We start from the raw sequence: 56783 nt of genomic DNA on the forward strand, positions 1-56783 counted from the left end.
AATGGGCACTCGAACTTTTCAAAAGTTCGAGCGCACATCTTGCACCACTCTTAAGAACGGGCTAGAAGCCCGTTCCACAAAAAATCAATATTCTTCTGGAACAGGCATCTTGCCTGTTGCCGATGTGGCAATATGCCTGTTCATAAAAGAGTAAATTTTCTTGTGGAACAGGCATCTTGCCTGTTGCCGATGTGGCGCAAGATGTGCGATCCCATCGATCTCACATCAAAAGACTTTGCTCGTCCACAGATTTCAAAATAGATGCGATCGCACGCACTGGTTCGTTCTGGGTTGCTGCGTGCAAATGCAATACATTATCATCATCAGTTGTGATGTTCTTATAATTCTATTGCATTCTCAATATTTCGCACAAATGTGGCAACTCTTGATTTCGGAAACTCAGAAATTCCCAATGAATTCATATTCCTTCCTCCATACCGACCAAATATAAGAGTCCGCTCTAACTGGGTTTTTATCCTGACACAACAATCGAAATAAGTGTCTTATTCAACTTTGGGATTTTCCTCAGACTTTTTCATTTCTTGTTGATTTTGAGATTGTAACGTTTCACGTGTTACCAAAAATTTTTTGCCTAAATCTGTAACATCAAGATATTTGGTCAAATTGATTGATCGTTTCCCATAATCACTCGCTCGAACTATATCACTGATATAACCAGATTTCGTCGCAATCAATTTCAAATCTCGTAAACGCCTTAACTCATCACCAACTCTATCTGAAACATAAAAGTCATAATTAGTCTTTGTGTCAGAATGCCTGTCAAGCTGGTCAATCTTTTCATAATCCTTATCACCAAGCAAGAAATTATACATAAAAGCTTGCGTTTCTTCTAAACTTTTTTGTTGTTTTTCTAGTTGTTCTAATTGTTGCGCTTGAAGCTCATCAATTTGTTTTTTCTGCTCATTGATTTCTTGCTTTATTTGCTTGAACTTAGCGGTAACGCCACCATCCTTAGAAACACCAAAATCCTCTAATCTGTTAAGTAATCCAGAGTTGAATAAAAATACAAGAGCAATAAGTATAATATCAGGAGCTTCTATCTTTCGAGGTTGTCGTTTTTCTTCAAATAATATTGGGCTAATCAGGCTAAATATCAAATAACCCATTGCTATGAATGAAATAATTTCGATCCACCAATTTCTGGAATTTTTGTTTTCCTCAATGGAACCGCTGATCATTGACTCCTGTTTTATTTGCTCTTGATTATTGTCTTTACTCATAAACACCTCATCTAAAGTTATATTATTTACGTTTGGCTGAGTGCTGGGTTTTGTTGTTCTCTAATATATAACCCATTTGACATCTTTTAGCGAGCGCAGGTTTCGAGCGTGTACTTGACTATCGATAATATCAGGTCGTGAGTGGATGACTCCTTCGCTTTGCCAATAAGCAACAAGCTCTGCTCCAGTTTTAGGTGGGTTGTTCAGAACTTGTCCGATCGATAAAACACGTAGGATGTACTCAGATAAAGGCAGGTTTAGCCGCAAAGCTTCAGTAGACAGTTGACTTTATAACTCCGGCGGCAACTCTAATTGAATGCTCATGTCTGCGTTCCTCATCGATCGAGATTCTAAATTAATCGTAGCTGATGTCCTGATTATCCGAAGATACCTGCGCTACAACAGAAAAAATATAACCAGACTTCTCTTGAACCTTTTGTGTTCCCGATCGGTCTAAATTCAAGACAGACCCATCAGGTCTAATTTATATGTACTTAGTAAAGCACTTTCAGATTAAAAAAGAGCTGACTCCGTGGCTCAGCGGACTCCTGGCCGCTTCCCTGCTTGCAGGAGTCGGCTACACAGCTTACAGCCAACTCACAGTCAAATCCAGCCGCGAAACCAGACGCAGGGAAAAAACCGTTGCTGTCGAAAGGGTGAACCTGCCGATTACAATTTCGGCAAACGGCACAATTGTGCCCGAACGTTCCGTTAACGTCAGCCCCAAAACTTCAGGAATGCTCAAAAGTTTGCTTGTCAAGGAAGGAGATAAGGTTGAAAAAGGGCAGATTCTCGCCTACATGGACGACTCCAACCTCGAAGGGCAACTTACCCAAACTCGCGGACAACTCGCCGCCGCAGAAGCAAACCTGGAAAAATTGGTCAACGGCACTCGAACCCAGGACATTGCTGTGGCTAAGGCAGTGTTAGCAGAACAACAGGCAAGTCTGGAAAAATTGCTCAACGGCAATCGAACCCAGGATATTGCTGTAGCTGAGGCAGCGTTAGCTGAACAACAGGCAACGTTGCAAAAATTGCTCAACGGCAATCGAACCCAAGATATTGCCGTAGCCGAGGCACAACTAGCTGAACAACAGGCAAATTTACAAAAATTGATTAAAGGCAATCGCCCTGAAGACATCGCCCAAGCAATTGCCAAACTCAGAGATGCCGAATACGCCAAAAACCAAGCAGAGGAAGACTTTCAGAGAAATCAGGAACTCTATAATGCCGGCGCCATTGCTTTGCAAGTTGTGAACAACTCCCGCACCGCGCGCGATCGAGCTCAAACGCAAGTCAGGCAAGCTGAACAAGCTGTAGCTTTGCTGCAAGCGGGTACTCGCCCTGAAGAAATCGCTTCGGCGCGGGCTGCTGTCGAGCAAAAACGGCAAGCTTTGACCCTGGCGCGATCGGGCGCACGCCCGGAAGACATCGCTGCGGGGCGGGCCGCCGCCGAGCAAAAACGGCAAGCTTTGGCCCTGGCGCGATCGGGCGCACGCCCCGAAGAAATCGCAGCAGCCCAGGCCGCCGTCGAGCAAAAACAGCAAGCTTTGGCGCTGCTAGAAGCCGGTTCTCGCCCGGAAGACATCGCCCAAGCCCGCGCCCAAGTTCTCGCCGCTAGAGGCAGCCTGCAAAGCGTTGAAGCGCTGATCGACGACACTGTGCTGCGGGCTCCTTTCACCGGCACTGTCACCCGCAAGTACGCCGATCCGGGCGCTTTTGTGACTCCCACGACTGCAGGTAGTGCGGTTTCTTCGGCGACTTCTTCTTCGATTTTGTCCTTAGCTTCAAAAAATCAATTAGTAGCAAACGTAGCAGAAACTAATATTTCTGAGATTAAGATCGGCCAGGCTGCATCTATTCAAGCCGATGCTTTTGCGGGAAAGACTTTTGCAGGTAAAATCACTCAAATTTCGCCTCAGTCGATCGTCCAGCAAAATGTGACAAGTTTTGAGGTAAAAGCGGCAATTATTAATGATGATAAACAAATGCTGCGATCGGGAATGAATGTGAATGTGGAGTTTAAGGCTGGTGAACTCAAAAATGTTTTGGTAGTTCCGACTGCGGCAATTGTCCGCCAACAAAGGGAAACGGGGGTTTTTGTTGCGGGTGGAGAAGATGGTAAACCTGCTTTTATGCCGATTAAGACTGGTATGACGGTGGATGACAAGACGGAAGTGCGATCTGGCTTGAAAGGAAATGAAAAAGTGCTGCTTAGTTTACCCCCCGGATTGCGGCCTAGATCCCAAAATCCATCGTCGGGCGGGATTCCGGGTTTGCAACCGGGTGGGGGAACGCGCTTGCGTTAGGGTTTTGATTTTTTTATTGAACCGCGAAGACGCGAAGGGCGCGAAGGAGGAAAAGGAAGAAGGAATAAGGAATAAGGTTTTAATTGCCTATGCTTTTCGGCTCACTGCCCAATACCCAATGCCTAATCAATAATAACATGAAATTACAGACTCGCCCCCGCACAAACAAAATCTCTAACGTTCAAATTGCGTTCATGGCGACAGAGGCGCTGTGGAATAATAAGTTGCGTACCAGTTTAACTATGCTGGGCGTAATTATTGGGATATCTTCGGTAATTGCCATTACTTCTGTGGGACAAGGAGTACAAAAATCAACTGAAGAACAGTTAAAGGCTTTGGGTACAAATGTGCTGTTGGTTTTATCCGGCGCTTCGCGATCGGGCGGTGTCAGTCAGGGAAGCGGTTCTGCTACTACCCTGACTTGGGATGACGCTAAGGCGATCGGCAAACAAGCTCCTGCAGTTAAGGCTATTTCGGCTTATTTGCAGCGCCAAGTGCAAGTGGTTTATGGCGGACAAAATTCATTTACTGCTATTTTGGGAACAGATTTAAATTATCCAGATGTGAAGAACATTCAACCCCAAGAAGGACGGTTTTTTAACGAGGATGAATTGAATGCTGCTGAGCCAGTAGTTGTCCTCGGTTCTAAGGTGCGGGACGAACTTTTTGGAGCCGGAGCTAATCCGCTATCCTCCGATATTCGCATTCAGGGAAACCGCTACAAGGTCATTGGAGTGATGGAAAGCAAGGGGTCTGTAGGGGGAACGGATCAGGACGATCGAGTGTATATTCCCCTCAAAAATATGTCTTCGCGGATTGTGGGGAGAAATTCTTTAGCAGGGATTGCGATATCGGGTTTTTGGTTGGAAACTGCGGGCGAAGCGGATTTAGCGGATGCTCAATTTCAAGTGGAAAATATCATGCGCTTGCGCCACAATATTTATCCGCCACAACCGGATGATTTTCGAGTTGTAAATCAAGCTGAAATCGTTAATACTTTTAGCAATGTGATAGGTTTATTTACGGTTATGATCGGAGCGATAGCCGGAATTTCTTTGGTGGTTGGCGGCATCGGTATTGCTAATATTATGTTGGTGTCGGTTGTGGAACGCACTAAGGAAATCGGAATTCGCAAAGCGGTAGGCGCTACTAATGCAGCAATTCTCATTCAATTCATGGCGGAATCTATTTTAGTTTCCACGGTGGGGGGAACGGCGGGTATTGGGTTGGGAATTGCGATCGCCTTTGGGGCCTCGACAGCGTTCAAATTTCCGTTTGTGGTTTCTGTATGGTCGATCGCAGCAGGTTTTGGGCTGTCTTTTACCGTCGGGTTGTTAGCTGGAGTATTGCCGGCTCGGAATGCGGCTCGCTTAGATCCGATCGCAGCCTTGCGGAATGATTGAAGTGTACTCATCCGCGTTTATCTGCGTGCATCTGCAGTTAAATATTCCAAATCTGCCAGCAATGTTAGATTAAGACAATTTAAAATGCTGGATTTGATCGGGCGCTTTTCATCCCAAAATACCATCGATGAATAAAAGTTAATTGCTGGCGATGAATTCAAAAGCTCAAAAGTTTTACGTGCAACTCTCTCGCTGTCAAAGCTGAGAAAGTAAACAGTATCATCAAAAATCGTAGGTTTATTAGCTATTTCACCGATTAACCTAAAATCCAATTTTTTATAAAGCCCGCAAATTGCAATCTTCCAAAATTTGAAGCTATAATCGCCAACCCCAAAAATAGAAAACCGAGGATTGTGCTGATAAATCTTGCTTTTGCGATTGTCTAGATATTGTCCGCACTCCTCCAGATAGCGCCAGGTTTTAGGAGCTATCTGGCTGATAGGTTCGGTTGACTCGCCAATAAATTTTTGAGTTACTAAAATATAGCGGTTTGTGGCGTTAATGCGATTTTGAGCGACATCCGATCCTTTAAGTAGCGGAAATAGATAAGTTTCCTCAAGCTCGACAGCTTCCCCAAATCCATTGACAAACAAATTATCAATTTTCCGAAACTCCATCACATTCGAGCAGTCATGTTTGACGCCCGATCGCCATTTGGTTCCTGAATTTACAGCATATAAATTACTCAATTTATTGAAAGAATCTATATCTTTAACCAGGAGATTGTTGTGATATCCGATTCGATGACCTTCAGAACTTTCTAAACTGCTAAATACATCGCAGAAGTAGTTTTGTGAACTTAAGTCAAACTTGCAGTATAACAAACACGCATCCACATTTGCACCAAAATACTTTTTAGCATCTATTGTGTAAGTTGCACAGCTAGCGAGATTAAGTTTTTTTGAATGAATGTAGCTCAATAACTTTCTGGCCACGGAAGTCTTGCAAAGCATTGCCAGAGTGGCGTCACGATTTTGCAACCATTGTATCGCATGGATCAGCATCCATTCTGAGATATCGAAGTTACTTTTACCTGTTAGTGCATCTAAGCCAGTGTGCTTTTGAAAATTACTTTTTTTAGGCAAGTTTTCACTGCCAATAGTTCCTTGTTGTGAGTTGGTTACCCAAGGAAAGTTGCCAAGTACCAGCACCCTATGATTAAAGTAGTTGATTAATGATGTCCAGTCAAACTCAAAAAAATCTCCGTGCTTAACCTCACATCTTTCATCCTGTAACAATTCATGCTTAGCTCTTAATTCTCTTAAATAACTTTGATTGATTTCAACCCCGATAATCTTGCTGGCGGATGGAAACAAATTTGCAGCAGCTTTAATGAAATTACCTATCCCGCAAGTTGGCTCAATGATGACTTTGGGGTTAACATCAAGTTCTATCAATTTCCGACACACCATCTCGGCTAATTCCAGCGGTGTCTGAAAATCCCCATATTCTAGTTTGGTTTTGCGATCGTTGGAACTCATCGGTTAGATTGATAAACTGCGATAACCCCTTCCTGTTGTCCAGCACGCTCAATCACTCTTCCATACTGAAGTCGCCATTGCAACGCATTAGAAATCGTCAAAAAACCTTGCTGTGGTGGGTTTCTCAGTATTTCGTCTGCAATGTTACCTGCTTCAATTTCGTCAACAGGTAAATTTTTGTCAAACATGAAAGCAAGCAAATCATCTTTATTGCCTTCATTGTCTAAAATATTACGAATTCCACGGGTCATTTGAAAATCTGCTGTTCTTTCCGCACTCACGTAAATTGTATGCAAAATATTCAGCGTTGCAGTTCGGATCGTACTGTTGTCTGTCTTTTCGTAAACAAAGATAATCAGTGAATATCCCAGCCCAAAAATCTTTTGCCGTGCAGATTTGAAAGGACATGACGACTGCGGTTGCCTAACGCTTGTTACCTTCACGTCAACTAATATCCCTGGAAAATCGATGCCGCTTGCTGAATTACCATCTATAAATTCATACTGCTGCTTGAGGTAGAGTCTGAACTTTTGCTCCAAATATGTCCCAACAGCCTTTCCGTCTGTGATGCCGTAAAGCAAAGGTTCTGGGTGTTGAGACTCGGCGGCTGAAAATATTGCCGCCTCAGAACAAAGAATTTCTACGGTCAGAGTCGTCATTTTGATGAACCACCAGATTATTTAATTTGCTGACCAATTAAACGGTATCATTAAATATCGCAGGTTTATTAGCTATTTCACTTATCAACCTGAAATCCAATTTTTTATAAAGTCAGCAAGTTATTTTGCCACTTATGCTGTAACCATTTCGGGTTTGCGATCCGGTGATGCTGGCTCAAAGTACAACACCATGATTTGCTCTGGATGCAACCCGACAGATTCATAAGTGCGTCCGTTGCGAGCGCTAAATTCAACTTCAAACGCTGCACCATCAGCCAACAGTTCAACCACAGTCCCTACTTGTCCGCGCCACAGATTGTATTCAGGAAGGTCAACTGTCAATGCAACGACATCTAGTAATTTAATTGTATTCTTTGCCACTCTTATTACCTCCAGGCACTACAGAGGATAGCAGGTTGTTAATCTCGGAATCTCCGAATCATGCTCAATGACTTCAAATCTATGCTCAAGCAAACAGCAAGTTTTGTACTAAAGTTTTAGGTGCTGGGAGAGATTTACCATCTGCCTGATATTCTTCAACTAAAAGCTCTAATACCTCCACTGCATTCTGCAAAGCTTCTTCGTAGGTATCTCCGTGAGTGTGGAACTGCTGAGATGGAAAATCAGGTAAGTGAACTAGGTAGCAGTTATCTTCATTTGACCATTGAATAACAATTATATAAGGTAATTTCATGATTCAGACTCCTCTTCTTCAATTGCTTTCAATATTCCAATTTTTCGATTAACTTCTCTCTCTAAATACAGTTTCGCATCATCGCCATCATTTCCAGCAATGGTAATTGGTTCATTAGGTAGTAAAGGATGAACCCATCTTGTATGACTGCCTTTTGCCGAACGATAAGTAAACCCAGCTTTTAGCAACAGGCTTTTGAGTTCTCTAATCTTTTTGGGCATAAACAGACATCAAAAATGTAGCAACGTGACGGACACACTTTCATCATATCCCAGAAACTTTTGATCGACATTTCAAAAAAAAACGCACAAAAAAATGTACCCACTCCTTAAAGAAGTGGGTGCAAAATAACTAACTGTATTTTGAGCTAAAAACTCAAAATTTCCTTAATAAGCGTCTTGCAATTCGTAGAAATCAGGGGAAATGTAATCTTTCCGCAGCGGCCAGCCTACCCAATCTTCGTTCATCAAAATCCGTTTCAGATTCGGATGTCCTTCGTAGACTATGCCGTACATATCGTAGGATTCCCGCTCTTGAAAGTCGGCTGCTTTCCAAATCCAGTAGACTGATGGCACTCTGGGATCTTCGCGCGGTACGAATACTTTGACGCGGACTTCTTCAGGCTTGGAAGCATTGTCTGTCAGTTTAACCAAGTGGTAGACGCTGACTAAATCTTGTCCGGGCCCTTGGTCGTAGGCGCACTGGCACTGCATATAATTAAACCCGTAGGCATACAGTGCTGTTGACATCGGAATTAAGAATTCTCGATCGACCTTTAATATCTCCACGCCCAAATTATCGGCCGCTAAAGCTTCGTGTTCAAAGCCATTCTGAGTCAACCACTGGGAAACCTTCCCGGCTTCAACAATTGCAGATTCTGTCTCAGCCACGGTTTACCTCCTGTTTTTGTCCTGCAAGCAGGGCCGGCGGTACTGGCATTCCCATTGCTTCTGTCAATTCCTTCGGCGGCGCTATCCGGCCTGGAATAGACAAGTATTTGCCGTCCAAAATGTCGTCTACTACTTTCATTTTGTGGGGTCTGGTGTAGTAGCGGTGGGTGGGCAGCAATCTGGCCCGTTCTTGCATGGAATCGTTGGCGATTTTTTTCCGCAGTTTGATAATTGCGTCAATAATCGCTTCTGGGCGGGGGGGACAGCCGGGGATGTACACGTCTACAGGAATCAGTTTGTCAACGCCTCTGACTGCTGTGGTGGAGTCCATGCTGAACATTCCGCCGGTGATGGTGCAAGCGCCCATCGCGATGACGTATTTGGGTTCCGGCATTTGTTCGTACAGCCGCACCAAGATGGGGGCGTACTTCATGGTAATGGTGCCGGCCGTGATGATCAAGTCGGCTTGCCGGGGGCTCGATCGCGGTACTAAGCCGAATCTGTCGAAGTCAAAGCGCGATCCGATCAAAGCTGCAAATTCGATGAAGCAGCAGGCGGTGCCGAAAAGCAGCGGCCACAGGCTCGAAAGTCTCGCCCAATTGTAGAGGTCATCCACTGTTGTCAGGATGACGTTCTCTGAGAGTTGGGATGTGACTTCGGGGCGCTCGACAGGGTTGATCAGCGCTTTTTGTGATTTGTCAGAACTTAAGACCATTCCAAGGCTCCTTTGCGCCATGCATAGACAAGAGCAATAACGAGGATCGTGATAAAAAACAAGGCTTCGATGAAAGCCAACAGTCCTAGCTGGTTGAAAGCAACCGCCCAAGGATAGAGGAAGACGGTCTCTACGTCGAAGATGACGAAGACTAGGGCGAACATATAATATCTGATGTTGAACTGAATCCAGGCTCCGCCGATCGGCTCGACGCCAGATTCGTAGGTAGTGCGTCGGTCGTAGGGACGACTTTTCGGGCGCAGTACCTTAGACGCCGTGAGGGCGAGGATAGGAACTAGGCTGGAAATTAACAGGAAGCCTAAGAAATACTCGTAGCCGCTGAGTGCAAACACGGTGAATAATTACTGCCTAGGTGAAAGGGTTCTGTAACTTGTCTGTTACATTATATAGATTTTGGGTAGCTAAAATTACGAGTTGGTTGAGATTGATCGTCCATCTTCTGCAATAATTTTTAATGTATATTTTAAGATTAGCTTACCTACTCTTTTGGAGCTATGAGCGATCGAGCCACTGAGACTAAGACCCTCGATCGGCACGAGTGCCGCGCCTGCGGCTACGTCTACGATCCGAAAAAGGGGAATCCTAAAAATGACATTGCCCCGGGCACGGCTTTTGAAGATTTGCCCCAAACTTGGGTCTGTCCCGTTTGCGGGGCACGCAAATCGGTGTTTCAAAATCTCGGTCAGATGGAAGGGGTATCGGGATTTAAGGCAAATCAGCGCTACGGTGTCGGTGTCAACGGCATGACCGAAGGTCAGAAAAGTTTGCTGATTTTTGGCGGCTTGGTCGTTGGTTTCTTGTTGTTACTTAGTATGTATGGTTTGCAGTAAAACGATTGTGAGATTTTGGCAACGAATTGTAATGTTATTGGCCGCTGCCCTCATCTGTACGAGTTGCAGCACCATCGGTTCCGTGAGTTACAACCCCTGGCAAGTTATTTCCTTGCCGACGGAAGCTAATTTGCAGGATATTGCCTTTACGGGCAATTCTCAGCACGGCTGGGTTGTGGGTTCTGAGGCGACTTTGCTCGAAACCCTTGACGGTGGCACTAGCTGGAAGTCTATAGCACTGGATATCGACGATCCGAGGTCGCGTTTTGCGTCGGTGAGTTTCTCTGGTTCCGAAGGCTGGATTGTCGGCCAGCCTTCAGTTTTGCTCCACACGAACGATGAGGGCAAGTCTTGGACGCGGATTGCTTTGAGCAGTCAGTTGCCGGGTTCTCCGAGTACGATCGCAGCTTTGGGCCCGAATTCCGCCGAGATGACGACAGATGTGGGGGCGATATACCGGACTTCCGACGGTGGCAAAAATTGGAAAGCTGTCGTGCAGGATTCTTTTGGGGTAGTTCGCAATATCAACCGTTCTGAAGACGGGCAGTATGTTGCGGTTTCCTCGAAGGGCAATTTCTACTCGGTGTGGAAACCCGGACAACAAGCTTGGGAACCTCACAACCGCAATAGTTCTCGCCGCCTGCAAAATATGGGCTTTACCAAGGACGGGCGTTTGTGGATGCTCGCCCGCGGCGGTCAGATTCAGTTTAGCGACCCGTCCAATCCTGACGGTTGGGGAAAACCGTTTTTTCCCGATCGCAAAGCGAGTTGGGGTTTGCTGGACATGGCTTACCGGACTGATAATGAAGTTTGGGTAGCCGGCGGCGGCGGCAATTTGCTGTGCAGTTTGGACGGCGGGAAAACTTGGCTAAAAGACCGCGAAGTAGAAGATGTTCCCGCTAATTTTTACAGGATTGTCTTTATGGGCCCCGATCGCGGATTTGTGATCGGCGCGAGCGGTACTTTACTTAAATATCAAGGTTCAGCACAAGCTGCTTGATAGTAGAATAGTAATAGAGATTGTCTGTCAATTTGTTGTTGAAAGGAGGATTCTAAATGGCTGGTACAACTGGAGAACGTCCGTTTGGGGACATTATTACAAGTATCCGTTATTGGGTAATTCACAGCATCACCATTCCAGCTTTGTTTATTGCTGGATGGCTGTTTGTGCAAACGGGTTTGGCTTACGATGCTTTCGGAACTCCTCGCCCTAACCAGTATTTCACACCGCAGCGGGAAGAAGTGCCGATTATCTCGGATCGCTTTGAAGCTAAGAAACAAGTAGATCAGTTCATTGCCAAGTAATTTAACAAGGATTTGGAAAAATGACGAGCAGAACCCCAAATAATGAGCCAATTTCGTATCCTATTTTTACGGTGCGCTGGTTGGCAGTTCATACTTTAGGTGTCCCAACAATTTTCTTTTTGGGCGCGATCGCAGCAATGCAATTTATTCAACGATAGGAGTTTACAATGCCTGAGCGCCTTCCTAATCCCAACGAGCAGCCTGTTGAGTTAAACCGGACTTCTTTGTATTTGGGTTTGTTGCTGATTTTTACTCTGGGTATTTTGTTTTCCAGTTATTTCTTTAACTAACTGGTGTCTGAGTTTGCTTTCGATAGTTCGATCGAATGTGTTTAGCTGTGAATTAGTGAGGTGATAGCTATGTTTAGTGAAAGTGGCAGAATTCCTTTGTGGCTGGTAGCTACTGTCGCAGGTCTCGGTGTTCTGAGCATTGTGAGCCTTTTCTTCTACGGTGCTTATGCCGGTTTGGGTTCTTCGATGTAAGGAGAATTAAGCCGATTTTCGGCTTTTAACCCCCCTTTTTCAAGGGGGGTTTTAATTACTTAAAGTGTGTTGGTAAATTAGGGATAAATTTGATTTAAAGTGTTGATGTTTGGGCAAGTTTATGATATTTTAATTCTCTCGTGATAGCGGGATTTTTTGTGGTTGGGTAGAGATTTGCTCAATAAACGGATTCCGAGCGGGTTCACCAATCACCGCAAAATCGATCGCCACTAGCCGACGATAGCCTCCTTCTGTGGGGCAGATCCTGAAATTAGCCAAAAGTTGCGAGTAGAATGGTGCAAGAGCCGATCGCTCGACTGTAGTGCACAGCGAAATATGACCCCACCGCCGCCGCCCCGCAAACCTCAAACCGTCTTGGGTGCAATTACCCAAGCAGTCCAGACTATTGCCAAGGTTAATTTTAACCAGCTAGCGCTGAAACCAAACGCCAAAGTACCCGAACTGTGGGTACAGGATGCGGGTGCAGCTAAAGCTGAGGTTTATCCGCTGTTAGGCGATCGATATTTGTTAGGTCGATCGTCCAAATCTTCAGATATTGTAGTTCGCAATCCCGTTGTCAGTCACGTGCACTTATCTCTGTCGCGGGATACTCGGCGGCGGACTCCTTTTGTCATCAAAGATGAAGACTCTACCAACGGCATTTACAGCGGCAAAAGGCGAGTTAAAAGTATGTCCCTGCGTCACGGAGACGTGTTCACTTTAGGGCCGCCGGAACTAGCCGCCGCTGTCAGAATTCAGTACGTATATCCGCCGCCTTGGTATTTGGAACTGGTGCGTTACAGCTTTTACGGCGTCAGCGGAATAACCGCTTTGATTGCCGTGTTGGTAGGGATGGAATCGACAAAGTTTCAAGTGCGGCCTCTGCCGAGAAGTATCAATGGCCCCGTGATTGTTTACGCGCGCGACGGGCAAACTCCCCTGCGTCCTCCTCAGAATAACGCTCACTTAGAATTAAAAAAATTGCAGGATTTTTCGCCTTATTTATCCAAGGCGGTACTTGCTTCGGAAGACAGCCGCTACAATTGGCATTTGGGGGTCGATCCGCTGGGGGTTTTGCGGGCGCTTTTGACCAATGTTCGCGGGGGAGGAATTCGCGAAGGCGGCAGCACTGTGACGCAGCAGTTAGCGAGGAGTTTGTTTCGAGATTATGTGGGAACTCAAGATTCGGCAGGACGCAAGTTGCGGGAAGCCGTAGTTGCTTTTAAACTGGAGACTTATTACAGCAAAGATGAGCTGTTGCTGACTTATTTAAATCGGGTGTTCTTAGGAATTGACCTTTACGGTTTTGAGGATGCGTCTCGGTTTTATTTTGGCAAATCGGCGAAGGATTTAACTTTGTCAGAGGCGGCAACTTTGGCGGGCATTTTGCCGGCGCCAAACAGTTTTAATCCGATTCAAAATTATCAATTGGCGGTGCAGTACCGCGATCGAGTGATCGAACGGATGCGGGCACTGGGGACGGTTTCTCAGGAAGAAGCAGATCGCGCGAGGCGATCGCGAATTGAGATCAATCCCAAAGCTCGCGAATTTTTGCAAAGTACCATCGCTCCTTATTTCTACAGTTATGTATTTGACGAATTGGAGTTTTTGCTGGGGGAACAGTTAGCCCGAGAAGGCAATTTTATTGTAGAAACAGGTTTGAATCCCGGTCTGCAAAAGTTGGCGGAAAGTTCCCTCAGAAATGCTGTTGAAAATGCGGGAGCCAGTGCAGGTTTTTCTCAAGGAGCTGTGGTAACTCTCAATAGTACAACCGGAGAAGTCTTAGCTTTAGTTGGGGGCGTAGATTATTTGAAAAGTCAGTTTAATCGGGCTACTCAAGCTTTGAGACAGCCCGGTTCTACATTTAAGATTTTCACCTATGCAGCCGCCCTGGAACGGGGAATCTCAGCCGAGAAAACTTATTCTTGCGCCCCCCTTTCCTGGGGGGGACAAAGTTACAGCGGCTGCGAAAGAACCAGCGGCAGTGTGGATATGTATCGCGGCTTGGCGTTGTCGGAAAATGCAATTGCATTAAGAGTAGCACAGGATGTCGGTTTAGAAGATGTAGTGCAAATGGCTAGGCGTTTGGGGATTACTTCTGAACTGCGTTCTAACCCGGGTTTAGTATTAGGTGAAAGTGAAGTTAATGTGTTGCAATTAACGGGTGCTTTCGGGGTTTTGGCCAATCGGGGTTTGGGAAATCGTCCCCACGTAATTAAGCGAATTATTGACAGCAGCGATTGCAAAGATAGAAATGATTTTAACAGTTGCCGAGTGATTTATGACTATCAAAAAGATGGCATTGCCAATCGGCAGTTAGTTTCTGAAGCCGTGGCGGATACGATGACTGATATGCTGCAAGGTGTTGTGCGGGGAGGTACGGGCAGCAGTGCTGCTTTGGGGTTGGGAGAAGCTGGAAAAACAGGCACAACTAATGATAATAGAGATTTGTGGTTTGTCGGTTATATTCCGAGCCAGCAACTGGTGACAGGAGTTTGGTTGGGAAATGATGATAATTCTCCGACTGGGGGAGGTAGTGCAAATGCCGCTCAGTTGTGGGGGGAATATATGCGGCAGGTGGCGCGTTGAGTCATCAGCACAGACGCATCAAAAGTAGTAAGTAGGGTAGGCAGGGCGTACCCTACGAGGATTTAGGGGCAATTTCTGCGCTTATCCTACAGTCTGAGAAACTGGCCGACAGCCAGACAATATTGAGTGCAAATTGACGACGTTTCCGATTACCGCGATCGCAGGTGCTGCAAATCCGGCTGCCTCAACTTGCTCTACAATGGTACCCAAAGTTCCGATCAATTCTTCTTGTTCCGGCCGCGTTCCCCAGCGCACTAACGCTATGGGCGTTTCTGCACTCAATTCGGCTGCGGTCAACTGGCCGATAATGTAAGGCAAATTGTGGATTCCCATGTATACTACAATGGTTTCCGAGCCACGGGCGATCGCCTGCCAATTTACCTCCGGTCGATATTTTCCCGCTGATTCGTGACCGGTGACAAAGGTGACAGAGGAACTGTACGATCGGTGTGTTAAAGGAATTCCCGCATAAGCAGGGGCCGCAATCCCAGAAGTTACGCCGGGGACGACTTCTACTGACACTCCAGCTTTTACCAACTCTTCCATTTCTTCGCCGCCGCGACCGAAGATAAACGGATCGCCGCCTTTGAGACGAACTACGATCGCATTATCTCCAGCTTTTTCTATCATTAACTGAGTTGTTTCATCTTGCATTAACGAGTGACGGCCTTTGCGTTTTCCGGCATCAATTCGTTCTGCTTGGGGGTTGATTGCTGCCAAAATTTGAGGACTGACTAAAGCGTCGTAAATCACCACATCCGCGCACTCTAACAAAGCTTTTCCCTTCAAGGTCATCAAACCCGGATCTCCGGGTCCCGCACCTACTAAATACACTTTTCCTAAAGACATTTTTCTTTCTTCCTTTACCTCTTCTGTGCCTCGGCGGTTCATTTTTGAATTAAATCCCTAATTAAGTCTGCTAATTCTACACTTGGGCCTAGAGGGTTTGCGAGATGAAGTTCCCCCGCAGGAAATTGCTGCTTTAGCTGTGCGACATTTTTGGCGATCGCATCTGTAATTCCTCCATTAAATAAGAAGTATGGCACAATCCCTATTTGCTGCTGTCCACCACGAACCAAACTCTCAATTTGCTCTTCCAAACTCGGCTTTACTGACCAATAAGCTGTCTGTGCGCCTAGTTTGCTGGCGATTTCCTCAACAATCGAGTTACCTCCGGGGCGACGGCTGCCGTGAGATAATAAAATCCATTTTGGCAATAGCAGATTGGGGAGAAAAGTCACCTCTTGCATCTGACTTTTTACCAATTGTGTTAAGCCTGCTTTTTGGGAACCTAAATGCGGGCGCAATTCAATTTTTAGCTTGTCACCAAAAGTTTTTTGGGCAAGTTCCACCTCTGCCGGTATGTCTTCGGCGACGTGAACTCCGGGCAATAAAAATACAGGCAGGATTTGCAATTCTGTCACTCCCAGCGACAGGGTACGTTCGCCAAAACTGCAAATTTGTTCGTGCAGCGGTGCGGGTCCGAGTTCTAAGGTGGCGGTTGCTACTGCGGGGAAGGAGTCAGCCAAATTGTGAGACAGCAGTTGACCTAGGTTTTCCAAAGCTTGTTGGGGTCTGGGGTCGCGGCTGCCGTGAGAAACTAATAAATAGGTGGATGAGCGCAATTTCAATATGGATTTGATGTTAATGTTCGATCGGGATTTCAAATAATTGTAACATCATGGGGCGCGTGACTTAAAAATTACTCAACACAAAAGTTCCATATTCTAGGGCGCGCGGCTTAAAAATTACTCAACACTGGGCTTAAAGTTTCTAAGCCGCACACCTTACAAAAGAAGGTGCGCGGCTTAAAAATTACTTAACACTGGGCTTAAATCTTCACTCGCCACCCAGGTTACACACATCTCAAATTAAGCTTTGGGAGCGGGATCGGCAATGTATTGGAAAGTAGGTTCCGAGTTCCAAGGCCCGCGTTCATCCTTGCCATTTGTGGACAAGTTAAAGTAGAGATCCACAGTGGAATCGGGGGGAATATTGCCGAACATCGGATCGGTGAGTTTGCCCACCGATTCCAAAGCTTTCATGAACATTTGAGTGTGAGAAATTTCGCGAGTCAGCAGAAACTGCAGCGTCTTTTTCGTTCCCATATCCGGTGCTAGTTTAATCAACTCTTCGTAGGTTTGGCGAGCTCCTCCTTCCGCAGCGATATTAGCGCGCAAATCGCGCACCACTTCCCCGCCTTCGTTGATATAAGCTGCCGTCCAAGCTTGACCTTGGCTGTCTAACAAGTGTGGGCCTACGCCGCGCACCGCAAACAAAGTGCTTTTGTAAGCTTCTGTTTGGTCAACGTTTTTGGTGTGCATTTCGATGAGTTGACCCACCATTTCTAAGTGGCTGAATTCTTCGAGCGCAATATCTTGAAGCATATCCTTAATCCCTGCATCTTCACAGTGGAATGACTGCACCCAGTATTGCAGAGCTGCTGTCAGTTCTCCGGTTGCTCCGCCAAACTGTTCTAGCAGCAATTGGGCAAAACGGGGGTTGGCTTCGTCTACAGTCACCGCAGCCATTAATTGTTTTTTGTGAAAAAACATGGATTGATACCTCTCTTTAATTCTGTTGTGTCTCAGGATCGCAGACTTTATCTGTGTTCGCCTTCAGAATCCATTGTGCGACAAGCGATCGCACCGAGCCTCGGTCAATGGATACATCTCTCGCGATAAATTTCTCTGCTTTCAGGTAGAGTTTAAAGTTAAAATTTTAGCTAGTTAGTCGGTATAAATACTACAATTTACACGCGGCATTATTGTCGCACTCGGTTAATTTTGCAGACAGGGCATCGAGATGCCGCAGCCACTGAATGCCACCAACCCAACTGCGAGATGGGAGGTGTCCGATTGGTGCTTGCTGATTAAATTTAATCTGCCCTAAAGTAGTAGTAGAATTGTAGGCTTGCCAGTTGACCCGATCGCAAAATCTGATATAGTCTCCCTTAACGCTTTCGTAAATCTGCTTTTGGACGCTGAATCCAAACCGACCTTGACTGTAGTGCAGCCAAAGGCGATCGACTGTTTGCAAATCTTCGCAGGGTATCTGGTAAATTTGGCTTATTTCTAGCTGAGTTTCCGGTGGCTGGGAAAGAGATTGACACATCAAGCCCCAAGTTTCGCGATCGGCTTCTTTCCACTTTTTGTTAGACAAAAAATCTCGCAGTTTGGTATAATCAACTCCCCGTGCAGAAATTAGAGTTGGCTCGATATTTGAAGTATTTGAAGTAACAGATAAGGAAAAATCTTCTGCACAATGGGCGACGGCATTAGTCGGTAAAATTGGAGAATCAGAAGTTTGTAGCGCGCTGATCTCGGTTAAGTTGTCGCTATTACCGAGAGCAGGAGCGATCGGCTTTTTGGGCGAAAGCAAATTTTGATGACGAATATCTAAAGCTGCTTGGATATCGTCCAAAACTTCCGCAGCACAACTGTACCGCTGATTGAGATGAGTTTGCAACAATTTATCTAAAATTTCACCTAACTCGTCGCTAATACTCGTGGCTTTGGGGAGAAACTCACGCCACCACCAGCGCTCGTTGTTGCAGTCGTACATATCCAAGGGAGGAACTTGCGTCATTAGGCGAATGCAAGTAACACCTAAACTGTAAAGGTCGCTAGCAGGAAATACTTGGCCGCGCATTTGTTCGGGAGCTACATAATCTTGACTGCCAATGAGCGTTGCTGGACGAAGCATGGCTGAATCAGTCAGCAGTTTGGCAATGCCGAAATCGATCAATACGAGTTTGTTGTCTGACTGTCGGCGGATAATATTTTCGGGTTTGATGTCGCGGTGAATGACGCGCTTGTCATGGATAAATTGCAGCACTGGCAATAAGTCTTGCAGCAGTTGCCAAATTTGCTCTTCATCGTATACACTCTTGTCTAATTCTTGTTTAAGAGTCGATCCCCCTATAAACTCTTGAACTAAATAAATATGACCTTCTTGTTCAAAGCAGGCTAATAATGTAGGGATTTGCGGGTGTTTTCCGAGTTCGTCTAAACGGACACCTTCTTGCCGAAATAATTCAACGGCTTTGTTAAAAATTTTGGGGTCGCGGTCGTAAAAATAAAATTGCTTGACTGCACAGCGGGGTAGAGATGGGATGTCTTCATCAATTGCTAGGAAAGTTTTACCAAATCCGCCTCTACCTAAAAGTTCAATCGGGCGATATCGCTGTCTCAGCACCAGGTTAAAGCCGCAGTTTAAGCAAAATTGTGCGGCGTTGGAGTTGTGAGGATTTTGACATTCAGGGTTCACACAGTAGCTCATATTGATTTTAGATTTTAGATTTTAGATTTTGGATTGCGGAGAAGAGTTTTTTTTACGAACCGCGAAGACGCGAAGCGACGCGAAGGAAGAGGGAAGAGAGAAGAGAGAGAAGAGGGATGGTTGATAACTCATGCAGTGTGGGATAAGCTGTCCCGCTTCTTGTGTTGTATTTTTCGGGCGGGCGGGAAACCCCACAAGCATTTCATCTGAGATGTTGCACCATTCTCAATAAGGCTTTTAGGGGCGGGCTAGAAGAGCCCACCCTACAAGAAATTCATTCTTTGTGGAACAGGCATCTTGCCTGTTCTTGAGAAGGGTGCAAGATGTGAGTTTTATCAAACTGGACTGTAAAATTTAGATGCGCCTGGGCTGATAAGGCTATTTTAATGCGCTGGGCCGAATCGGAACGCTGCCAAAGCTACCGAACCCAGGCCGCATGACTGCTGGGGGCGAGATAATTGCCGATCGCGCAGAGCGAAAATAGTGCTATAGTCTTACTGTGCTTGGAACTTGAGGCACAATCGATCTGTCCGGTTGAGGGACGCTCAGAAATATTTCAAAATATTTTTGCCCTACCCCTAGACTTGTGCTGAGATCTGATGCTATAGTTAAAACTGATACGGCGAGCGTAGCCAAGTGGTTAAGGCAGTGGTTTGTGGTACCACCATTCGTGGGTTCAAGTCCCATCGTTCGCCCTTTTGATTCTAAACTGTTTAATACGATCGCCTGTCGCCTGTACGGTAATTTGCGATGGTCGTAGGGTGTGCAATGCACACCTTAATTTTTTTTTGGATGTAGCGGTTCTGTCGGTACAAGTTCCGATGTGCTAATCTTAAATCCAAGATAAAATCTAAAATCTAAAATCTAAAATCTAAAATCAAAATATGCCATCTTTAGTAACAGAAGATTGGGGATATAAATTTAGTGGCGATCGCACAATTAATAAGTTTATTCGGGATATAGAAGGAGAAGCGGCTTTAGGGAAATATTGCGATTGGGAATGTAGAGAGCGTGCGGAAATTTTGATGTCGGAGATAGCTGGCAAATCCCACAATCTTTTCTACGTCCGTCGCCAAAAGGTAAATGAGAGATTTTCTGAAGAAGAAATCTGGGAATTGCTGCTTGCTACGGATGGAGATGATTTTGAATTACCTCAATTGTTGCAAAAAGCCGATCGCACTTTGCGGTTGTTAGCAACTGTACGGTGTGAAGACGGAATCGGCGGTTTAAAACTGCTGGATGCTGGTTTGGTGGCGGTTCCCAGAGGGAGGAAAGATGGGTATGCTTTGCCGGTTCAGTTGCGACTTTTGGCTAACAGTCGATCGCCAATTCCTGTAAAGTCGATCGCCCGCGTCCAACAAATGCCCTTTTGGGACCATAGACACATACCGACTACCGAACAGCTAAAAGTTTGGCACACTTTTTTAAATGTTGAAAAACGCATCGCGGAAGCGCGTCAATTTTGCGTGCCTTTCCGAGGGCACAATTACGGTTCCGGCTTCAAAATCGTCACTTTTGAAATTGAGCGTAATTCCGCAACTCTTGACGGTTACGAGGAAAATTTCTTAGAATTGGGCGACTTTCGCGAAAGGCTAAAAAAGGCGCGAAATGAAGAAATTATTCTGTTTGATTCGCCGCCCGGAAGCAGAAGCAGCCGCGATGGAGAGACATTGGGTAGCATCGCTGAAATTGACTTTGAACATAGTAAATTACGGATTAAGTTAGATGTAGATTTAGGCTCTCGCATGGCGGGCGGCCGATATCAACTGCCCAAACAAGGATTCTTATATTTTGAGGCGGCGGGCGATATCAGTCAGATCGAACGAAAGAAGAAAGCTTTAAAAATGCTGACAGATGGCCGCGCTCAAAATCCCTATTTGAGTGAGTTTTTATTCGACTCTTCCCAGGCGAGACTGCCCGAAAAACTGATTAAATTGGATCGGGAAAACTTATTAAATCGCAATGCTAATGACGACCAACTTGCCGCCGTAGAAACGGTGCTTTCGGCACGGGATTTAATTTTGATTCAAGGCCCGCCGGGAACTGGCAAAACGACTGTGATTGCGGAGATTTGCTATCAAATTGCCAGTCAGGGCGGCAAAACGCTCATTGCTTCGCAAGCAAATTTGGCTGTAGACAATGCTTTGAGTCGGTTAGTACACAATCCGGCGATTCGGGCTTTGCGGAAGGGAAAAGCTCATAAGGTGCAGGAAGAAGGGCAGCCGTTTTTAGAGGAAAATGCGATCGGCACTTGGCTGCAAAATACGGCGACTGACTGCGAAGAAAAGCTCTCGCAGCGCCTGACTAATGTCAAATCTTTGCGGCAGTTGGTGGCAGAATCAGAGCGATTTACCGCATACTGTGCCGCTGAGAGAGCTTTTTTCAATGAGCTCAAACATCTGCACGACAGTAAAGCAAATATAGAGGAAAAATGCAGTCAGCAAGCAGCAGCTTATGAAGAGGCTTTAACCAAAAAAAGCGAGATTGAATCCCTACTTAGGGGGCTAGAAAATTTGCTGGATGCCCCGAAAATCAACTGGGAATCTCCAGAAGTTGCCGAGTTTATGCCCCGACTAAAACCTTATTCAGAAGGCAATGTTTTAGTAGAAAACTTTATGGCCAATGTTCGTATTGCCACCAGCTATGCTACTCAAATCGGCTTCGATCGCCCTGCTTGCGGCGCGTTTGGGATTGCGGTTTGGCTGCAGGAAACTGTAGCAGCGCAAATATCGGAATTTAAGACAGCATTCGATCGCGCTGATGATGTTTGTCACGCTATGTCGGCAGTTGCGGAGGCGTTGCGGGTGTCGCGGCAGATGTCTGAGGCTGTGAATCAACTCGAATTGGGCGATCGGCAAAATCAGACACACCGCCACAATCTCGAACAGAAAATCAAGAATTTGGAACTGCGAAAAGCGGAAATTGCAGCCGTTGTCGTCGCCGTTGCACAGTGGATCGAGACGGCGGATACGGGGCTCTATGAAGTCGTGAAAACTTGCTGGGAAACGGGCGCAATGCTCACGGATGATATGGTAGAATTGCCCGCAGGATTGCTGAAAATTGCCCGATCGCTCAAATTGCCGATCGTGCCGCCCAAATGCAAAATCAATTTGCCCGATTTGGATCGGTTGCAAAAGGCGATATCCCACGAAGAAAGCGCAGGTTTTAAGGACATACAAGGGCAACAGTTCCGGTTTAGCGAGTTTTTGCACCTAAATTTGAGTCAAACGCCGATCGTGCTCTCTGCGGGCGATCGTACACAGTGGCAACAACTCGCCAAAGACTTCGCCAGCTACTCCCAAGTCAGCCAAAGTCAGCGCAAATTTATCATCGAAAAAGCTCGCACTTTCTTAGGTAGCATTCAACAATTTTACAGTGAATCCTTGCACCCAAATCATATCCAGGCTACCTTCGATCGCCTAGTCAAAGAATTGCTGCACAGTATCCTCGCAAATGCTCGTCAGTGCGTGGTTCCCCTGAAAACCGAAACCGAACAGCAGCTTATCAAACAGCAACAGTTATTAGATAAAATCGGTCAAACATTGAACCAGCAGCAAATATCCGCCGCTAAACTTCAGGTAGAAACAGCGCAGCAAGAGGCGAATTTAAAAATTAGCGAAGTTACTAATTTGTTGCAAGCAATTCTCCAACAGCCAAACGTACCTGAAAAATTGCGGATTTTAGCCGAACAATATCTCGCCCAAAAATCCAATATTTGGGAGCAACCACAGCAGTTTGTCAAGCAAGTTGAGGCTTGGAAAGCAAGCACAATTCAGCTTGAAAAATCCATTGCTGACCTCGACCCTTTTGGGGTTTTGGAGACAATCAAAAACACTCTTGACGAGCATTTATCCCCGCTGCAAATTGCGGCTGCAACTTCGCAGCAGCAACTCGCCGAACTTCAAACAGAATTGAGCGAAATTACCGCTCAACTACAACAGCAGCAACCGACTGCAGCATTACTTGTTGAGAGAAATTGGTGGGAGTCAGCATGGCAAACTATCCCGACTCAATATCAGCCAGAAGTTCCGAATACAGGATTATTCAGCATAGCTTTTTTAAACAAAATTAAGCGTTTATTCAAAACTTGGCAGCGGAAATTAGAACAAGAAGAAACAGCACTAAATCGTTCTCAAAACTTTGTAACAGATTGGATTCACAAACTCCGCAATCCATCAGAAAAAGACCGCAACGATTTAAAGCAAATTTATATTGACAATGCCAACGTGATCGGCATTACTTGCGTGCAGGCTGCTAGCTTCGATTTTACTAAAAACTTTCCCAGCTTTGATGCAGTCATCATTGACGAAGTTAGCAAATGCACTCCCCCAGAGTTATTAATTCCCGCTTTGAAAGGCAGAAAGTTAGTATTAGTGGGCGATCACAGGCAATTGCCGCCGATGTTTAATCAAAGTACGATCGACGATATTGCCGAAGACATCGGCTGTACCGGAGACGAACTTAGCTTTATCAAAGAATCGCTGTTCAAAGTTTTGTTTGAAAATGCCAGCGACAGCATCAAAAAAATGCTGACAACTCAGTATCGAATGCACCCGCAAATCATGGGTGCAATCAATCAGTTTTACCAGCAAAAACTCAACTGTGGCATTCAGGAAGCAGACACCAAGCGCGCCCACAACCTGGCAGGTAGAATCATTCAAGAAAACAATCACATTCTCTGGGTGAAAACGCCCATCGGACAAGGATTTGAAGAGGAAAAACAGGGTACTTCGCGGTTGAATGTCAAGGAGATTGATGCGATCGAGCGTTTGTGCGAACAAATGCAGACAGCTTGGCAGCCCAAAGTTGCCGAGGGTGAACCACCGAAAGAAATCGGAATTATCACTTTTTATGCTGCTCAATTAAATGCAATTAAAGACAGAATCGAAGGCGAAAGATTCCCTGCATTGAGCATCCGCACTGGTACGGTTGACATATTTCAAGGCATGGAAAGACCTGTAATTATTGTCAGCACCGTGTGCAATAATGTTAGGGGCGATATTGGATTTGCTAAGGAACCGGAACGGGTGAATGTGGCATTTTCCCGCGCTCAAGAATTGCTAATTGTTGTCGGTTGCCACGATTTATTTACCCAACAAACAGGTACAGTGGGAAAAATGTATCAGGAAGTTTCAAAAACGGTGCGTCACTGCGGAGGTTTTGTAGATGTTTCTAGCGTCCTCAACTAAACCAATAGACTCGAATTTAAGTTCGCTAGCCGAACAAATTGAGCAACAAAATCCGGGTTTGTCAGTGTTGGCGGCGCGTCAATTCCGCTTTGCAATCCGCCAAACTCCGCTGGAGGTGGCGGTTAGCGAACCGCGCGAGTTTAACGTGTTGGAAGAGTTCATTTTGCGGGCGGGTGTTGAGTTTGAACCTGCGCCAACTTTGAAGGAATTGGCGGATTTGCTGGGGTTAGACGAGATTTTTGTGAAGACTACGGCGACGACTCTGGTTAGTTTGGAAAGCTTGGAGGTGGCGGAAAATGGGCAAATTGCGATCGCCCCGCAGGGTAGAGATTTTTTCGACAAAGGTGCGGTTAGTCGATCGCAAATTCAATCAATTTATGCCATTTCCGATCCTTTAAATCAAACTCTTACCTTTAAATTCGATGCTTTAGCCGCAGAATCGGTCAACTTACCAGATTTAGCAGATTTAGTATCCCTCGAACATAAAATTAGCGACCTTGCGAATTTAAGTCTAGCAGAAATTCAGCCGTTAATTCAAGATTCCGGCTTAGGAATTCACGCCCCACAAAACGGCAAAATTGTCTCTGCTTGCGATGTCGTCGGCGACGATTTAGATATTTGGCAAACAGTCTCGATTTTTGTGTTGCTAGATGCGATCGAAAATAAAACTACTATTCAAGTCAGACAGGGAAAACAAATATTAGAAACAGCATCAAACTTGCTAAACGAACTTGAATCGCAACAAAAACTTTCCTTAAATGACTTGTTTAAAGTAACCCCAGAGATCGCACAGCAAGAATCCGAGACCATCCCCGTCCCGAAAACTCCTAAAAAGCCCTCTAAGAAGCAACGGAAGGAAACGATATGATGAGGAATAAAGTCCTGATTACGGACTGGTTTGTAGTAAGGACTAAAGTCCTGATTAACTGATATCTTGCACCATTCTCAATTACTTGTTTAGGAACGGGCAAGATGCCCGTTCCACAATACAATCAAGTTTTGTGGAACGGGCATCTTGCCCGTTCTTGACAAGAGTACAACATATAACTATTAACCAAAAAATGAGGTAATTGTGCAATATACTCAGATTCCCAACTTCTGGAAGAAGTCGGGGCTCTAATTCGCCCTACTGAGCCTTAACGCATTTCAGCATCCGCCAAGTAGCCACCGCCGCGTAATTCCGCTTTGCAGAATCATCGAAAGCCAACCGATCGCCAATTTCGTTAAGAGCAGAAGCAACAGAACAATAAGAAGACATTTGAGCAAAAATAGCAGCAGCCCAATACTTCTGAGTGTCTGAAAAAGTTTTAGACGGTTCTTTAGCAACTCAATCGCGGTTCATTCCCCGGGCAGAGAAACCAAATTCCGCCGCTCGACGGATCACCGCCATCAATTCAGCGCGAGTGACGGACTGCGTAGGTTTAAAAGTTCCATCTTGATAACCGCTAACTATCTTGTTTTCCCGCGCAAATAGAACTTTTCAGGCACTCCAGCGGACAATATCAACATCGCTATAGGGACGGATAGAAACATTGCTAGGAAATGTGATATAGCATCTTGTGTTCCTTTCCAGGATTCCAATACTAAAGATACCAAGTGCTCTCTGGTAAAAGCAAGTTGCGGTCGAAAGGTATTATGTTGAGAAAACCGGGCTACAAACCCAAAGCCCACAGCTTCTTTAATTTCGGAAGCGTAGATATCATCGGTAGCTATCTCCGAATTGTAGAAAAGCCAGTATTGCCTACGGTATTGGTATTTCCTGCGGTATTGGCTGCGGTATTGGTATTTCCTGCGGTAATGGCTGCGGTGATGGCTGCGGTGATGGCTGCGGTAATGGCTGCGGTAATGGCTGCGATGATGGCTGCGGTAATGGTGGCGGTATTGGTATTGGTATTGGCTGCGGTATTGGCTGCGGTATTGCTTCGGTATTGCCTCCGGTATTGCCAATTTCTCCCGGTGCGGATTGATTGGTAGTGAAATAAAAGTGGCCTAATGTGCGGCCTTGGTAAGCTCTTTTACTCAAGCGCCAAGCAGGATCGAGACTGATTTTCATGAAGTCGTTAACATCGCCGTTTGTGCGACCGATAACCACCGATTTACCTTGGTAATCTACGGGAGTTCCAATTAGTAGAACATTGCCATCAACAGTTTCCAAAGTTAGGGTATATTTTAATGCTAAATCGGTGCCTGCCATGCGAATTGAAAAGCCGTTGCTGTCAGTTGCGCGGCCACAAATACCGGTGAAATCAAAACTAACTAATAATGGATCGACTTTCACGGGATTAGAGCCACTTTCGCTCCAGCATTTTCGCGCGTCAGAGACTTGTTCTAGAATTAGCAATTGGTAGCCGCCGGAAGGGCGGGGTTGGGCGATGACAATTACTCGGTCTTGGTTAATTTCGGTTTCGTCAAAAGTAAATGCTTTAGCCGAACCGATCGCGCCAAGTGTTAAAATTGCTGAACCTGCCAGTGCGACCACTGTTCGTACAAGTGAATGTTTCATGATTTTTCCCTATTGGCTCCTGATTGTGACGAGACTTATCTAGAATATAAAAAATTCGCCCTCTTCCAACAACAAGATAGAATTTTACCATCTCTTGTTCCGGTGGTACCAAGTGCGATCGAGCGCCGATCGTCACCTTGGTTCGTAGTGAGAACTAAAGTCCGAGCGAATTTTTATGACCACTTTAGTCCTCACTACAAAGTTATAACGGTTATTTTACCGAGGAACTTGATAAGCTGTCGGGCATCTAAATTGTATTGTCCGGGCGGGCGGGACGCCCACTCCACAAGAATTTGATGGGACTTGACAGTAAAATTTAGATGCGCCTGGCCTTATTACTTGCGGGAAACGATCGCACTATTCACAAAAAAACGGTGCGTTACACTTGGTTAACGCACCCTAAAACAAACATTCAAAAAGCGCCTTTCCTGTCTAGCGGAACATACTGCTAACAGAACTATCTTCGTGAATCCGCCAAATAGTTTCTCCGAGCAAATTGGCTACCGAAAGCACCGTCAACTGCTTAAAACGGTTCTCTTCCGGCACAGGAATTGTATTCGTAACAATTACCTCTTCCAAAACCCCGCTAGACAAACGCTCGATCGCCGGAGGCGAAAACACCGCATGAGTAGCACAAGCATAAACCTGCCTCGCACCCTCGCGGCGCAACAATCTCGCACCTTCAGAAATCGTGCCGGCAGTATCGATCATGTCGTCCACCAACACAGCAGTTTTGCCCCTGACATCACCGATAAGATTCATCACTTCTGCCACGTTGTGAGCTTGGCGGCGCTTGTCAATAATTGCCAGGGGAGCATCGCCCAGCTTTTTGGCAAAAGCTCTCGCCCTAGCGACTCCGCCAACATCCGGCGAAACCACAACAATATCCGTCAATTGCTTGCTCGCCAGATAATCCAAAAGCACCGGCGAACCGTAAACGTGATCGAAAGGAATGTCAAAATAACCTTGAATCTGAGCCGAGTGCAAATCCATCGCCAAAATGCGACCGGCCCCAGCTTCCGTAATCAAATTAGCCACTAATTTTGCAGTAATCGACTCTCTTCCGGCCGTTTTGCGGTCAGCCCTAGCATATCCGTAATAGGGGATGACGGCAGTAATTTGTCTGGCCGAAGCGCGGCGACAAGCATCGATCATAATTAACAATTCCATGAGGCGATCGTTTACCGGACAGCAAGTTGGCTGAATCAAGTAAACATCGCAACCCCGAATCGATTCTTGAATTTGAACGTAGAGTTCCCCATCAGCAAACCGCTTGCGAACCATCGGCCCCAAATCGATCCCCAGATAGCGAGCCACCTCTTGGGCGAGAGGAACATTAGCAGAACCGGAGAACAGCCGCAGACGGTCATGAGCGGAAACCGGCGGCTCGGGAAGCGGAAGCGGTAAAGTAGCAGAACGGATCACAGCAGGCCTCTTGCAGGACGTTTATTCCATCGCTATCTTACCATCTGAAACTAGAAATATTCAGCCAATTTTTTAAGAGATTGAACATTCGGGGCGGCCACAAGTGTGAAGTTAGGCGAATTGAATAGGACTTGCAGAAATATGTCCAACAAATCCGGTTTCTACCCCACATTCGGCTCCCTTAACGGTCACAATCGGTTTTTACTTATTTTTATCCAGCAATAAAACTATGAATTATACTTGAGTACCGTACATTAACGGATTAAAAACTTTTTAAAGGCATAATTTATTACTGTAAAGATAGAGTTTTCTGCGTAATTATGCTGTGTGACACCCCCAGGGCGTGGAATGTGGGTTCTAGCGAACTCTGTACTGGCAGAAGTACGATCGCACTTGTGTCCCTGCGTCTAAAAGTTCTGGCGTGAGTCAATTTGGGGCGGAGGCTGGAAGTCTAGCCGCCCAAAATTCAGTCGAAGGCCGAAGGCATCCGGGTTCAATGCGATAAAAATGCCACCAACAGGCAATAAACTTGAAAAATACTGTAAAAAAAGTTAAGAATCGGAAGCATACTCCAGATTTTTGATATCGGGCAAAGCAAGGTAGAAATCGATGAGCTTAAGAGAACGCATTGACGAAGAAATCAAAGCAGCCATGAAGTCCAAGGACAAAGTTCGCTTGGAAACAGTTCGCGGCATCAAGAAATTTATTCTCGAAAAAGAAGTCAGCCTTCGTCCCTCCGGCCAAGAGACGCTGACAGAAGCTCAAGAAATGGAAATTTTGATGCAAATAGCCAAACAGCGCCGGGATTCGATCGAACAATACCGCAAAGGTGGCCGCGAAGATTTAGTGGCACAAGAGGAGGCGGAGTTGGCAATTGTTGAAGAGTATTTGCCGCCGCAGATGTCAGACGAAGAGGTGAGTCAAGTCGTTGACGAAGTGATTGCTTCGGTTGGCGCTACTTCTGCAAAAGATATGGGCAAGGTAATGGGCAAGGCAATGCAGCAGCTTAAGGGCAAAGCAGACGGTAACAGAATTCAAGACATGGTGAAAGCAAAGCTTAGTCAGTAGTCAGTAGTCAGCAGACATCTCCCATAAATAATCTCCAGCTTTATAGAGATGTATGGCCTAGACCGAGGGGCGACAACTTATTAGGGCTAAAGCCAAAAAACCCGGTTTCTACGAAAAATCGTGCATTTCTCCCTTGAGATATTGACGCAGAAACCGGGTTTTCGATCGGATTTGCGGGTTGCAACCTGTGTATTTTCGTGGAAAAACCCGGTTTCTGACCATCCTGGCGTCCAAGAATGTCAAAAAAATGTAAAATACTAACTTTGGTCGGGACTGGGGACTACAGATAGTGAAGTATGCTCAAGAGCATTAAAGACATAGCATTACTAAGTCTGTGAGCGATCGTCTATTTTTTAACAGTTTCAACTTAAACTTATGCAGCCACCTATTGCTATTGGAACTCTCCTACAAAACCGCTACCGCTTGGTGAATATTTTAGGTCAAGGGGGATTTGGCCGGACTTATTTAGTAGAAGATTTGGGACGGTTTCAAGAACGCTGCGCCCTGAAGGAATTGATCCCAGTGCAAAGCGGGCCTTACGTTTTGGAAAAATCGAAGGAATTGTTTCAAAGAGAGGCGGCAATACTTTACCAAATAGCGCACCCGCAAATTCCCCAGTTTCGGGCAATATTTGAAGAGAACCAGCGTTTGTTTTTAGTGCAGGATTACGTGGAAGGGATGACTTACCGCGAACTGCTGCTCGATCGAACTTCAAATGGTCGCAGCTTCACGGAAGCCGAAGTCTTGGTATTTATCCGGCAAATGCTGCCGGTACTGGCTCACATCCACGCCCGCGGCATCATCCACCGCGACATCTCCCCAGAAAATATCATCCTCCGTGAAAACGACCAAATGCCGGTGCTGATTGACTTTGGAGTGGTGAAGGAACTCGCCACCAAAGTCCAGTCTCCCGAAGGAACAGCCCACGCGACAACTGTCGGTAAAATCGGCTACGCGCCGATGGAACAGTTGCACAGCGGGCGAGTAACTGCCAGCAGCGACCTCTACGCTTTAGCCGTAACGGCGATCGTCCTGCTGACAGGCAAAGAACCGCAGGAATTGCTCGATCAAAAAACGCTGCAGTGGAATTGGCAGCAGCAAGTGCAGGTGAGCACAGGTTTGGCTTTGGTGCTGAATCGGATGTTGAATCGGTCTCCGGGCGATCGATATCAATCTGTCAGCGAAGTCGCCCAAGCACTCGACGCCCAAACTAATCCTAAGCCTAGCCAGCCAACTGTACCGCCCGCGCCGCCAGCAGTGGTGCCGACAAACCCTTCGCTAATAGCAACGGTGGCCGTGGGCAGGCCGCCCGAGCCAGCCGCCCCGACTTCCCCCCCGCCAAACCAGCCAGCCGCCCGGAGTTCCCGCCCGCAAAACCAGCCAGACCCGTTAAGTGAGCCAGCAGGCGACACTTTTTGGGACAATCCCATCGCTGCGATCGGACTGCTGGCGGGCTTAGTAATCTTGACTGGCTTCGGTTCCTGGGCTTTAGTCGGCTCATTTCTCAACAATTCGCGCCCCAAACCCACTCCGACACCGCCAGCACTCACAAATCCGACGCCGACACTAACTCCGATACCAAACCCGCTACCTTTGCCAACCCCAACCCCGCAACCTTTGCCAACCCCAACCCCGCAACCTTTGCCGGAACCCAGCCCAGAACCTTTGCCGGAACCCAGCCCAGAACCTTTGCCAGAACCCAGCCCAGAACCTTTGCCAGAACCGAGCCCAGAACCTTTGCCAGAACCCAGTCCAGAACCTTTGCCGGAACCCAGCCCAGAACCCAGCCCAGCGCCAACTCCGACACCAAAACCGACGCCCGCGCCGGCTCCAGCGCCCAAACCGACGCCCAAACCGACGCCCGCACCAACTCCCGCACCCAAACCGACGCCCGCGCCGTCGCCAACACCCGCGCCAACACCAGCACCAACACCCGCACCAACACCGGAACCGGCCCCAACACCCGCACCATCGCCGGAACCGGCCCCAACACCCGCACCGTCACCGGAACCGGCCCCAACTCCTGCACCGTCGCCGGAACCGGAACCGGAACCCGCGCCGGAACCGGAACCAGCACCAACTCCCGCACCATCGCCAGAACTCTAAACTTCTGGCAAAATTCCCCTAGACTGATGTTGAGGCCAATTACTTGTTAGCTATTTGCCAATGAACTCGCTGCTAATTGCTGGAACTGATACCGACGCGGGCAAAACTGTTTTGACCAGCGCTCTGGCTGCTTATTGGCAAATGTATTTTCCCGATCGCAGTTTGGGAATTATGAAGCTGTTGCAAACGGGAACGGGCGATCGCGAACTCTACACCCGTTTGTTTTCCCTCGACCAATCCCCCGAAGAACTCAATCCAGTGCACTTTGATGCCCCTCTAGCACCGCCGATTGCCGCCGAACGGGAGGGGAGACGTATCGAACTCGAAAAGGTCTGGACGGCTTGGCAAAGCCTCTCGCAGCGCAAGGATTTTGTGTTGGTGGAATCTTTGGGAGGGCTGGGATCGCCTGTAACGCGGGAACTGACGGTGGCCGATATTGCCAGGGATTGGCGGCTGAGAGGGGTTTTGGTAGTACCTGTGAGGTTGGGGGCGATCGGGCAAGCTGTGGCGAATGTTGCTCTCGCCAGACACACTGGTTTTAAGCTGAGAGGAATTGTACTCAATTGCGTTAAAGCTTATTCGGAACAAGAAATTGCCGATCTAGCGCCCGTTGATTTGATCCAGTCGCTGACTCAAATACCTGTGTTGGGTATTTTGCCGCATTTAGATGACCCGACTGACCTTGCTAAATTAGCTAAAATTGCTTCAGATTTAGATTTAGAGCGGTTACTGCCAGGGGTTAATTTAGTTGCTCAGACTTCTAAATAACCCTATTCTAAACACCTCTCTTTCTCATTATTATCTTCCTCTGCGTACTCTGCGCCCTCTGCGGTTCATAAAAAATCTCCTGCCCAACTGGGATAGGATTGAAGAAGATTTTATTTTAACCACAAAGACCGCAGAGACCGCAGAGAAAGAGCAGAGAGAGTTTCACAAATTATTCGGGGTTGCTATAATTAGTGATTACCATTTATTAAGTGATTAAATCTAAAACCTAATCCAAAAAAAAGGAGAATAAAACATGGTTTCTACTTTACCGAATTTAACTTCTGTCGATTTATCTCAATTGCGGCTGGAGATTAGAAATTTGCAGCCTCAGCTAGTCGAATGGCGTCGCCTTTTGCACCAAAAGCCGGAGTTGAGTTTTGATGAAAATTTAACGGCGCAGTTTGTCTCGCAAAAGTTGCAGGAATGGGGCATAGATCATGAAACTAATATTGCTAAAACTGGTATTGTCGCAACTATAGACAGCGGCAAACCGGGGCGGGTTTTGGCAATTCGCGCGGATATGGATGCTTTGCCTATTCAAGAAGAAAATGAGGTGGATTATCGATCCCAGCATGATGGAATTATGCACGCTTGCGGCCACGACGGCCACACTGCGATCGCCCTCGGTACTGTTTGTTATCTGGCAAAGCACAAACACAGCTTTTCGGGTAAAGTAAAATTTATCTTTCAGCCCGCCGAAGAAGGGCCAGGAGGGGCAAAACCGATGATTGAAGCGGGAGTTTTGAAGAATCCTGATGTTGATGCGATCGTCGGCTTGCATTTGTGGAACAATCTACCTTTGGGCACTGTAGGCGTCCGCAGCGGCGCGTTGATGGCGGCTGTCGAAGTTTTTGACTGCACGATTTTTGGCAAAGGTGGACACGGCGCAATGCCACATCAGACTGTGGACTCGATCGTAGTTACAGCCCAAATTGTCAGCGCTTTGCAGGCAATCGTCGCGCGGAACATTGACCCGATCGACTCAGCGGTAGTAACTGTCGGCAACTTCCACGCAGGCCACACCCACAACGTCATTGCCGACACCGCTCAAATCGGTGGCACGGTGCGCTATTTCAACCCAGCATATCAAGGTTATTTTGCCAAGCGAATCGAGCAATTAATTGCCGGAATTTGTCAGAGTCACGGGGCAAATTACCAATTAGATTATTGTTCGCTTTATCCGCCAGTTATTAATGATTCGAGAATAGCTGAATTGGTGCGCGGCGTGGCAGAATCAGTTGTCGAAACTCCTGCAGGAATCGTTCCCGAATGCCAAACAATGGGCGGCGAGGATATGTCGTTCTTTTTGCAAGAAGTTCCCGGTTGTTATTTCTTCTTGGGGTCGGCAAATCCAGAGAAAAACTTAGCTTACCCGCACCATCACCCGCGTTTTGATTTTGATGAAACGGCGTTGGGGATGGGTGTAGAAATGTTTGTGCGGTGTGTCGAAAATTTTTGTGCGGTGTAAATAATCAGGCTTTCAGGGGCAGGCAGGATGCCTACCCCACAAGAAAATTTAGTTTTTCTAGAACAAGCAAGTTCATGTCTTGTGGAACAGGCAAGATGCCTGTTCCTGAGAATGGTACGGGCGGGCTAGAAGCCCACCCCACAAGAAAATTTAGTTTTTGTGGAACAAGCAAATTCATATCTTGTGGAACAGGCATCTTGCCTGTTCCTGAGAATGGTACGGGCGGGCTAGAAGCCCACCCCACAAGAAAATTTAGTTTTTGTGGAACAAGCAAATTCATGTCTTGTGGAACAGGCATCTTGCCTGTTCCTGAGAATGGTACGGGCAGGCTAGAAGCCTACCCCACAAGAAAATTTAGTTTTTGTGGAACAAGCAAATTCATGTCTTGTGGAACAGGCATCTTGCCTGTTCATGAGAATGGTACAACATCTGAGATATTACCGAGTTTGAAAGATATTCTGCACCATTTTCTTATCTACACTCGCCGCTGCCTTATCCAATTCGGCAATCTCGCCCGAGTCTAACTCCCAGCCCAAAGCACCAATATTATCCCTCGCCTGTTCCACAGATTTAGCCCCTGGAATCGGAATAGTTTCTTTGCAGATGCACCAGTTGATTGCTACCTGCGAAACAGTCTTGTTTCTGAATGCCGCTATTTCTCGCAAACACTCCAAAAGCGATCGCATTCCCGGAAGTAGCTGCTTGCACGCCAAACCTCGAATACCTTTAGGAAGAGAGCCATTTTCCGAGTATTTCCCCGTCAGCAAACCCAAGGCTAGAGGACTGTAAGCAATCAATTTTATCCCCAATTCATCGCAAACATCTTTCAATCCGAGTTCTGTCACCGGATAGGTGGAAAGTAGCGAATATTGCACTTGTAAAGTAACAATAGGAATTTGGCGATCGCTAAATTTCCGATGCACCCATTTCAGCCGTTTCGGCCCGTAATTAGACAAGCCCACTCCTTTGACCAATCCTTGCTCGTAAAGGTCAGCCAAACCGTCTAAAAGAGCCCCCTCTTGCCAAGGAGCGTAATTGGCTGTAGACCAGTGCATTTGTACCAAATCTACATTTTTTCCGAGGCGCCCAGCAGAGGCTTTGCAAGCCGATATCATGGATTGTCGCGTCAGCCTCCAAGGATAAGCAGCCAGTTTTGTCGCAATACAAATACTGTCTTTATTTGCACCTTGATATTGTTGAGAAAACTGCCCCAAAAGCTGCTCGCTGCGTCCGTTTAATTTCCCTGTTCCGTAAGAGTCGCCGGTATCGAATAAAGTAACGCCGTTACTAACACAAAGATTGAAAACGGCTTGCAATTCCTCGTCCATACTTTCATTGTAGCCCCAGAGCAATCTGTTGCCCCAAGCCCAAGTCCCGCAGCCCATTTGTGGTACTAAAATTTTGTAGTTAGTTGGCATTTTTATTGAATGATTAATGATTGATATCACGGTAAGGGGCGCATGGCGCACCCTACTTTTTAATTCTTTTACGTGGTTGGCGAGGGCGAAGGTGCGGTGTTTTTAATAGGTTGCTCTGGCTTAGCTTTCGGGTCTGGTTTGGGTGGCGCAGACGGAGGGAAAGTCGCCGCGCGTCTGGGTATTTGTAGCGCTGTTCGGAATGCAGAAGACGGGAAGAAAGCACTAAATTGAGAAAGTCGATGGGCGAGGGGTTCTGGTGCATATTCCCACAAGCTTTCGTAGTAGAAGAAAGCGACGCCTAAGCCGTATCCTTGGACTGCTTGCACCTGAGATTTAATTTGCTGAATCGGTACTGGGTTATTTCTCAAACCTGTCATAATCCCAACTCCGGTGGGAATTTTTTGCTGTGCTTCTTGCATTTCTGGACGGTTAATCTTGTCCACAAATGATTCTAGATTGGGACGGTAGACTTGCACGATTAGCTCGTCGGCAATATCCAAACGCACCCAAGCCAGCCAATCTTGCAGGTGATGTTTGTAAGCAAAATCGTAATAATTGGGAGAAATCGAGAAAATTGCATTGGGTTTGACTGCTTTGACGGCTTGATTTAGCTGCGACATAAAAGCGGTAATTTTATTTGCTCGCCACTGCACCCATGCTGGATTTTGAAAATCTTTGGGGGGAGCTTTTTTTGTTTCTTTGGTATACAAAGCAACTGTGTATTCATCATATCCAAATTCGGACGGCAAACTCATATGATCGTCAAATTGAATGCCGTCGGCGTTATATTGAGTGGTGATTTCTAGTACAAGTTCGGTAATGAATTGCTGCACTTCTGGATGAAAGGGATTGAGCCAAACTACTTCGCCGCCGGCGTCGTTTGATGTTTGGCTGCCGTCCTGTTTTTGGGTCAGCCAATCGGGATGAAGTGTGGCTAATTCTGATGTGGGAGGAGCCATGAAACCAAACTCAAACCAAGGAATCACTAACAGGCCTTGGCGGTGAGCTTTATCGATTAAATCGGCGATCATATCTTGTCCGTCTAACCCTCTGTAAACAAAGGGTTGAATGTCTCTTTGCTGCGCTACATAGCTGGGATACATTGCATAGCCAGAATTCCAGACTACAGGATAAATAGTGTTGAAATTTAACCGCTTTAATTGGCTGACAGCATCTCCTAGTTTGCGACGATCTCTGAGGATGTCTTTGTCGTTTGTCGTCATCCAAACGCCGCGAATTTCCTGGCGGGGTTGCTGGGCGATCGCCGGAATCAAGTTGTTCGCCAGCAATACTATAATGAATGAGAGGGCAAACAGAAGCGGGAAAAGAGTTTTAATCGATCGCTGCCAACTGCGCGGAATGATGCGTAATGTCATAGTTTTGAATGGTGAGTTAGCTATTGAAACACACCCCGGCATAATTTGGTGATAAAATTTGCTCGCTCTACAGTCTACAGCCATTTGCGCTGAATGTGGAATCAATTAAGTGCAATGGGTGGATTGATGTGCTCCGATCGCAACTGAGCTAAGTATAATCTCTGAGACAGAGGCTAAGTGACAGCATTCTGTCTAACTGCTAAGAAATCATTCCTTACGCAGTGCAAGCTCTCCTTACCGGAGAGTGCGGCCCAAGGAGTGCGAGTGCTGTACAATATTGGTGCTGGAACATTTCGATCGAACATCTGTAATTGTGAAAGATTTAGTCTTAATTGGTGGCGGTCACAGTCATGCTATTGTATTAAAAATGTTCGGTTTCAAACCGCTGCCTGGAGTGCGTTTAACTTTGATTAGCGACGTGCTCCACGCGCCTTATTCGGGGATGCTGCCGGGGCACGTTGCCGGGTTTTACGATTATGATGAATGTCACATCGATTTGCGATCGCTCGCTGAATTTGCCGGGTGTCAAATATTAATCGATCGGGCGATCGCGATCGACTTTAACAAAAACTTAGTTATTTGTCAAACTCGCCCTCCGGTTAATTTTGACTTGCTTTCTGTGGATATCGGCAGCACTCCTGCGACTTTATCTGTACCGGGTGCTGCAGAATATGCAATCGCAGCTAAACCCGTACCGGAGTTTTTATCTAGCTGGAATCAGTTAATTTCCCAAAGGCAAAACCATCCCGAAAAACCGCTGCGGATCGCCATTGTCGGTGGCGGTGCAGGCGGCGTAGAATTAGCATTAAATATGCAATCTCGATTGGGGAAGGAAGAAGGAAGAGGGAAGAAGGAAGAAGGAAGAGGGAAGAAGGAAGAGGGAAGAAGGAAGAGGGAAGAAGGAAGAGGGAAGAAGGAAGAGGGAAGAAAAATTAGAAATATTATCATCAGAAATTCATTTGTTTCACAGCGGTGCTGAATTGATGCAGGGACACAATCAGCGGGTGCGCCGACGCCTTCAAGAAATTCTCATCAGGCGCGGCATTCAATTGCATTTAAAGGAAAAAGTCTGTGCTGTAAAAAAGATTGAGAGAGAAACCACTCTTCAATTCCCTACCGATTGCCAAATTTCCTGTAAATCAGGTTTAGAATTAGAGTGCGATCGCATTTTTTGGGTGACACAAGCATCGGCAGCCCATTGGATCGGAGAATCCGGTTTAGCAGCAGATTCAAACGGCTTTATCCAAGTCAACGATTGCCTGCAATCAGTCTCTCACCCCAACGTATTTGCGGCTGGAGATATCGCTGCGATGGTTAATTATCCCCGTCCCAAAGCAGGCGTGTTTGCCGTGCGTCAGGGCAAACCGCTGTTTGAAAATTTGCAGCAGTTTTTATTGGAAAAACCGCTGAAACCCTTTGCACCGCAGAAACAATATTTAGGGTTAATTGGTACTGGGAATAAAAGGGCGATCGCATCTCGCGGATCTTTCATGTGGGAATCGGCGCTGCTGTGGTACTGGAAAGATTGGATCGATCGCCAATTTATGCAAAAATTTAGCAATCTGCCCAAAACCCGCAATACCAAATAGCAATACCTTCCGCTCTAATCTTCTCTTCCTCTGTGCCCTCTGCGTCCTCTGTGGTTAACAAAAAAAGTATCTTTCAAAAATCATTGCTCATTGCTATAGTAATATCAGAAGTAAAGAAAATTAACTATGTTCAGAAAAATTGGATTTGGGCTGCTTTGGATTGCATTTAGCACCTACGCCTTTGTATTTGCACCACCCAATAGCCCAGACACTATCACACTAATTACAGACCTTTCCACAGGGAAAATAGCAGACATCAACCCTTTAATTGTAGCCTTGTTCTACATCATGGGAGTTTGGCCGCTCATCTACAGTTGCGTCTTATTTGCTGACGGCAGGGGGCAGAAAATACCTGCATGGTTGTTTGCCACTTTATCTTTTGGTGTCGGCGCCTTTGCCTTATTGCCTTATTTAGCCCTGCGCGAACCGAATCCAGAATTTCCCGGTCATAAAAATATCTTTTTAAAGATATTAGACTCCCGTTTTACTGCCATTGTCCTAACCTTGGGCGCTGCTGCTTTAGTTGCCTTTGGGTTGACAAAAGGCGATTGGTCTGATTTTATTGGGCAGTGGCAGACTAGCCGCTTTATCCATGTAATGAGTTTAGATTTTTGTATGCTTTGCCTGCTATTTCCTGCCTTATTGGCAGACGACATGGCGCGCCGAGGAATGCAGAATGCGGCCGCCTTTTGGGCAGTGACATTAGTGCCGCTGTTCGGGCCACTGGCTTATCTGTGCACGCGCAAACCGCTGCCGGAAACTAATACTGAAACTGTTACAAATTAGACAGCAGTGCAGGGAATGCTCAGTTTAATCTAGGAATCACTCACCAGTAATCATACAAGAAACAGGCAAGATGCCTGTTCCACAATAAGTAAGTAAGTTTTCTTGTGGGGTGGGCTTCTAGCCTGCCCCTGAAAGAGTGATTACAAATAGTGCCAAATCTGAGTATTACTCTAATTAATTATCTCCCCGTTTCTAGCAAATGAAAAAATTTCCTATCGTTGGCATCACAACATACAACCGCTGTTCAGCAGGCGAATATCGCTTAAATGGAGCTTATATTGATGCAGTTCAGGCGGCTGGTGGCATTCCGATTTTACTGCCGCCCAATCAATTAGATCCGGCTAGTATTTTTGATGCAGTAGACGGTTTGATTTTTTCGGGGGGCGGAGATATTAACCCCGAACTTTATGGCGGTTATGTCGATCGCACAGTTTACTCGGTTAATGCAGAACGCGACAATTTTGAATTAAACTTAGCAAAGCTAGCTTTGAAGGCTGACATACCTGTGTTGGGGATTTGCCGGGGAATGCAAATCCTGAACGTAGCCAGCGGTGGCAGTTTGGTGATTCACGTACCGGATGCTTACGGAGACGAGGTTAATCACGGATCGGGAATCCCCCCGCGCGCGATCGAGCATACCATTGAAATTGAGCCAACCAGTCGGCTAGCAAAAATTATGGGAAAAACTTCAACAACAGTTGTTTCCTGGCATCATCAAGCAGTGCGGAAGGTAACATCCGATTGGCGAATTGTAGCCGATGCACCTGACACTTTGGTAGAAGCAATGGAGCACTGCTATCACCCTTGGATGATAGCAATTCAATGGCATCCGGAAATGTCGCCCAACTGTTCGTTCAACTCTCGAATTTTTAAGGCTTTCGTAGAAGCAGCAGCTTCAAGATTTATGAATTCTACCAAGTCTGCATCAAATGCAATTCATACATTTTGATAGTCACTTATTCTTGATAGTCAGTATCTATTTCAATATCCAGGGTATCTTCATCTATTCTGACATACAGAACATTCGGGCGACAGCAAACCTGACAATCTTCGATATAAGATTGTTCCATACCACCGCTGATATCAACAAAAGTTGTACTCGGTTCGCCGCAGAAAGCACAGTAATATTCAGCCGTTGTTTGCATTTTTTTCGCACTCTCTTTTTGTGACTTCGTGGCGGTAGCGAAACATATCTGTTAACCGCATTTCCACCCACCAACCTAACAGCAAATCGACAATCGGGCCGCCCGGTATCGAAAATGCGATCGCATCTGTCAATCTAGTCTTGCCATTTTCTGAGGTAAACTCGTGTCGGTGAACCCAACGTGCCATCGGCCCCTCTGTTTGTTCATCAACAAACAAGCGATATTGTTCGCACTCAGTGTGAGTCGCCACCCATTTTACAGGAATCGGCCCCAATAACAGGCGAAATTCCGATACAGCACCCACATCCAGTCCCCCTTCGCGGCGAATGATTTTCACCGGTTGCCAAGGCGGAGTCAAAAGTTGCAGAATATCGGGCCTTTCGTGAAAGTTCCAGACTGTTTCAACAGTGGCATTAATCAGCGACGAATATTTAAAATTGGGCATTGTATCGTTGGGCTAGACAGTTAAGTGCGATCGCCTTTCAGCATTTGCAGTATTATCCTCTGTATCAGTACAAACAGCAACCGTGAGTTTTAATCTTTTGCATCCCGCTATTTCCTAGGTCGTCAACTGCAAATCCTTCGTCCTAAAATGACTCATCGCCTCAGCCAAATGCTTCTTCAAAGTCGCTTCCGGTAGCGGCCCTTTTAAATGACTCCAAGGCAAAACCCGATCCAATTCCCACTCTTGAAAAACATAAAAATCCATCTCGGGCAACTGTCCCCGCAACTCCTTAAATGCCCGCCGATAACTGCCCAAAGTATCGCCGTAATGTCGCACTAATTCCAACAGCCGAGACAACCGCCGATCGCCCTTTGACAACAAACCCTGAATCACTGACCAGTTATAGCTTTCAGGTCTAAATTCTAAACCTAACTTACGCAATTCTTTATCTAAAAACTTCAGCCTCTTCTCCGCATCTTTATTCACTCCAAACCACTGAAAAGGAGTGTGAGATTTCGGGACAAAAGTGCTGCATCCCAGAGTCAACCGCAAACCGGGAGCGGCTTTTCTAATCGCCCGCATCATCGCCACCGTCTCCTCTAAATCCTCCATTTCTTCGCCGGGAATTCCCGCCATCCCGTAAAGTTTAATTCCCTTTAAGCCGCCAGCCTTAGCATTGATAGCAGCTTGGATAATTTCGTCATTGGTGAGTTTTTTGTTAACGATTTTGCGGAGGCGATCGCTCCCGCTTTCCACCGCAATTGTCACCGATTTGCTGTCTCTGTTAGTCAATATTTCTGCTAGCTTAACTGTCACCGTGTTCGTCCGTACGGAAGAAAGACTCAGCCGCACGCCGTCGTATTTCGGATGATTCAAATGATCCAGCAACGCTTCAAATTCCGGGTGCTGAGTGACAGAAGCGCCCAACAAACCCAAACGATTAGTTACAGCTAAACCGCGATCGATCGCCGGAATTAGCGAAGCCTCCAAACTCGCAGTTCTAAACGGCAAAGTCAGATAACTTGCCAAACAAAAACGGCACATTTCTGGACAACTCCGAACCACTTCCACCATGTAAATATTTTCCCAAGCCGCTTTTTCTGTCACCACAGTGGAAGCAGATAAAGTATTGCCGCGATAAGTCTGTTTTTCAACCATACTGGGAATTCCCGAATCGACAGGCTGAATCGATTTAATACCCTCAGCCGCATCCAGATAAGTTACGTCGTACAAACTGGGAACGTAAACTCCCGGAACTTGAGCTAAATGCCGCAATTTAGTTAATCTGTCTGCTTTACGGACTTCTTTACAAGCATCAATAAAATTGTCAATGAGATGTTCGCCATCCCCCAGCAAAATCACATCAAAAAAATCGGCAAAAGGTTCGGGATTAGCAGTAAAAACCGGGCCACCGCCGAAGACGATCGGATGATTATCAGTTCGTTTTGACGCCCAAATCGGAATTTCTAGAGATTCCAATAAATTGAGAATATTTACATAGTCTAGTTCCCAAGAAAGCGAAAATCCCAGTAATTCTGGATTTCGGGGAAGTTGTTCCCGGATATCAGTAAATAAACGGCCCACTTCAATATCCGATCGCACAGCCAAAGTTGCCCACACTATCTGATAGCCGAGACTGGTAATACCCACCGTGTACTCGTTGGGAAAAGCAAAAATAGTCGGGATAGCATCAGTATCGGGCGTTGCGGGGGCAAATAGTAAGCGTTCTTGAGCAAAGGGATTAGGAGTCACGGGCAAATTTAGTTTTAACAATAGGTCTGTTCTTATCTCATTTTAAGCCATTACCAAAGTCATTGTAGGGTGCGTCAGGGTTGAATGTGGCGACCACAAACTAAGAATCTCCCCCTTGACGCACCCTACCGTTAGTTAGCTGTTACATCCGTGACATCCCAATAATGCCAATCCGTTGGCGAACTTCCTTCTTGCTTCTTCAAAGTTACTCTGAAATAGAATTGCGATCGTCCTGAGTTCTCGGAGTAGTCGGAGTAGGCGGTGCACTGTGAAAAGTTGCAATCAGCAAACAGATAATTCCAGCATTAATAAACACATCCGCCAGATTAAATACTGGGAACCGAATCAGCCGAAAATCAATAAAATCTACAACGTGGCCAGAAACAAATCGATCGATCCCATTCCCCAGTGCTCCCCCCAAAATCAAACCGTAGCCAGCTTGTTCCCAGCGGTTAATTCGCGGCCCGAACCAAGCCAGCACCATCAATCCCACACTAACGCCCAAAGACAGCCAGCGCAACCAAATCGCCCCGCCATTGCTGAACATACTAAAAGCGGCACCAGTATTAACAACATAAGTGAAGTGAAACACCCCAGGTAACAGCGGCTGCGTCTGCGGAGGAAGTGTCAAGTCAAAATTTTGTACCACCCAAAACTTAGTCAGGTGGTCTAAAACTAAACTGATAACCGCAGCAATCCAGAACAAGGGATTTCTTTTAAAACGCATGAATTAAGCAATAGAAAAGGGGGCATCGGGCATGAGAGAATTTACTCCAATCTCACTTGTCATCGCGAGCAGAATGCAGTGCAGCAAAGCAATCCGAGCCGCAGCGAGATGACTCTCCCGTTTCGCAATGTATAGTATAACCTTATTTTGCACAATTACCCGTTACCTCTTCCTTCTTCCTTCTTCCTTCTTCCTTCTTCCTTCTTCCTTCGCAATTAATAAAACATCAAGCGGCGCAAAGTAAATGACAGCACTGCGATCGCACAAACTACCGCCAATTGTCCCGGCAGGGGATAAACCGAATATTTAAGAATCTCATCGAATAAAGGTGTTTTTTTTGCCGGAGGCAGCCAGTAAGTAAAAATTAGATAAATTAAGCCGATCGCGTGAACAGTGAACAAACCGCACAAACAGCTAAAAGCCATAGATTCCAGCCGCGAAGCCACCTTAAAAGCCACCCAGCCGCACACCCAAGCACCAGGCACAAAACCCAGCAAATACCCAAAACTCGCTTCTTTGAGATAGCCGATGCCGCCGCCTTGAGAAAAAACTGGCCACAAAGTTAATCCTAATGCCAAATAGGCAATTTGCGAGAGAGCCGCAGCATTTTTCCCCCCCATGCAGCCTACTAGCAAGACGGCTCCAATTTGATAGGTAACACCTAAAGAGTAGGCCTGAAGTCCTCGATCGTCCCACAACCCAATCGGAATTGTGACAGATGCAGGCAAAAAAGTGCCTCCTATCGTCAGGAGCAAACCAATAACAGCCCAGATTAGTTCAATAGGAGCAGGCATTATAGCAGAAGAAAGAAGGAAGACCGAAGTTGCAATCGACCGTTTATGTTTGTGCAATTAAGAACGTCCTAACCGTCAGGGCGGTTGCTATATCATCAAACAGCATTCGTCAGAATGTATTTGTCAGATGCAAGCTTCAATGCCTGCAGCTTTTAAATTCTTAATACTAGCACTACTGTCAAAATAACCACCATTGTATGGTTTTCTGGTTCTCAAGCCTGGATCTTGTGATAATTTAATGAGGACTTTTCCGCGATCGGGCGATCGACTGCTTGTTTCCGTAGCTATTTCGCGGCCTATATCTTATAAATCCACAATCGTCAAGCTCATAAATAACATTCATAATATTAATTAATATTAATTTGCCATTAAGTGTAAAGATTCTTAACCTAACCTTTACTTTTGCGCGCTATGCTGATGCGGGACACCCATATAACGATCGCAGATTTTTTATACCTATGCTTTTTCGTCTCAACTTGATTAATCCAAACCGTTTGACTACTGCAATTTCCGCTATGGCGATCGCCCTGAGTGTAGCAGCTTGCGGCGGCGAGACCACAACCACGAGCAGCAGCCCTAGCCCCGGCGACACCGCAGCATCACCCGTTGCAGCTACCGGCACAGCAGCAAACACCAAACTCGCCCTAGCCTCAGACGTAGCCATCACCGCAGCCGGCGCCTCATTCCCCGCCCCTCTGTACCAGCGTTGGTTTCAAGACTTCAACAAAATCAACCCCAAAGTACAAATTAACTATCAATCAGTAGGCAGCGGCGCCGGAGTCGAACAATTTACCAAAGGCACAGTAGACTTTGGGGCCAGCGACACCGCCATGAAAGACGACGAAATCGCCAAAGTTCCAGCAGACAAAGGCGTCATCTTGCTGCCCATGACAGCCGGCAGTATCGTCATGGGCTACAATTTACCAGACTTAACCGAACCATTGAAACTGCCACGGGATGTTTACGCAGATATCTTCGCCGGTAAAATTACCAACTGGAACGACCCCAAAATTGCAGCGGCAAACCCGGGCGCTAAATTGCCAGCAGACCAAGCCATCACAGTTGTCCACCGTTCCGACGGCAGCGGTACCACCGCCGTCTTCACCAAACACCTGAGTACCATCAGCCCCGACTGGAAAAGTTCAGTAGGCGACGGCAAAACCGTACAGTGGCCCACAACTGGTACTTTTCTCGGTGCAAAAGGCAACGAAGGCGTCACAGCCCAAGTCCTGCAAACCGTCGGCAGCATCGGCTACGTAGAATACGGCTACGCCAAAAACAACAATCTCAAATTTGCATCTTTGGAAAACAAAGCAGGCACATTTGTAGTACCTACCGACGAGTCAGCTTCTCAAGCTTTAGCAACTGTGCCGCTGCCGGAAAACCTGCGAGCATTTATCGAAGACCCCGAAGGCGCTCAATCCTATCCAATTGTCACCTACACTTGGATGCTCGTACCCAAAACAGTTGCTGACCCCAACAAAGCTAAAGCAATCGAGGCGATGGTTGAATACGGCTTAACTGAAGGTCAAAAAGTTAGTTCCGAATTGGGCTACGTTCCTCTGCCCCAAAACGTTAAAGAAAAAGTAGCCGCGGCCGCTGACGGCATCAGCGCAGATTACAAGATTGAGGTTGCCCAATAGTAAGTGTTGACTGTTGACTGTTGACTGTTGTCCGTTGTCAGAGGGAAAAAAGCCCTTCGGCATTGCGCGTGCGGGTAAAAACCAGGAAGAACGAAGAGAGATATTTCTGTGGGGCGGGCTTTACCAGAAATATTTGTTAAAAAGTCAGGGGATTAATAAATCCGCCCCTCTTCTATGTAACAATCGGTGCATCTGTGTAGGGGCGGGTTTCACCAAGCATAATTGCCTAAAATCAATAATCTGATAAACCCGCCCCCGCTTGGCCGGCAAATCGCCATCTACCTCTTTCAAAATACAAGGGGCGGGTTTTACCAGAAATATTTGTTGAAAAGTTAGGGGATGAATCAACCCGCCCCTATGTGATTTGATTTATGGTCTTTGTTTCTCCTTCCTTCTAGCTTTTTCTGAAACAGGCTATTTTCCGCTACTATATATTTGGTTTTTTTTTCTATGATTTCAGATAATCAGAGGACTCAATCAGAGAGCAGATCGCGCTCTGGGGCAGAAAAATCCTTAGACCAAGGCTTTATCTGGCTGACTCGGATTTTGGGAATAGGAGTTGGGGTAATTTTGCTGGTAATCGCGCTCACCGTTGCTTATAGGGCTTTACCTGCGATTCAACAGTACGGTTTGGGCTTTCTATTTGGCAGTAGCTGGAATCCGGTTAAAGAAGAGTACGGCGCGCTGCCGATGATTTACGGGACGATCGTCAGTTCGGCGATCGCGCTCCTAATTGCTGTACCATTAGGAGTAGGGACTGCAATCTTCTTGAGTGAAGATTTTTTGCCGCTGCCAGTGCGTACAGCTTTGGTTTTTTTAGTAGAACTTTTAGCTGCCATTCCCAGCGTAGTCTACGGTTTGTGGGGAATTGCTGTATTGATTCCCATTATTAGCAGCATCGGAAAGTTTCTCAACAGTAACTTCGGATGGCTGCCGATTTTTAGCACTCCGCCTGTGGGCCCGGGAATGTTACCAGCCGGAGTAATTTTGGGAATCATGACTTTGCCCATTATTACTGCTATCTCCCGTGACTCTTTGGCAAGTCTCCCGCCCGAATTGCGGCAAGCATCTTTAGGTTTAGGAGCTACTCGCTGGACAACAATTTTTAGAGTGCTCGTACCAGCGGCTTTTTCCGGCATTGTCGGCGGAATTATGCTCGGGCTTGGTCGCGCCATGGGAGAAACAATGGCTGCAACTCTGTTAATTGGCAATTCCAATCAGTTAAGTCTTTCAGTGCTAGCTCCGGCAAATACTATTGCTTCTTTGATGGCCAATCAGTTTGCGGAAGCCTCCGGGTTGCAAGTAGCAGCTCTGATGTACACGGGGCTAATTCTGTTTATTCTGACACTGATTGTTAATATTTTGGCAGAGTGGATTGTTTCTCAAGTCAGAGCGAAGTATAACTAAAAGTTTGCCGCAAATTCCCATACATTGTTGATTTATGTCAAATCTCTCATCGGAAGAGCGCAATCCTTTTGCCTCGAATCCCGGCAGCTTGAAGAAGGTTAAAGGCAGTCCGCAATCGCTGTTCAATATCGCGATGACGGTACTAGCAGGAGCCTGTTTAGCAATTAGTCTTTTGCCTTTGTTTGCAGTGCTTTCCTACGTCACCGTACAAGGTTTCAATCGCCTGAATTTAGACTTGTTTACCAAGCTGCCACCCCCGCCCGGGCTATCGGGAGGCGGTATTGCTAATGCAATTCTCGGTACATTGATGACGGTAGGAATTGCTTCTTTAATTGCTGTTCCTTTTGGTGTATTGGCAGCCGTTTATTTGTCGGAATTTAGCAAAGGCTCAATCGCTCGCTGGGTGCGCTTTGCGACTAATGTCCTCAGCGGCGTTCCTTCGATTATTGCCGGGGTATTTGCCTACGGTTTGTTCGTGGTAAATATGGGAGGTTTTTCGGCAATTGCAGGGGGCGCGGCGCTGGCCGTGCTGATGTTGCCCACGATTGTGCGGACTACTGACGAAGCTCTACAAATCGTCCCGCAAGATATTAGATGGGCGTCGGTTGGTGTGGGTGCTTCTAATTATCAGACGGTTTTGCAGGTGGTTTTGCCTGCGGCAATTCCGGCTATTTTAACGGGTGTGACGCTGGCAATTGCTCGCGCTGCTGGAGAAACTGCTCCTTTGATTTTCACGGCGCTGAATTCGCCTTTTTGGCCGGGAGGATTTGATAAGCCAACTCCGAGTCTTTCGGTTTTGGTGTACAACTTTGCAACGGTTCCTTTTAAGGCACAGAAAGAATTGGCTTGGGCGGCATCTTTGATTTTGGTGATGATGGTTTTGCTGACGAGTATTCTTTCTCGCTGGGCTACTCACAAAAAAGTGTATTGAGTGTATTGAAGGAAGAAGAGCCTTCGACTTGGCGAACGGGTAAAAAGAAGGAAGAAGGAAGAAGGAAGATTTTCCCCATCTCCAACTTTCGCACTCTCATCTTCTCCTTATTTTGTAAAATTCGATTGGATAGTTAGCTGTATGATGATGGATTTAGACAAGCAAGCGGAAACAGTTTTACGGACAGAAAATATCAATATTTTTTACGGCGGTTTTCACGCGGTTAAAAATGTTTCAATGGAGATTCCTAAAAATCGCATTACTGCCTTGATTGGGCCGTCGGGCTGCGGTAAAAGTACAATTCTGCGATGTTTTAACCGCCTCAACGATTTAGTTAGCGGTTTTCGTTTAGAGGGTAGAATTGATTACCAGGGTCAAAATCTTTACGATCCTGATATTGATGCTGTGGAGGTGCGCCGCAAGATTGGGATGGTGTTTCAAAAGCCGAATCCTTTCCCCAAGTCGATTTATGACAACATTGCTTACGGTGCGAGGGTCAACAATTATAAGGGGGATATGGATGAGCTGGTGGAAAAATCGCTCAGCCAAGCTTATTTGTGGGATGAGGTGAAGGATAAGTTGAAGCAAAGCGGTTTTTCTCTTTCGGGTGGCCAGCAGCAGCGTTTGTGTATTGCTAGGGCGATCGCGATTAATCCTGATGTAGTGTTAATGGATGAACCTTGCGCTTCTCTTGACCCGATTTCTACGATTAAGATTGAGGAGTTGATGCGGGAACTCAAGGAGAAGTATACGATTGTGATCGTTACTCACAATATGCAGCAGGCTTCTCGGGTTTCTGACCTGACTGCTTTTTTCAATGCTAAACTTTCTGACGATGGGAAGCGGTTTGGCTATCTTGTGGAGTGTGACAAGACTGAGGTAATCTTCCAAAGTCCGAAAGAAGAGTCTACTTTGGATTATGTGAGTGGCCGTTTTGGTTGATTCCGCGACAGGTTTTAAGCTATCGCTACACAAACAAAGTCCCTTTCTAAGAGATTAAAAATATTTAATTTGCTGAGTCTGGTAGCGACAAAAAAAACCCCGTAAAGCTTTTGTGAATTTAGAATCCCGCTTTCTTGGAGAAAGCGGGATTTTGGATTTTATGATTAAAAGCTCGATCGCACTTTTTGCAGATACAAGCCACTGATTTTTGTGAAGAAATGCTCGAAGAGTTCACATTTTCTTCATCCAATACTTGAACAGGTTTTCTTTGACCATGTTTTGCCGCATAACTTCGAGCAAGTATTCCTGAGCTTGGTCTTGGCTTAACCTTTTGACTTCTTCGCGCAGCACTTGAAGTTTGAACTGCTGTTCCATGCTGAGGCTGGTTGTAGGCATATCCATAAATCGCTCCTCCAGTTTGCTGAGATTGATGCGAAATTGATCGGAATGACGTTTCGCAGGATTTGTTGTGTCTCCTACATTGTAAACTATCATAACATTCCCTTGACAATATGTCCAAAGTAGACATTTTGAGACTAATTTGTGTAGCAAAAGTACATCTAAGTGGGGGGAGCTTTATCATAAAAAGGCGTAAAGACAGGGAAGCCTAAGCCAAAGGAGCTAGTTCGTATGGATGCCATGGAGTTTTTTCAAAGCAGTGCTGGGGAGTGGCGTTCTCAGCGCAGCACTCACCATCTCGCTTTTCGTCAAGCGGAGATTGGGGATTCAAATATTCAGGTAACAGCCCTGGCGGCAGATGACGCGCGAGTGGCGGAGATTTGCAAGATGCACGAAGTCGATCCGAGCCGGGCTGCAGGGGGGGCCTTTGTAACCTGGCACGGCTCGATGGCGTGGGATAAGGATGATGAGAATCATAAAGGGTCTACGGTGTTCGCGATCGTCCCCGATCCTGAAAATCCCCGGCAGGGTTTGATGTTGCGGGAACGAGGCTATGCGGAAATTGTGCCGGTGGCTGGCCGTTTTGAGATGGATGACGAGGATGGGCTGCTGCTGATTACGGAATACGAGACGATGAGTTCGATCGAGCGTTTCTGGTTTGCTAATCCGAACGTGCGGATGCGGACGAGTAGCGTAAAACGCTTTGGCGGTTTCAGCACATCGACTTTTTGTACCGAAATTCGGGTGCAACCAGACTCGGATGCAACATCAGAACCCGCAGCAGCTCAAGTGGCCGCCAGCGAGTTTTATTCGGCTCTGGGCTGGTAATTTGTAAGCTCGTTGCCCAGCTCTTAAGCTCGTTCCCCCAGCTTGCCTGGGAATGCTTGGCGGGAGTCGTTTGCCTCCTGTTTGACGAGGCAGAGCCTCGCCGAGCGACGTTCCTGCCCGCTTCCGGGGAACGAGCCTTCTTTCTGCATAACTTCCCTCCCCCCTCTTCCCTCCCCCCTCTTCCCTCCCCCCTCTTCCTTCTTCCTTCTTCCCTCTTCCCTCTTCCTTCTTCCCTCTTCCTTCTTCCTTCTTCCTTCTCCCCTCTTCCTTCCCCAAAGTCAACAAATGTTACAGATTGTTGCAAAAATTCAGGAAAATCAGATTTAGATTGCGGGAATCCCCTAATCTGTATGTTGGTTAGTTGTATCCGTTATGCTGGCAGCTCACGGTGTCAACTATTTCTGAAATTTGAGATAACGGAGATTTTAACGTGGCGCTACCTTTATTAAGCTACGGCCCCAAGAGCCAAAACCAGCGCGTTGCTGGTTTTGAAGTGGGGGGCGACGAGCAGCCGAGAATTTTCACAACTGAAAATGTGCTCTCGCCTGGAGACATGGACAATTTGATTTGGGCTGGATATCGCCAGATTTACAGCGAACACCAAATCCTCAAGAGCAACCGCCAAAAGTCTTTGGAGTCGCAACTTAAGTTCGGCCAAATTACTGTGCGGGACTTTATTCGCGGTTTGGCGACTTCTTCTCCTTTCCTAGAGCGGAATTACCAAACTAACAGCAACTATCGGTTTGTGGAAATGTGCGTGCAGCGCATTTTGGGCCGGGATGTTTACAGCGAGCGCGAAAAGATTGCTTGGTCGATCGTAGTAGCCAATAAGGGGCCTCAAGGCTTTATTGACGAGTTGGTCAATAGCGAAGAGTACCTCGAAAAGTTCGGCTATGACACAATACCTTACCAGCAGCGCCGAATTTTGCCTCAGCGAGTTGGAGGGGACACTCCTTTCAATTTGAAGACGCCCCGCTACAGCGAATACCACCGTTCGCAGCTTGGCTTCCCGCAAATCATCTGGCAGACAAGTGTCCGCCGTTTTGTTCCTCAAGAACAGCAGGCGAAGGCTGGCGATCCGTCGAACTATTTGGGTATGGCGCGCAATATGCCCATTCCTACTACTCCGCCGCCGCGCGTGCCTCTGGCTAATATCAATATCGACTCGATGGTTCCCCGTCGCCGGTAATTGATGCTGCCCTGATGCAATTATTTGTGTGGGGCGATCGACTGAATCGATCGGCTTTTAGGCTGAGAGAGTTTTGAGTCTTGAGTTTTGAGGTTTGAGTTTTTTACTAAACTTGGAATCCAAAACTCGGGACTCATAATTTTTTGTCATTAGGAAGAAGGAAGAAGGAAGAAGGAAGTTCGGCAACGGATTGTGTAACGGATGTAACGGATGTAACGGATGTCAGTCCGATGTCCGTCGGAAGAAGGAAGAAGGAAGAGGGAAGAAGAAAGAAGGAAGAAGGAAGAGGGAAGAAGGAAGAAAAATAATTCGACCTTTTCTCATTGTCAACTCTAAGTGCATAGGTGCATTTATGCAGCCGCAATATAACGAAGATGCTGGAAAACCATTGCGCCGCCATGCTAAACAGCTTCGTACTAAAGCCTTATACAGGTACGGTGCCGCGACAGGGCTAGTGTTGTTGCCACTGCTGGTATACGCGGTAGCACCTTTTGCTCCTTTATTTTTGGTCGCAGCTATTGTGATAGGGGCATTAATCGCCCTTCCGTTCATTGAGGACGGGAAAACGTTTTGGAAGTCGTCTCAGAGATTTGACCAAGGGGCCTGTGGTGAAGAAAAGATTCAGCAAGTTTTGGAGTCCCTAATCCAATCTGGATGGATAGCTGAGTACAATTTAAGATTGCCGGAAGTAGGCGATATCGATGTGTGGCTGCGATCGCCTAAAGGAGTCAATTTTATCCTTGATGTGAAGTCTCACTCAACCGTAGTTCTGTTGGATGGGGATGTGCTCAAGCGTCTATCTTACGGGAAATTGAGAGATTTTGAGAAAGACTTTCTGGCACAGATTGCCAAAGAAGTCACGGCTATCAAAAAAGCTAAGAAGTTAACCAAGGTCACTCCAGTAGTTGTATTTAGCGATGCCAAGGTGAGTTTTAGCAACACACAGAAGATTAGGGGTGCTTACGTCATGGAACTGGGCAATCTGGTGTCAGGGTTGCAAGAACTCGATCGCTCCTATAAAAGTAGATAAGAGTGGGAGAAATGAGACAAACCGCTACCTTGATATGTTTGACATCAACAAATTTGCACAGACCAGTAACATCCCAGACTTGCACTAGCATCTAAGTGATACTTGTGCTATTAAAAAAGTTAAGGTAGAAACAATATCCTGGAGGGAATGTTGAACAAAGCAATCAAGGTAGATAAAATTCTCAACGCCTGATGGCGACTTGCCCTAAAAGCTTTGGTGACTGCTATACCAATTATCAAATATTAGCCCGCAACCGCAATATTTTTAGCAGGGTGTTGAATTGATCGGGCAAAGGTGCGATCGCCTCTATTAATTCTCCTGTTACGGGATGCTGCAATGTCAGCCGCCATGCGTGGAGGGCTTGTCCTGTTAAATTGACGCCGATAGAACGGTTGGAACTGTACATCGGGTCGCCGACAATGGGATGTTTTATTTCGGCTGTATGCACGCGAATTTGATGAGTGCGACCGGTTTCTAATTGATAGTGCATTAAGCAATAGTTGCCGATTTTTTCTTTGATTTTCCAGTGAGTAACTGCGGGGCGACCGCCTTTTTCTACTGGTACTACTGCCATTTTTTTGCGGTCTGTGGGATGCCGCCCGATGGGTAGGTCTATTGTGCCTGTTTCGCTGTTGGGAGCACCGTAAACTATGCCTAAATATTCGCGGCGGGCGGTTTTGGTTTTGAGTTGGGCTTGGAGGTGTTGGTGGGCTATGTCGGTTTTGGCGATCGCGATCGCACCCGTTGTATCTTTGTCTAATCTGTGTACGATTCCCGGCCGCTGAACTCCGCCTATTTCTGCTAGGGGACAGTGCGCTAACAGAGCGTTGACTAATGTACCGTCTTGGTGTCCGGCGGCCGGGTGGACAACTAATCCGGCTGGTTTGTTGATGATAATTAGGCTGTCGTCTTCGTAGAGAATGTCGAGGGGAATTGCTTCGGGCTGCAAGTTTGTGGCTTGGATTTCAGGTAGGATAATTTGGATGCGATCGCCCGTTTTTACTGATATTTTTTTCGAGGTGCAGGTTTCGTCGTTGACTTTGACGTTGCCTTGTGATATGAGGGTTTGGATTCGCGATCGGGATAAGTCCGGTATCTGGTTTGACAGCCAAATATCTAATCGCTGATTGACATTACTGCGATCGAATTCCTCTGTATTTTCTACTGTGTAAATCTGTGCCGCAGTGTCTGTTTCTATCATCAGAAAAATGGGTAGAAACCCCGTGCTAAAAGCACGGCTTTACATTAATTTAAATCCCCTCGCGGGGTGGAGGGGTATGGTTGCCCCTCCGATGAGGTATGGTTGCCTCAAACTCCCATTTCTGGGGTAAAGTTAGCTTCGCCAAGGTTTTCTGAGCTTGTTAGGCTAGCAGCACTACTTCAGTGACCTTAAAGTTGTTTAACTACTAGCGACAGAGCAGGGGACTAGCTTCGCATCCGCCCGGTGTCGTGACTCAAAAAACGTAGTCAGTTAAGACTTAGGCTGGGCAGGATGGCTTGTTAGATTTCTCTTTCAAGCCTCATGCCTTTAGGCTGAGGTTCCTGACTTACTTTTTACTATTTTTTGCCAAGTGTGTAAAGCAAATATCTTCATCATAACATCTGTGAGTTCGTTCGCGATCGCACCAGTAAGTCCCAACCCCGGTTTTTTCACAGTAATACTTCCTTTGGGTCTGCAGATTCGGTAAAAAACCCGGTTTCTTGGATGGGAGTGGTTAAGTCGTTTGAGTATAATCGTCTTTTCTATCGACAATTATCGCAGTGGCCGCAGCGCATTGATGTAGCTTCCTTAGCAAACCCAAAAGCTTGCAGCAAAAATTGCCACCTGCACTCGCGATGTTTGAGATATTTGGCCATTTCTTCCGCTGCGGTAAAATTTAATTTTTCCGCTTTTTGCTGTGGAGATTTATCGATCGCATAATTAAAAGGATCTTGCCATGTTAATTGTCCGCTGCTGTGCAAGATTGAAAGGGCGAGATCGCTTTCGGGAAATTCGCGGGAAACTGCTTCTATATCGCCTTTAACTGGCAGTTTTTTGGCTAATTGCTGAGCTTCTCTGTATTGCGATCGCAATTTATCTTGAAAAAATTCCTTTCTTTGTTTATCTTCAGGATAAAGCAAACCCGTCGGTTCGCTAATCAATGTCAGGGCGATCGCCGATTTGCCGTCGCGTCCGCCTCTACCAATTTCCTGAATGTATTCCGATAATAGCAAAGGTGCTTGAAAGTGAACAACCCACCGGACATCTGGCTTGTTAATTCCCATCCCGAATGCTGACGTACAAGTCACGAATTTAAGCTCATTGTTCAGCCAAGCTGTTTCTATTTTTCGTCGTGATTCTGGACTCAAACCTGCATGATATGCTGCTGTTTCATAACCTGCTGCGTCCAACAAATCCGCCAAGTTTTCGCTATCTTTTCTGGTGCGGACATAGACTAAACCTGCTTGTTTTTGTCGCTCTTTGATAAAATTTAATAATTGCTGCTTGCGTCCTCTCGGCGTCCAGACAGTCTGCACTTGCAGGTGCAGGTTAGAACGGTAGGGACTTAGCAAAAAGGCTTCTGGTTTTTGCAGTTGCAATACATTTTTGATTGTCTGCTGTGCTTCCGGGTTGGCGGTAGCGGTGAAAGCGGCGATCGCAATTTTACTGTTTGCTGGTTTAGCTTTCAACAAAGCCGGCCGCACTGTTCCCAAACGGCGGTAAGCTGGTCGAAAAGTATCACCCCACTGCACTAAACAGTGAGCTTCATCTAATATTAAACCGTTGATTTGGATGTGCGGCTGACTGATAATTTCCCAAACAGGTTTGCTGAGTAACGTTTCGGGAGACAGGTACAGCAATCTTAATTTGTTTTGTTGCAGCGATTGCATAGTTTGTCGGCGCTGCGCTGTTGGCAATTGACTGTGGAGGAGGGAAGCAGGAAGATTGCGATCGCGCAATTCTTGCACTTGATTTTCCATCAGTGCGACTAACGGCGAAACTACCAAAGTTAAGCCTGTTTGCAACAAAGCTGGCAGTTGAAAGCAGATTGATTTGCCACCACCTGTCGGCATAATTATAATTGTATCTTTTCCGGCTAATAAACTACCGACGATTTCTCCTTGGGGTGGTCGAAAGTCGTCGTATCCCCAGATTTTTTGGAAGGCGGCGCGGGCTTGATTTAATGATATTGGTTCTGGTTGGTATTTCATTTGATTTATCCCCAAATCAGACGTAAGGTGAGCAGTGCGTGCCCTACATAATTAGTGAATCTGAGGCCGTAGGGTGCGTCAGCAACAATACGATCTGTATTTAGCGAAGATTGTACAACTGACGCACCCTACAATAACTATTCTTAAAATTATCTGCGTTTATCTGTGTTTATTTGCCTTACATCTGCGGTTGACCGGCCCTATCAAAGATTTATGTAATTGCTCGTCTATTTTAGATTTTGAGTTTTGGATTTGAGACGATCGTCCATTCTAGAACCCTGCGAATCCCCGAATATCTTCAGCAATCCAAAATCCAAAATCCAAAATCTAAAATCCCCTAAGATTGAGCGTCTCGGCGGCCGAGTTCGTAAACGCCGCCGCCAATACAGGCGATCGTACCCATAGATACCGCCCAACCAGTACCCAGAGAAAATTCTACGCCCCAATTGCACAATCCGCCCGCAATCAAAAAGGGCACAATGCTCAACAGCGAAGCGTAAAAGGCATTTTGAGCTTCTCTCGCTTGGCGGGTTCTTTCAAACTCGGCTTCCGAGGTGTAGAGGGATCTCTCGGCAAAATTCATCCAGCGGTTGAGTTGCAGGATTACCCATTCTGTCAGGGGCGACAGGCCCCAGTACAGGGCCAAAGACCACAAGGACGCACCGGCGATCGCAGTTGCGTCTATGGAAAAACTAAAGGGAAAAATTTCAGTAAGCATTGCTTGATGTTTGTGATGAATTTGAGATTTTGGATGTTATCCAAAATCTCCGAACTTAACTATAGTGTCAAGCAAAAGCTCGATCGAATTCAACCGCAGCAGCAATTCCTCGGCCAATTTTTTTTTATCACCCCTGGGCATTTTCCCGGAAGCCTTGACACGGGTTTTGGATGGAGTAAGATACACGTTGTTATTAAACTGATTCGCGATCGCGGGTAGAGCTCAAAGCCAATCTTGCAGCGAATTGGCATAACTTACCATCTTGCACCTCAGAAACGGGCTCTCCGGCCCACCCCACAAAGAATGATTTTTTTGTGGGGTAGGCCGGAAAGCCCGACCCTGAAAGCTTTATTGACATTGGTGCAAGATGTGAGCCTAACAGACAACGCACACTCGCACACACATTTAACTTTGAGCCGTGAAAAAAATCCTGCAAAACTCTAGAGGCCCGCTGACGGCAAAACGCTTTTTTCGTCTCAGACAGATGCTGCTGCTGGCACTTTCGATCGGCATTGTTTTGATCAGCCCTTATTTGCAGCAGCAGGTGGTCAAAGCTCAGTCAGGCTTACCAAACAGAGTAGCGACGGGTAATTTGTGGCAAGAAGCTTCTTTTCCAGTCGAAAACTTTGAAACATACACTTCCGCCTTCGGCCCCCGTGGCGGGGATTTTCATTACGGTTTGGACTTGGCCGCCCCGGAAGGCAGCTATATCCGCAATTGGTGGGGCGGGCAAATTGTGGAAGTTTGGGAAGATGGCCGATGCGGCACTGGTATGGTGGTGCGATCGGGAAATTGGGAACACATCTACTGTCACCTCAGAGGCCGAGTGCTAACAGCTAACGGCGGGCGTTATTATACCGATAGCGAAGGTACCGTGCAAATTTGGCAAGGTCAAACAGTGCCTGCGGGTGCGAGAATTGCCAGAGTTGGGATGACGGGCCGCACGAGTGGGCCTCACTTGCACTGGGGATTGAAGTACGGCGGCCGCTGGGTAGACCCGGCTTTGGTACTTCGGGAAATGTACGCGCAACAATCTTAATTTCTC

56 protein-coding genes, 1 tRNA gene and 1 pseudogene are annotated in these 56783 nt (G+C 46.5%); 29 read left to right on the top strand and 29 right to left on the bottom strand.

Annotated elements, in window-relative coordinates:
- Nucleotides 1-503: 503 nt before the first annotated feature.
- Nucleotides 504-1241, bottom strand: coding sequence for a hypothetical protein (locus QUA71_RS03185; protein ID WP_333282083.1), 738 nt, complete (start codon nt 1239-1241; stop codon nt 504-506).
- Between the two features lie 488 nt (nt 1242-1729).
- On the opposite strand from QUA71_RS03185, the gene QUA71_RS03190 reads away from it, so the two are divergent.
- Together QUA71_RS03190 and QUA71_RS03195 are read left to right on the top strand one after the other, a co-directional pair.
- Nucleotides 1730-3550, top strand: a complete 1821-nt coding sequence (locus QUA71_RS03190; protein ID WP_333282085.1) for an efflux RND transporter periplasmic adaptor subunit — start codon at nt 1730-1732, stop codon at nt 3548-3550.
- A 137-nt stretch (nt 3551-3687) separates the two neighbouring features.
- Nucleotides 3688-4953 carry an ABC transporter permease gene (locus QUA71_RS03195; RefSeq protein WP_333282088.1) on the top strand — a complete coding sequence of 422 codons (1266 nt, stop codon included), beginning with the start codon at nt 3688-3690 and terminating at the stop codon, nt 4951-4953.
- 17 nt (nt 4954-4970) lie between these two features.
- Here QUA71_RS03195 and QUA71_RS03200 read toward each other — a convergent pair whose 3' ends face one another.
- From QUA71_RS03200 to ndhC, 8 genes are all read right to left on the bottom strand, one after another.
- Nucleotides 4971-6350, bottom strand: coding sequence for a class I SAM-dependent methyltransferase (locus QUA71_RS03200; protein WP_333282091.1), 1380 nt, complete (start codon nt 6348-6350; stop codon nt 4971-4973).
- An 80-nt stretch (nt 6351-6430) separates the two neighbouring features.
- On the bottom strand, nt 6431-7093 hold the full coding sequence (locus tag QUA71_RS03205) for a restriction endonuclease (protein WP_333282094.1): 663 nt from the start codon (nt 7091-7093) through the stop codon (nt 6431-6433).
- 132 nt (nt 7094-7225) lie between these two features.
- Nucleotides 7226-7474, bottom strand: coding sequence for a DUF4926 domain-containing protein (locus QUA71_RS03210; protein WP_333282097.1), 249 nt, complete (start codon nt 7472-7474; stop codon nt 7226-7228).
- Between the two features lie 85 nt (nt 7475-7559).
- Nucleotides 7560-7787: a type II toxin-antitoxin system HicB family antitoxin gene (locus QUA71_RS03215; RefSeq protein ID WP_332967673.1), complete on the bottom strand. Its 228-nt coding sequence runs from the start codon at nt 7785-7787 to the stop codon at nt 7560-7562.
- Nucleotides 7784-8008, bottom strand: a complete 225-nt coding sequence (locus QUA71_RS03220; protein WP_006635497.1) for a type II toxin-antitoxin system HicA family toxin — start codon at nt 8006-8008, stop codon at nt 7784-7786. The genes QUA71_RS03215 and QUA71_RS03220 overlap by 4 nt, the downstream gene beginning before the upstream one ends.
- A 165-nt stretch (nt 8009-8173) precedes the next feature.
- On the bottom strand, nt 8174-8677 hold the full coding sequence (locus tag QUA71_RS03225; protein WP_172190238.1) for an NAD(P)H-quinone oxidoreductase subunit J: 504 nt from the start codon (nt 8675-8677) through the stop codon (nt 8174-8176).
- Nucleotides 8670-9392, bottom strand: a complete 723-nt coding sequence (gene ndhK / locus QUA71_RS03230) for a photosynthetic/respiratory NAD(P)H-quinone oxidoreductase subunit K (RefSeq protein WP_190661736.1) — start codon at nt 9390-9392, stop codon at nt 8670-8672. The genes QUA71_RS03225 and ndhK overlap by 8 nt, the downstream gene beginning before the upstream one ends.
- A complete protein-coding gene (ndhC, locus tag QUA71_RS03235) occupies nt 9383-9745 on the bottom strand; it encodes a photosynthetic/respiratory NAD(P)H-quinone oxidoreductase subunit C (RefSeq protein WP_006635500.1) in 363 nt (120 codons plus the stop codon). Before ndhC ends, ndhK begins: the two co-directional genes overlap by 10 nt.
- Before the next feature lie 162 nt (nt 9746-9907).
- On the opposite strand from ndhC, the gene QUA71_RS03240 reads away from it, so the two are divergent.
- From QUA71_RS03240 to QUA71_RS03270, 7 genes are all read left to right on the top strand, one after another.
- On the top strand, nt 9908-10243 hold the full coding sequence (locus tag QUA71_RS03240) for a rubredoxin (RefSeq protein WP_333070731.1): 336 nt from the start codon (nt 9908-9910) through the stop codon (nt 10241-10243).
- Nucleotides 10230-11243, top strand: a complete 1014-nt coding sequence (locus QUA71_RS03245; protein ID WP_333282101.1) for a photosynthesis system II assembly factor Ycf48 — start codon at nt 10230-10232, stop codon at nt 11241-11243. Before QUA71_RS03240 ends, QUA71_RS03245 begins: the two co-directional genes overlap by 14 nt.
- A gap of 56 nt (nt 11244-11299) precedes the next feature.
- Nucleotides 11300-11548, top strand: a complete 249-nt coding sequence (gene psbE, locus QUA71_RS03250; RefSeq protein WP_006635503.1) for a cytochrome b559 subunit alpha — start codon at nt 11300-11302, stop codon at nt 11546-11548.
- A gap of 20 nt (nt 11549-11568) precedes the next feature.
- Entirely contained in the window at nt 11569-11706 is a 138-nt protein-coding gene (gene psbF, locus QUA71_RS03255) for a cytochrome b559 subunit beta (RefSeq protein WP_006635504.1), read from the top strand.
- A 9-nt stretch (nt 11707-11715) separates the two neighbouring features.
- A complete protein-coding gene (locus QUA71_RS03260) occupies nt 11716-11838 on the top strand; it encodes a photosystem II reaction center protein L (protein ID WP_006635505.1) in 123 nt (40 codons plus the stop codon).
- A gap of 69 nt (nt 11839-11907) precedes the next feature.
- Nucleotides 11908-12030 (top strand): photosystem II reaction center protein J, encoded by a 123-nt coding sequence (locus tag QUA71_RS03265; protein WP_006635506.1) that lies wholly within the window; start codon nt 11908-11910, stop codon nt 12028-12030.
- A 336-nt stretch (nt 12031-12366) separates the two neighbouring features.
- Nucleotides 12367-14619, top strand: a complete 2253-nt coding sequence (locus tag QUA71_RS03270) for a transglycosylase domain-containing protein (protein WP_333282104.1) — start codon at nt 12367-12369, stop codon at nt 14617-14619.
- Nucleotides 14620-14700: 81 nt separating this feature from the next.
- On the opposite strand, the gene cobA is transcribed toward QUA71_RS03270, so the two are convergent.
- The 4 genes from cobA to QUA71_RS03290 form a co-directional block, all read right to left on the bottom strand.
- The gene (gene cobA / locus QUA71_RS03275) at nt 14701-15510 is read right to left on the bottom strand and encodes a uroporphyrinogen-III C-methyltransferase (RefSeq protein ID WP_333282107.1); all 810 of its coding nucleotides are present in this window, start codon (nt 15508-15510) and stop codon (nt 14701-14703) included.
- Entirely contained in the window at nt 15507-16250 is a 744-nt protein-coding gene (locus QUA71_RS03280) for a sirohydrochlorin chelatase (protein ID WP_333282110.1), read from the bottom strand. Before QUA71_RS03280 ends, cobA begins: the two co-directional genes overlap by 4 nt.
- Nucleotides 16251-16490: 240 nt before the next feature.
- On the bottom strand, nt 16491-17174 hold the full coding sequence (locus tag QUA71_RS03285) for a manganese catalase family protein (RefSeq protein WP_006635510.1): 684 nt from the start codon (nt 17172-17174) through the stop codon (nt 16491-16493).
- A gap of 190 nt (nt 17175-17364) precedes the next feature.
- Complete coding sequence (locus QUA71_RS03290; protein ID WP_333282113.1) at nt 17365-18900, bottom strand: serine/threonine-protein kinase; 1536 nt, start codon at nt 18898-18900, stop codon at nt 17365-17367.
- Between the two features lie 622 nt (nt 18901-19522).
- Here QUA71_RS03290 and QUA71_RS03295 point away from each other — a divergent pair.
- The 3 genes from QUA71_RS03295 (at nt 19523) to QUA71_RS03305 (ending at nt 24957) form a co-directional block, all read left to right on the top strand.
- A tRNA-His gene (locus QUA71_RS03295) sits at nt 19523-19595 on the top strand.
- 189 nt (nt 19596-19784) lie between these two features.
- Nucleotides 19785-24089, top strand: a complete 4305-nt coding sequence (locus tag QUA71_RS03300; protein ID WP_333282116.1) for an AAA domain-containing protein — start codon at nt 19785-19787, stop codon at nt 24087-24089.
- Nucleotides 24067-24957 (top strand): hypothetical protein, encoded by an 891-nt coding sequence (locus QUA71_RS03305; RefSeq protein WP_333282118.1) that lies wholly within the window; start codon nt 24067-24069, stop codon nt 24955-24957. The genes QUA71_RS03300 and QUA71_RS03305 overlap by 23 nt, the downstream gene beginning before the upstream one ends.
- A 258-nt stretch (nt 24958-25215) precedes the next feature.
- Here QUA71_RS03305 and QUA71_RS03310 read toward each other — a convergent pair whose 3' ends face one another.
- The 4 genes from QUA71_RS03310 to QUA71_RS03325 all read right to left on the bottom strand — a co-directional run bounded on the left by QUA71_RS03310 (nt 25216) and on the right by QUA71_RS03325 (nt 28017).
- Nucleotides 25216-25347: a hypothetical protein gene (locus QUA71_RS03310; protein WP_333282121.1), complete on the bottom strand. Its 132-nt coding sequence runs from the start codon at nt 25345-25347 to the stop codon at nt 25216-25218.
- 69 nt (nt 25348-25416) lie between these two features.
- Complete coding sequence (locus QUA71_RS03315) at nt 25417-25542, bottom strand: S-layer homology domain-containing protein (protein ID WP_333282268.1); 126 nt, start codon at nt 25540-25542, stop codon at nt 25417-25419.
- 288 nt (nt 25543-25830) lie between these two features.
- Complete coding sequence (locus QUA71_RS03320) at nt 25831-26592, bottom strand: DUF3747 domain-containing protein (protein WP_333282122.1); 762 nt, start codon at nt 26590-26592, stop codon at nt 25831-25833.
- 432 nt (nt 26593-27024) lie between these two features.
- Nucleotides 27025-28017 (bottom strand): ribose-phosphate pyrophosphokinase, encoded by a 993-nt coding sequence (locus QUA71_RS03325; RefSeq protein WP_006635514.1) that lies wholly within the window; start codon nt 28015-28017, stop codon nt 27025-27027.
- Between the two features lie 609 nt (nt 28018-28626).
- On the opposite strand from QUA71_RS03325, the gene QUA71_RS03330 reads away from it, so the two are divergent.
- The 4 genes from QUA71_RS03330 to QUA71_RS03345 all read left to right on the top strand — a co-directional run bounded on the left by QUA71_RS03330 (nt 28627) and on the right by QUA71_RS03345 (nt 33427).
- Nucleotides 28627-29085 (top strand): GatB/YqeY domain-containing protein, encoded by a 459-nt coding sequence (locus tag QUA71_RS03330; RefSeq protein WP_333282125.1) that lies wholly within the window; start codon nt 28627-28629, stop codon nt 29083-29085.
- Between the two features lie 375 nt (nt 29086-29460).
- A complete protein-coding gene (locus QUA71_RS03335) occupies nt 29461-31191 on the top strand; it encodes a serine/threonine-protein kinase (RefSeq protein ID WP_333282128.1) in 1731 nt (576 codons plus the stop codon).
- A 60-nt stretch (nt 31192-31251) separates the two neighbouring features.
- Nucleotides 31252-31959, top strand: coding sequence for a dethiobiotin synthase (gene bioD, locus QUA71_RS03340; protein ID WP_333282131.1), 708 nt, complete (start codon nt 31252-31254; stop codon nt 31957-31959).
- Between the two features lie 253 nt (nt 31960-32212).
- On the top strand, nt 32213-33427 hold the full coding sequence (locus tag QUA71_RS03345; protein ID WP_333217406.1) for a M20 family metallopeptidase: 1215 nt from the start codon (nt 32213-32215) through the stop codon (nt 33425-33427).
- Nucleotides 33428-33458: 31 nt separating this feature from the next.
- Here QUA71_RS03345 and QUA71_RS03350 read toward each other — a convergent pair whose 3' ends face one another.
- The 3 genes from QUA71_RS03350 to QUA71_RS03360 all read right to left on the bottom strand — a co-directional run bounded on the left by QUA71_RS03350 (nt 33459) and on the right by QUA71_RS03360 (nt 36305).
- Nucleotides 33459-33725 carry a hypothetical protein gene (locus QUA71_RS03350; RefSeq protein WP_333282134.1) on the bottom strand — a complete coding sequence of 89 codons (267 nt, stop codon included), beginning with the start codon at nt 33723-33725 and terminating at the stop codon, nt 33459-33461.
- A gap of 139 nt (nt 33726-33864) precedes the next feature.
- Nucleotides 33865-34845 (bottom strand): aldo/keto reductase, encoded by a 981-nt coding sequence (locus tag QUA71_RS03355; RefSeq protein WP_333282137.1) that lies wholly within the window; start codon nt 34843-34845, stop codon nt 33865-33867.
- Between the two features lie 68 nt (nt 34846-34913).
- Complete coding sequence (locus tag QUA71_RS03360; RefSeq protein ID WP_333282140.1) at nt 34914-36305, bottom strand: glycoside hydrolase family 10 protein; 1392 nt, start codon at nt 36303-36305, stop codon at nt 34914-34916.
- Between the two features lie 283 nt (nt 36306-36588).
- Here QUA71_RS03360 and QUA71_RS29185 point away from each other — a divergent pair.
- The 3 genes and pseudogenes from QUA71_RS29185 (at nt 36589) to QUA71_RS03380 (ending at nt 39545) form a co-directional block, all read left to right on the top strand.
- A pseudogene (locus QUA71_RS29185) lies at nt 36589-37810 on the top strand (FAD-dependent oxidoreductase).
- 126 nt (nt 37811-37936) lie between these two features.
- Nucleotides 37937-38596 carry a DUF2834 domain-containing protein gene (locus QUA71_RS03375; protein ID WP_333282149.1) on the top strand — a complete coding sequence of 220 codons (660 nt, stop codon included), beginning with the start codon at nt 37937-37939 and terminating at the stop codon, nt 38594-38596.
- A 199-nt stretch (nt 38597-38795) separates the two neighbouring features.
- Nucleotides 38796-39545: a gamma-glutamyl-gamma-aminobutyrate hydrolase family protein gene (locus QUA71_RS03380; RefSeq protein WP_333282152.1), complete on the top strand. Its 750-nt coding sequence runs from the start codon at nt 38796-38798 to the stop codon at nt 39543-39545.
- 7 nt (nt 39546-39552) lie between these two features.
- Here the strand turns inward: QUA71_RS03380 and QUA71_RS03385 are convergent, their stop codons facing one another.
- From QUA71_RS03385 to QUA71_RS03405, 5 genes are all read right to left on the bottom strand, one after another.
- Nucleotides 39553-39741 carry a CPXCG motif-containing cysteine-rich protein gene (locus QUA71_RS03385; protein WP_006635525.1) on the bottom strand — a complete coding sequence of 63 codons (189 nt, stop codon included), beginning with the start codon at nt 39739-39741 and terminating at the stop codon, nt 39553-39555.
- Entirely contained in the window at nt 39725-40186 is a 462-nt protein-coding gene (locus QUA71_RS03390; protein WP_333282155.1) for an SRPBCC family protein, read from the bottom strand. Before QUA71_RS03390 ends, QUA71_RS03385 begins: the two co-directional genes overlap by 17 nt.
- Before the next feature lie 114 nt (nt 40187-40300).
- On the bottom strand, nt 40301-41938 hold the full coding sequence (locus QUA71_RS03395; RefSeq protein ID WP_333282270.1) for a radical SAM protein: 1638 nt from the start codon (nt 41936-41938) through the stop codon (nt 40301-40303).
- A 205-nt stretch (nt 41939-42143) separates the two neighbouring features.
- Nucleotides 42144-42665: a signal peptidase II gene (gene lspA, locus QUA71_RS03400; protein WP_333282158.1), complete on the bottom strand. Its 522-nt coding sequence runs from the start codon at nt 42663-42665 to the stop codon at nt 42144-42146.
- A gap of 215 nt (nt 42666-42880) precedes the next feature.
- Nucleotides 42881-43459 carry a biotin transporter BioY gene (locus tag QUA71_RS03405; RefSeq protein ID WP_006635529.1) on the bottom strand — a complete coding sequence of 193 codons (579 nt, stop codon included), beginning with the start codon at nt 43457-43459 and terminating at the stop codon, nt 42881-42883.
- A 458-nt stretch (nt 43460-43917) separates the two neighbouring features.
- On the opposite strand from QUA71_RS03405, the gene pstS reads away from it, so the two are divergent.
- The 4 genes from pstS (at nt 43918) to pstB (ending at nt 48382) form a co-directional block, all read left to right on the top strand.
- A complete protein-coding gene (gene pstS, locus QUA71_RS03410) occupies nt 43918-45102 on the top strand; it encodes a phosphate ABC transporter substrate-binding protein PstS (RefSeq protein ID WP_333282160.1) in 1185 nt (394 codons plus the stop codon).
- Between the two features lie 450 nt (nt 45103-45552).
- Nucleotides 45553-46509 carry a phosphate ABC transporter permease subunit PstC gene (gene pstC / locus QUA71_RS03415; RefSeq protein WP_333282163.1) on the top strand — a complete coding sequence of 319 codons (957 nt, stop codon included), beginning with the start codon at nt 45553-45555 and terminating at the stop codon, nt 46507-46509.
- Nucleotides 46510-46543: 34 nt separating this feature from the next.
- A complete protein-coding gene (gene pstA, locus QUA71_RS03420; protein WP_333282166.1) occupies nt 46544-47440 on the top strand; it encodes a phosphate ABC transporter permease PstA in 897 nt (298 codons plus the stop codon).
- A 141-nt stretch (nt 47441-47581) separates the two neighbouring features.
- The gene (gene pstB / locus QUA71_RS03425) at nt 47582-48382 is read left to right on the top strand and encodes a phosphate ABC transporter ATP-binding protein PstB (RefSeq protein ID WP_190657593.1); all 801 of its coding nucleotides are present in this window, start codon (nt 47582-47584) and stop codon (nt 48380-48382) included.
- A gap of 231 nt (nt 48383-48613) precedes the next feature.
- Here pstB and QUA71_RS29190 read toward each other — a convergent pair whose 3' ends face one another.
- Nucleotides 48614-48877 carry an NblA/ycf18 family protein gene (locus QUA71_RS29190; RefSeq protein WP_006635534.1) on the bottom strand — a complete coding sequence of 88 codons (264 nt, stop codon included), beginning with the start codon at nt 48875-48877 and terminating at the stop codon, nt 48614-48616.
- A gap of 135 nt (nt 48878-49012) precedes the next feature.
- On the opposite strand from QUA71_RS29190, the gene QUA71_RS03435 reads away from it, so the two are divergent.
- The 4 genes from QUA71_RS03435 to QUA71_RS03450 all read left to right on the top strand — a co-directional run bounded on the left by QUA71_RS03435 (nt 49013) and on the right by QUA71_RS03450 (nt 51828).
- A complete protein-coding gene (locus tag QUA71_RS03435) occupies nt 49013-49609 on the top strand; it encodes a phycobiliprotein lyase (protein WP_006635535.1) in 597 nt (198 codons plus the stop codon).
- 430 nt (nt 49610-50039) lie between these two features.
- The gene (locus QUA71_RS03440; RefSeq protein WP_333282171.1) at nt 50040-50798 is read left to right on the top strand and encodes a phycobilisome rod-core linker polypeptide; all 759 of its coding nucleotides are present in this window, start codon (nt 50040-50042) and stop codon (nt 50796-50798) included.
- A gap of 143 nt (nt 50799-50941) precedes the next feature.
- The gene (locus QUA71_RS03445) at nt 50942-51106 is read left to right on the top strand and encodes a hypothetical protein (protein ID WP_333282173.1); all 165 of its coding nucleotides are present in this window, start codon (nt 50942-50944) and stop codon (nt 51104-51106) included.
- Nucleotides 51107-51150: 44 nt separating this feature from the next.
- A complete protein-coding gene (locus tag QUA71_RS03450) occupies nt 51151-51828 on the top strand; it encodes an NERD domain-containing protein (RefSeq protein WP_333282176.1) in 678 nt (225 codons plus the stop codon).
- A gap of 235 nt (nt 51829-52063) precedes the next feature.
- Here QUA71_RS03450 and QUA71_RS03455 read toward each other — a convergent pair whose 3' ends face one another.
- From QUA71_RS03455 to QUA71_RS03465, 3 genes are all read right to left on the bottom strand, one after another.
- Nucleotides 52064-53029, bottom strand: coding sequence for an RluA family pseudouridine synthase (locus QUA71_RS03455; protein ID WP_006635538.1), 966 nt, complete (start codon nt 53027-53029; stop codon nt 52064-52066).
- A 542-nt stretch (nt 53030-53571) separates the two neighbouring features.
- On the bottom strand, nt 53572-55020 hold the full coding sequence (locus QUA71_RS03460; RefSeq protein ID WP_333282179.1) for a RecQ family ATP-dependent DNA helicase: 1449 nt from the start codon (nt 55018-55020) through the stop codon (nt 53572-53574).
- A 337-nt stretch (nt 55021-55357) separates the two neighbouring features.
- Nucleotides 55358-55738 carry a hypothetical protein gene (locus tag QUA71_RS03465; protein WP_333282182.1) on the bottom strand — a complete coding sequence of 127 codons (381 nt, stop codon included), beginning with the start codon at nt 55736-55738 and terminating at the stop codon, nt 55358-55360.
- A gap of 33 nt (nt 55739-55771) precedes the next feature.
- On the opposite strand from QUA71_RS03465, the gene QUA71_RS03470 reads away from it, so the two are divergent.
- Both QUA71_RS03470 and QUA71_RS03475 read left to right on the top strand, forming a co-directional pair.
- A complete protein-coding gene (locus QUA71_RS03470; RefSeq protein WP_333217386.1) occupies nt 55772-55957 on the top strand; it encodes a hypothetical protein in 186 nt (61 codons plus the stop codon).
- 199 nt (nt 55958-56156) lie between these two features.
- Entirely contained in the window at nt 56157-56777 is a 621-nt protein-coding gene (locus QUA71_RS03475; RefSeq protein WP_445243744.1) for a M23 family metallopeptidase, read from the top strand.
- Nucleotides 56778-56783: the final 6 nt, after the last annotated feature.

The organism is Microcoleus sp. MON1_C5 (assembly GCF_036701875.1).
GTDB lineage: Bacteria > Cyanobacteriota > Cyanobacteriia > Cyanobacteriales > Microcoleaceae > Microcoleus.

Excerpts from the sequence above, each read along its gene's own strand:
- QUA71_RS03185 (WP_333282083.1), bottom strand. The coding sequence starts at position 1,241 with ATGAGTAAAGACAATAATCAAGAGCAAATAAAACAGGAGTCAATGATC.
- QUA71_RS03190 (WP_333282085.1), top strand. The coding sequence starts at position 1,730 with ATGTACTTAGTAAAGCACTTTCAGATTAAAAAAGAGCTGACTCCGTGG.
- QUA71_RS03195 (WP_333282088.1), top strand. The coding sequence starts at position 3,688 with ATGAAATTACAGACTCGCCCCCGCACAAACAAAATCTCTAACGTTCAA.
- QUA71_RS03205 (WP_333282094.1), bottom strand. The coding sequence starts at position 7,093 with ATGACGACTCTGACCGTAGAAATTCTTTGTTCTGAGGCGGCAATATTT.
- QUA71_RS03215 (WP_332967673.1), bottom strand. The coding sequence starts at position 7,787 with ATGAAATTACCTTATATAATTGTTATTCAATGGTCAAATGAAGATAAC.
- QUA71_RS03220 (WP_006635497.1), bottom strand. The coding sequence starts at position 8,008 with ATGCCCAAAAAGATTAGAGAACTCAAAAGCCTGTTGCTAAAAGCTGGG.
- ndhK (WP_190661736.1), bottom strand. The coding sequence starts at position 9,392 with ATGGTCTTAAGTTCTGACAAATCACAAAAAGCGCTGATCAACCCTGTC.
- QUA71_RS03240 (WP_333070731.1), top strand. The coding sequence starts at position 9,908 with ATGAGCGATCGAGCCACTGAGACTAAGACCCTCGATCGGCACGAGTGC.
- QUA71_RS03245 (WP_333282101.1), top strand. The coding sequence starts at position 10,230 with ATGGTTTGCAGTAAAACGATTGTGAGATTTTGGCAACGAATTGTAATG.
- psbE (WP_006635503.1), top strand. The coding sequence starts at position 11,300 with ATGGCTGGTACAACTGGAGAACGTCCGTTTGGGGACATTATTACAAGT.
- psbF (WP_006635504.1), top strand. The coding sequence starts at position 11,569 with ATGACGAGCAGAACCCCAAATAATGAGCCAATTTCGTATCCTATTTTT.
- QUA71_RS03260 (WP_006635505.1), top strand. The coding sequence starts at position 11,716 with ATGCCTGAGCGCCTTCCTAATCCCAACGAGCAGCCTGTTGAGTTAAAC.
- QUA71_RS03265 (WP_006635506.1), top strand. The coding sequence starts at position 11,908 with ATGTTTAGTGAAAGTGGCAGAATTCCTTTGTGGCTGGTAGCTACTGTC.
- QUA71_RS03270 (WP_333282104.1), top strand. The coding sequence starts at position 12,367 with ATGACCCCACCGCCGCCGCCCCGCAAACCTCAAACCGTCTTGGGTGCA.
- cobA (WP_333282107.1), bottom strand. The coding sequence starts at position 15,510 with ATGAACCGCCGAGGCACAGAAGAGGTAAAGGAAGAAAGAAAAATGTCT.
- QUA71_RS03285 (WP_006635510.1), bottom strand. The coding sequence starts at position 17,174 with ATGTTTTTTCACAAAAAACAATTAATGGCTGCGGTGACTGTAGACGAA.
- QUA71_RS03290 (WP_333282113.1), bottom strand. The coding sequence starts at position 18,900 with ATGAGCTACTGTGTGAACCCTGAATGTCAAAATCCTCACAACTCCAAC.
- QUA71_RS03300 (WP_333282116.1), top strand. The coding sequence starts at position 19,785 with ATGCCATCTTTAGTAACAGAAGATTGGGGATATAAATTTAGTGGCGAT.
- QUA71_RS03305 (WP_333282118.1), top strand. The coding sequence starts at position 24,067 with ATGTTTCTAGCGTCCTCAACTAAACCAATAGACTCGAATTTAAGTTCG.
- QUA71_RS03310 (WP_333282121.1), bottom strand. The coding sequence starts at position 25,347 with ATGTCTTCTTATTGTTCTGTTGCTTCTGCTCTTAACGAAATTGGCGAT.
- QUA71_RS03320 (WP_333282122.1), bottom strand. The coding sequence starts at position 26,592 with ATGAAACATTCACTTGTACGAACAGTGGTCGCACTGGCAGGTTCAGCA.
- QUA71_RS03330 (WP_333282125.1), top strand. The coding sequence starts at position 28,627 with ATGAGCTTAAGAGAACGCATTGACGAAGAAATCAAAGCAGCCATGAAG.
- QUA71_RS03335 (WP_333282128.1), top strand. The coding sequence starts at position 29,461 with ATGCAGCCACCTATTGCTATTGGAACTCTCCTACAAAACCGCTACCGC.
- bioD (WP_333282131.1), top strand. The coding sequence starts at position 31,252 with ATGAACTCGCTGCTAATTGCTGGAACTGATACCGACGCGGGCAAAACT.
- QUA71_RS03345 (WP_333217406.1), top strand. The coding sequence starts at position 32,213 with ATGGTTTCTACTTTACCGAATTTAACTTCTGTCGATTTATCTCAATTG.
- QUA71_RS03350 (WP_333282134.1), bottom strand. The coding sequence starts at position 33,725 with ATGCCTGTTCCACAAGACATGAATTTGCTTGTTCCACAAAAACTAAAT.
- QUA71_RS03355 (WP_333282137.1), bottom strand. The coding sequence starts at position 34,845 with ATGCCAACTAACTACAAAATTTTAGTACCACAAATGGGCTGCGGGACT.
- QUA71_RS03360 (WP_333282140.1), bottom strand. The coding sequence starts at position 36,305 with ATGGCTGTAGACTGTAGAGCGAGCAAATTTTATCACCAAATTATGCCG.
- QUA71_RS03375 (WP_333282149.1), top strand. The coding sequence starts at position 37,937 with ATGTTCAGAAAAATTGGATTTGGGCTGCTTTGGATTGCATTTAGCACC.
- QUA71_RS03380 (WP_333282152.1), top strand. The coding sequence starts at position 38,796 with ATGAAAAAATTTCCTATCGTTGGCATCACAACATACAACCGCTGTTCA.
- QUA71_RS03385 (WP_006635525.1), bottom strand. The coding sequence starts at position 39,741 with ATGCAAACAACGGCTGAATATTACTGTGCTTTCTGCGGCGAACCGAGT.
- QUA71_RS03390 (WP_333282155.1), bottom strand. The coding sequence starts at position 40,186 with ATGCCCAATTTTAAATATTCGTCGCTGATTAATGCCACTGTTGAAACA.
- lspA (WP_333282158.1), bottom strand. The coding sequence starts at position 42,665 with ATGCGTTTTAAAAGAAATCCCTTGTTCTGGATTGCTGCGGTTATCAGT.
- QUA71_RS03405 (WP_006635529.1), bottom strand. The coding sequence starts at position 43,459 with ATGCCTGCTCCTATTGAACTAATCTGGGCTGTTATTGGTTTGCTCCTG.
- pstS (WP_333282160.1), top strand. The coding sequence starts at position 43,918 with ATGCTTTTTCGTCTCAACTTGATTAATCCAAACCGTTTGACTACTGCA.
- pstC (WP_333282163.1), top strand. The coding sequence starts at position 45,553 with ATGATTTCAGATAATCAGAGGACTCAATCAGAGAGCAGATCGCGCTCT.
- pstA (WP_333282166.1), top strand. The coding sequence starts at position 46,544 with ATGTCAAATCTCTCATCGGAAGAGCGCAATCCTTTTGCCTCGAATCCC.
- pstB (WP_190657593.1), top strand. The coding sequence starts at position 47,582 with ATGATGATGGATTTAGACAAGCAAGCGGAAACAGTTTTACGGACAGAA.
- QUA71_RS29190 (WP_006635534.1), bottom strand. The coding sequence starts at position 48,877 with ATGATAGTTTACAATGTAGGAGACACAACAAATCCTGCGAAACGTCAT.
- QUA71_RS03435 (WP_006635535.1), top strand. The coding sequence starts at position 49,013 with ATGGATGCCATGGAGTTTTTTCAAAGCAGTGCTGGGGAGTGGCGTTCT.
- QUA71_RS03450 (WP_333282176.1), top strand. The coding sequence starts at position 51,151 with ATGCAGCCGCAATATAACGAAGATGCTGGAAAACCATTGCGCCGCCAT.
- QUA71_RS03455 (WP_006635538.1), bottom strand. The coding sequence starts at position 53,029 with ATGATAGAAACAGACACTGCGGCACAGATTTACACAGTAGAAAATACA.
- QUA71_RS03460 (WP_333282179.1), bottom strand. The coding sequence starts at position 55,020 with ATGAAATACCAACCAGAACCAATATCATTAAATCAAGCCCGCGCCGCC.
- QUA71_RS03465 (WP_333282182.1), bottom strand. The coding sequence starts at position 55,738 with ATGCTTACTGAAATTTTTCCCTTTAGTTTTTCCATAGACGCAACTGCG.
- QUA71_RS03470 (WP_333217386.1), top strand. The coding sequence starts at position 55,772 with ATGTTATCCAAAATCTCCGAACTTAACTATAGTGTCAAGCAAAAGCTC.